Genomic DNA, 57,671 nt, shown 5'->3' with positions numbered 1-57,671 from the left:
GCAGCTTGTCCAACTCCATCATCTGTGAATATATCATCCCAAAGGATTGCAAAACTTCTAACTCCCATGTTATATAATGACTCACACTTATCAATAAGTGCCTGATAATCTGCTTCTGAATTTATATCTATATCCTTTCCTGGAGAAATTGCAAATACAAAATCAACTTTATTTTCAGTAGCTGTATTAATAAGCTCCTGCATTCTTGCCATTTCTTCTTGTGGATATGGATCTCTCCATTGATCCCTATGATATGGATCATCCTTTGGAGCATATATATACATATTTAATTTATTGTCTCCATAAAACTTAAATTGATCTAATCTATCTTGATGTGTCCAAGGATTTCCATAGAACCCTTCTACAATGGCTCTTACATGTTGAGTAGGGTAATCATTTACATAAACCTCAGGCATAACATTTTGATTATTTACATTAAGTACTAATTCCTTTAAAGTTTTAACTCCATAATAAGTACCAACTTCATCAGTACCTTCTATAGCTATTGTCATAGATCCATTTTCATTTGTGTTAGCAGCAAGAACATATCCTTCATTCACAGAAATAGATTCTGCTCCTTCTTTATTAATTTCAGATAAGAAATTATTCATTTCTTGTATATTATCATCATCCTCTCCGATTATTATCGTTGTGGATTCATCATTAAAATCAGTATTTACTTCAAGACCTAAAGTTTTTAAAAATTCCATTAGTTCTCTTACAGCATCTTCATCTGCTTTATCTTGTCCAATTATGTTTACTTTATTAGATAAAACTGTTCCTTCTCCTGAAGATTCTATTAATTGTGGTGTTGGGCTTACCCTTGGTGATTCAACTTTTAATTTTACTACTTTCTTATCTTGATTATTAATAACATCTGCAAAAACTGTTGTTGGTGTTGTTGTAAATATAAATGATGCTACAACTACCTTTGCTAAAATAGAATTTAATTTTGCTCTTAACATTTTATCCCTCTTTCATCTGTATTTTATTATTAATTTTAATATTAAAAATAATAATAGCTGCGCTAAAAATTATTTTATTTATAAATAATTTTTATAAATAAAATATTTCTATCACAGCTAATGCTCTAAATTTAATTAGATTACACGCCAAAAATAAACATAATTTAACTTTCATTTACAGTATATATACATTTATCCACTATGTCAACGCTTTCATTACTTTTTTTAGTAATTACATCAAATTTTCTAAATAAATAATATTATTGATTTATTATAATAATTCCAATAATTATATGATAATACCTTGAATTTAATAAATTGGCTGTATAAAAATAATTTTTGATATTAGCCAATAAAACTGGAACTTCTAATTCAAGCTTCCTATTCTGCGAATATATAATATATAAATAATAGAGAAAATTTTCTATTTAATTTTAAAAACGTCTTTAAGTAAGTAAAATCAATGGTTTAAAAGGGGCTCGCGTTTCGCGAGCCCCTTTATAAAAATAAGAAATTAACTTTTTTAAGGCAATAAAACTTACTTGAAATTGAATAAACTTTATATTAAATAGATTTCTAAGATTGCACCTTTTCAAAAAAATTATCTTTTCTTAATAAACAAACTTTATTGTAAAACTTTTATTTAATTATTTGCAGATTTTTTTCTTAATGTTACTACTCCAACTATTAAAATAATTCCTCCTATTGCTAGAACCATAACTGGTGATGTTCCTCCTGTATTAGGTAAATTTCCATCACCTTTTCCTGAATTATTATTTTCATCACCTGTTGGAGGAAGTGGGTTACTATCTTCGCCTGGCTTACTATCATTATCTGAATTATCTTCACCTGGTTTTTCATTTTCTCCAGGATTTTCTTCCTCACCTGGAACTGATGGTTTCTCAACTAAAGAAGATATTGCTTTGTTTAAATCTTCTAATGCTTTATCTATCTCTTCTTGAGTAGCATTTACATTTATCATAACTTCTTTTGCTACATTTAGCACTTCTTTTAGGTTAGCTATTGATTCTTCAGTGTATTTATCAGATGTCAGCATACTTTCTGCTTTTTCTATTGCTTCTGTCAATGCTTCTTTGTTAACATCCATACTTTCTTCAACTGTTGAAATTCCGATTTCATTTAGAGTTGGAGCCATTCCATTCCATTCTATTTTTATTTCAAATACATTTTTGAATTGTGATGTATTAAATACATTAAGACTCTTACTTAATTCCCCTATATTATTCCATCCATCTTCAGTTCTTATAGATACTGCTGCATTTGATACTGTAGTTGGATCTTGTAATACAGTGAACTTTTTGATCTCTGTGTTATCAGAAATATAATATGTTAAATGTCCTGTTTTTGGCGCATTTACATTAGGTTTGAATGCTGTGTTTAATTTACCATCTATTAAATTAGTTGGTTCAAACTTAGCTTCTGCTGCTGGTCTAACATCAAACGTTACATCATTAGTTGTATTTTCTATTTTTAACTTAGTAACATTGGTTTTAACTGACTCCTTACCTTTATTAATAATACGAATATAACGTGCATTTACACTAGAGCTCAAGTCTTCTACAGCTGTCCATTCAATACCATTAATTGATATTTCTAAAGTTAGATTATTTTTATTTGTATATTCAGCAATAATATTTTTTAATTCTTTTATTTTGTTTAACTTAATACCTACATATTCATTTTCTGCTAATGTAATATCATTTATATTTTCAAGTATAGCTGTTTCTGGTAATATATTTACTTTATTGTTAGTTAAAGCTTCTATATTTGTATAAACATCTCTAAATAAATTGCTATCATCTTCTTTATTAATTGAGAATTCACGAACTGATATCCAGTTACTTTTGATTTCCCCTGTTGGAATAACTCTTACATATTTAGCTTTTACTTTAAGATTTTCTACAACTATTTTTTCTTTTTCTGGTCCATATGCAACACCATCTATATCCGTCCAAGTTTCTCCATCCATTGAAGATTGGAACTTAACAAAGTTAAATTTATCTCCAGCACCTGGCTCACCTTGTTCAAATGTAATACTGTTAACTTCTGTTACTTCACTTAATTCTAAAGCAACATAGTCATCTTCATTTGCAGCTCTACGAATCCACATAGTTGATAATCTAGAATTATCTCCATCAACTATATTTTGAACATGTCCCCAATATAAATTATATCCCATATTTGTATAGGGGAATAATGATAGCTTAACAGTGTCTGGATTAATTTCTTGATTAATTTTTTCACCAATTATTCTTGATAAATCCTTGGCAAATGGTACTAAATGTCTACTACCTGGCTCTGGTCTAATTTGTCCATTAATTCCTTGAACTCTATAACTTCTTGAAGAAGTATATTCACTTACACCTAAAGCATAATATTTAACAGCTTCCTCATAGTTACCTTCTTCTAAAGCAAGTGCCGCATTAACGTATGCAACTGTTGATTCAGATAAATCTCTTAACGAATCAACCCATGCCTTAATTTCATTTTTCATCAATTCATTTTTAGACTTTTGTGCAAAATTATTAGTTGCATCTAAAATTTCTTTATATTCTGCTAAAACAATCTTACTATCTTCTATTATTGATTCTTTTCTGAATAATTTCTTTGTAAATTCTTGAATTATTGGTCTTAATTCTTCAGACTCCTCTAAAGTTAATCCATGCCAAGTTGGAGCTGGATCACTCATATGCTTTGCAAATGTGTGTAATTCTTCAGTTGCATCTGGTTCAATATATTTAAATGAATCTTCCCAACTCTTGTCCATATCAAAACCTGCACGATTCCAACCATAGTCTGCAATTGCAAATAGAGCTACCTTTGAAGCTTGTGCCTCTTGCATTGGATTAGTTACAATTCCTCTAAAGTTTGTAACATCTTTATCTAACATTTCACCCTTACCCATTAATAAACGACTATTATTGATATCATTTACAGGCCAGTTTAACCACATGAAAGGTTCTCTTCCTACTGCTTCTTTAAAGAAATCGAAACTATCTTCTTTTACATATCCAAGTATAGTATCACCTGTCCATAATATTTCAGTACTTTCAGGCATTGCAGAAATTGTGTTTAAATATTCGTTATTAACATCTCCACCTGCTGACTCTTTTGTATATACCTTAGGAACAAAAATGAAACTATATACATCACCTTTTGATAATCTCCATTGTTCTAGATCATTCATAAGTCTTACTTGATCTTTTGCTTCTCCCTCAGCATCATCGGCAAGTACTCCAAACTGGCGAACACCTATACTGTATAATTGTTCAAACTTTGCAATAATCTTTGATAAATCACTTTGATAGTTTTCATCTGTATCGAACTTCATTCCATCCTTTAAGAATGGGTGAATTGTCCATATAAATTTATTTTTTGTTTTTGCTCCAACCTCAGCTAATTGTCTAAGTTCTTCTAGCTTTTCTGCTGGGTATGGATCTCTCCATTTAAGGCTATGATATTCATCGTCTTTTGGAGCAAAAATATATGCATTCATCTTAAAGTCTCCACCAAACTTCATTAAATCCATACGATTTTCATTACTCCAAGGAATACCATAATATCCTTCTATAAAACCTCTCCAATGTCCATCTGAATAATCTTTAATTAATAGTTCTCTTATTTCATTACCTTCTATTTGTTTAAATATTAATTTTAATGATGTAAGCCCATAGAATGCTGAATCAGTATCTTTACCTAATACTGCAATTACATTATCATCTACTGATACTATATGAGAATCTATTTTCTCAAAATGAGCATCATCACCTAAATTTCTATTATTAAAATAATTATCTACAATACCTTTAGAATTATTTATTCCTACTAAAAAATTTGTTTGGTCACTTTTTATTTCAGTACCTACTTCGTATGAAATACCTTTAATATTCAATACTTCAAATAATCTATTTTTAGTTGCATCATCAATTCCATCTTCAAATATAACATTTGCCTTATTTTGAAAATTTATATTACCATCGCCATATTCAATACTTTGAGGAATTGGGTATATTTCATACTCTACATTTTTAACCTCCTTTCCATCTAAAGCTTTAACCCTTAGTGTAAATACGTTTGGTAATAATGTAAATAACATAATTACCATCATAGCCTTTGCTATGAATCTCTTTAGTTTTTTACTTTTTAATCTCACTATTTGGTCCCCCTTAATAAAAATTATATAATAATGTAATTTAATATAAATTAAGCTTTTAATAATAATTAATCATATTAAATTAAACAATATTACTAATAAAAAAAAGCTGGAAAAGATATACTTACCTTTTCCAGCTAATGCTCTAAATTAATTAGATTACACGCTAAATTTTAACAAATTTTAACTTACTTTTACATTATATATAAAATAACTCCACCAGTCAACGATTTTATGGAAATTTTTTCATTCTATAAGTTTTAAAAAACTTCTATACTATTAAGTAAATTCTTTAAACTTACATAATAAAGCCTTAAAATAAAAAATAAAGAATCCAAATACATAGGATTCTTTATTTTCGGGGTTATTAAATAATTAATTTTAATTAATTAGAAAAAAAGTTTGTATATTAATTGTAAATATTTCCACTATATGAATTTTAAATATTTATTAAATATTCTGATTTAAACTAAGTCAGTTAAAATTCAATAAGATTTAAGCCTATATTCTCATCAAATTTTCTTCCTATAGCTCCATTTATTCTATTTATTATTATTTCTGCTGTAGCACTGATAACTGCTTTATTTAAATGTCCACCTATACATTTTCCCTCTAAATTTGCAAAAGTTCCATGTATATGTAAATATACTTCCTCATCCATTACTGATATATTTCCTGTAATATTTGTAATTTCAAAGTCATCTTCATAAGTAGATGAATAATATTTCTTTTCATTTGGCTTAAATAAGCCTACAACTACATGATTAGTAGCCCCTAACCCTGATATTGAACCTGCTATTATTTTTTGTTCTTCACAAACTTTTTTAATAGATTCAATAACTTCTTCTCCCTTTTCTAATCTTAAAACAATTCTTTCATCAAATACTCTATAATCCATTTTCTATTCTCCATTTCTATAAATATACTTCATCCAGTATTATACTAAGTTTATTCTTATTTTGATTTTATCATAAAAATAAAAAGTAGTATAATTCTACTCCTCAAATCTTCTCTCTTACTATTCTCATATTTTCATCATATTTTATTCCTAATTCCTTTGATATCTTATCATTTAATTTTATAAGGTTATCTTGATACTCATTATATTCACTACTTAGAATTCTCATATTCGGTATAAATATATCATAATACCCACTGCTATTAAAAAATTCAAGCATATTCTTTTTAAACTTGTAAAAAGGTTGCATAACTTTTAATATAGATTTATCATTTTGCATATCGATATTTTTTATAAGCTTTTCTTTATATTTTTCTAATTCTTCTCCTTCAGCATTTAACATATTGTATATTTCTTTTCTTGTATTTTCAGCTATATTCTTTTGTATTTCCTCTGACATATTTTCATATGCTAATTCAATAAATTTAGGTATTTTTATATCTGGCATATCATCTAGAAAACCTACTATTTTAAGCCATGCATCATACTTTTCCAAAGTATCTATTGGTTCGTTTAGATATGGTGAAAAGTGATGGGCTAAATATAACCCTAGTCCACTTGGAAAGGATCTTTTTAATTCTCTCTTTATAAACTCACCACTACTTTTTTCATCTACTATAATTTCTTCATTTAAATTTCTAATGCTTTCTTCACTTAAATCTCCAGATATAATCCTATTTAAATATACCCTTTGTATTTTTATTTCAATTTCTTTTTTATATTTATCTTTAATAACATTATTTAATATTTCCTTCTTGTTATTGCTATTTATTATTCTTTTAATATCTTTAATAGATATATCTAACTTTCTATACAAAGATATTTCATTTAATAACGATATATCTTCTTTTGAATATTCTCTATATCCATTTTTATTCCTCTTTGATTTTATTAGCTCATGTTTTTCATAATAACTAATAGCTTTTTTAGTTAGTCCTGTTAAATTAACAACTTCATTTATTAACATACTATCACCTCAAATCTATGCTAATCTATTCCCTTAGGTTCTAGTCAATAATAATTAAATTATAATATAAAATCTTTTTATTATTAATATTTATACTAATTTGTTAAACTACTTTACATTAAAATTAATAAAACATTTAGAAAATAACAAAAGCCATACATAAAAATGAAATTAAACTAATTTTTAATGTTAAATTTCATCTTTGCATGGCTTTTATTTTTTCTTGTAGTTATTACAAATTAATTATTTATAAGAATTTTCATTTGGTAGTACTTTTGATTTAATTTCATTTGCTATTGCTTCATCTCTGATTTCCTTATGAAGTCCTTTTAGCGCTCTTTCTCTTCTTTCATTTCTTTCTTCTAGATTTTCAATTGTTTTGGGATCATCTGTTTTATCAATCATTTCATTAGCTAAATGAATATTTTCTAAAACGTTATTGATATTTTCTTGTATTCTTTCTACATTATCGCTTCTATCATCAGGCTTATTTTTCATTTTAATCCCTCCTATAAATTAAATTACATTAATATGATGTACAATTTATATTCGTTTATACTGTATTAGCTATGAAATTGATTTGCCAAAAAAGTAACTTATGAACCCCTTTTTCTATTTTTTATAAAAAAAAGTTGTATCAAAAGATACAACTTTATATACTAATACAATATAATTTTTTATACCGAAATATTATCTTTAAATCTTTTTAACAAATTCTGACTTTAACTTCATAGCACCAAAGCCATCAATTTTACAATCAATATTATGATCTCCATCAACTAAACGTATATTCTTTACTTTAGTACCTTGCTTTAATGGTGATGAACTTCCCTTAACTTTTAAATCCTTTATTATAGTAACAGAATCTCCATCGCTTAAAATATTTCCATTTGCATCTTTTACTACTTTTTCATCTTCATTATCATTATTTACGGAGTCTAAAGTCCATTCATGTGCACATTCTGGACATATTAAAAGACTTCCATCTTCATAAGTATATTCTGAATTACATTTTGGGCAATTTGGTAAACTTATCATTAATCCATTTCCTCCATTAGTTAAATATTTAAACTTGTACAATATATTAATTAAAATATTGTTCTTTACAAAAAAATATATAAGGCAATCCTTATATATTTTTATACTATCATAATCACATTATATTTACAATTATTATACTTATTTGTTCTTATAAAATTAATTTTTATATACATATTTATTTCTAATTTTACTTCTAGTGTAACTTTATATATATTAGAAATTTTAAATTCACACTATTATTTTTTCTATAGGCATTATCAGGTTGCAAACACTAAAATATTAGCATTTATATCAGTATAATATGAAACATAATGTACCCAATCTTTTAAGTTTGATTTACTAATATCATTCTCTACAACTTCTATTGCTATAAAAAAATATTCCCCTTAAGTAGAAATTTCAATAAATATCAGTATTTTCATCAGTATATATCAACATATATTTGAAAAAACTAACATTAAATTCTACAACTAGAAGGAGATTATACAAATGATGAAAACTTTCAAAAAATCCTTATTCCTACTATCCTTATTAAATTTATTTTTTATTCCATTAAAAGCTAACGCCATAGAAAATACTTCTTTCACTAATGATACTTTAACTAAATCAAAATGTGATTTAAAAATGAATGAAAGAAAACTATGGATCGATCATGTTCTATGGACTAGGAATTATATTATAGCTGATATAGATTCTCTTGAAGATAAGGGCCCAGCCTTAGAAAGACTTCTTAAAAATCAGGATGATATTGGAAACTATATAAAACCCTACTATGGTGAAGAAGCAGGAAATAAGCTATCTTCTATATTGAGAGAACATATACAGCTTGCTGGGCAAGTTCTTGATGCAGCTCAAAGTGGCAACAAGAATGATTTTGAAAAATATAATAAATTATGGTATCAAAATGCAGACCAAATAGCCGACTTCCTAAGTTCTGCTAATCCTAAGTACTCAAACAAAACTTTAAAAAGTATGTTACACAAACATTTAGACTTGATTTTAGAAGCAGTCAATGCTAGATTAAAGAAAGATTGGAAGTCAGATATCGATGCATTTGATAGAGGAGAAGATCATATGATTATGTTTGCAGATATACTTTCTGACGGAATAATCAAGCAATTTCCAGAAAAGTTCAAATAATTATTAATATAATGCCAAAATAATATAAGAGTATAAATGCTCTTCATACTCTTATATTATTTATATTTAATCCTATATTTTTATTTATCATAATTTCATAATTAATTCAAATTCATCTGATGAAATAGGCTTGCTAAAATAATATCCTTGTATTCTATCACACCCTATTTCATATAAAATATCAAACTGTTCTTTTATTTCTACCCCCTCTGCAACAACAATTATATTCATTTCATGTGCAAGTTTAATTATACATTCAGCTATCACTCTATCATTTTCACTTTTATGTATATTATCTATAAATGATTTATCTAGTTTAAGCTTATCTATTGGAAGTAATCTTAAATAGCTAAGAGATGAATATCCAGTTCCAAAATCATCCAATGCTATTTTAACTCCTAAATCTTTTATTTCATTAAGTACCTTTAAATTTTCTTCTATATTATTCATAACTATGCTTTCTGTTATTTCAATTTCTAAGTATTCTGCTGGTAGCCCACTTTTATCTAATATTTCTTTTATTGTATTTAAGAAATTACTTTGATAAAGTTGTATAACTGAAACATTAACAGCTATAGTCATTGGAGTAATTCCTTTATCAAGCCACTCCTTATTCTTTATGCAAGCATTGTATAATACCCATTCCCCAATTGATATTATTAATTCACTTTGCTCTGCAAGTGGTATAAATTCTATTGGTGAAACATTTCCAAAGGAATTGCTTATCCATCTTAATAAAGCTTCTGCTCCTATAACTTTAGAATCATTAATATCTATTTGAGGTTGATATAGTAATTTAAATTCTGATTTACAAATAGCATTTCTAAGACCATCTATTAATTGCGATTTTCTAACTATATCTTTAGACATACTTTCATGATAAAATAAATATCTATTTTTACCATTTTCTTTAGCTTTATACATAGCTATATCTGAATTTTTAAGAAGCTCTGATTTATTTGAAGCATCATTTGGAAAAATACTTATACCAATACTTACACTAGTAAAAATGTTTTTTCCCTTAACTTTAAATGGATTTTTAAATAATTCTAGAATTTTAATAGCTAGTTCTTCAACTTTTGATTTTCCATTGATGTCTAAATTTAATATTAGAAATTCATCTCCATCTAATTTACATATAAATTCATCATTATCTAAAATTTTTATAAATTCTTTTGCAATACATTTTAAGAATTCATCTCCATAATCATGTCCTAAAGTATCATTTATATTTTTAAAATTATCTATATCAATTAAAAATGCTGCTCCTCTATATTCCGTTTCTAAATCCCCTAATAATTCATCATCAACTTTATCTAAGAACATATGCTTATTAGGCAATCTAGTTAATTGATCATAAAACGCTAAAGTTTCAATTTTTTCTTCTGCATTTTTTCTTTCAGTAATATCTGAAATAGAGCCCGAAATCTTTACTGGATTATTTTCACTATCAATTAATGCTTTACCCCTTATAAATACCCACTTAATATTATTAAGTATGTCAACTACCCTACATTCAACATTAAAATAAGAAGATTTTTTATTTAAATGTTCTTCAAACAATAATAATACTTTTTCTAAATCTTCCTTTAATATTATTTTTTTAAATGTATCTATTAAATCTTCTGAACTATAAATTGTATATCCAAGTAAGCTTCCAAACTTATCTGATAAATAATGTTCTTTATTTTTAAAATCATATTCCCAAATTATATCATTTGCTCCATCAACAGCAAGCTTATATCTCTCTTCACTAGCTTGTACTTCATTATATTGCATTTCTAATGACTCTTCTGTAGCCGCAAGTTCTTCATAAACAACATTTAGTTCATCATAATTTCTACTTAATTCTTTTTCAGTTATAATTCTTTTTTTTATATTAATAATTAATATTACTATAAGAATTACTAAAGATAAAATTACGATAGAAACTATATATATTTCTATTTTATATGTACTATAAAATGAGAATGGCTTATTTATAATATTATATGTACTTGGAATCTTGTCTATAGATATATCATATTTATTTAACTCATTATAATCAAATATGAACTTACTAGGTGATTCTCTTTCAATAGGTATATTTTGCACATTCTCTCCATTTAAAATATTTAATGTCATCTCTGCTGCAATTTTCCCTTGACTATATCCATCTATTACTTTCCCGCCTATAATATTATCTGTTAACATAAAATCCCAGCACACATAAACGGGTATATTTAATTCTTTTAAATAGCTATTAATTTCACCATAAGGTACATAATTACCAGCTTCTGATTTTAATTGTCCTATCATTAGAATAGCAGTTTCTTTATTTAAATTATTTCTTTTATCTAAAATTTCAGATAAATCAATATCTCTATAAAAATTAAAATTAATATCATAGCTATATTTAGATATAGCTTTTCTAACTAATTCCTCATTTAGCTTCCCAGAAGACATAGAATCTGAAATTACCATAACCTCTTTTACATCTTCCTGAAAAAATAATATACTATCTATTGTAGACTGCACATCTATAGCTTCCACTACTCCTGTATAATTGGATTTTCCTTTAAGCATTTCATCATTAAAGTTATTTATTCCACAAAATACAACTGGTATGCTTCCAAAAATATCCTCCCCATAATTTATCATGAAATTTAATGCATCATTATCTGAACATATAATTGCATCAAATTTAGTATTCTTATATTTCTCAGTATAAAGTTCATTTAATATGCATATATAAGTTTCGCCTCTATTATTTTTTAAGTCCATAAATTCATAATATAATATTAAATCATCTCTTACTCCTAGAGTTTTTTGTATACCTTCCTCAATATCTCTAGTCCACTGTAACTCTTCACTATATGAATTTAAAATTAATATTTTTTTATTTGATTCAGCCTTTATAGGAACTTGAAAATTCAAGATAATAAATAAAAATATTATGAAGGAAAACATCTTCTTTTTCAAATTTCCACCCATTACATCCCCCTAACCATAAAATAAATTATTAATCTGTATTTATTTGTACTCTTTTTCTAATTGCGACTTTTAAAGTTGTCTTATAATTTAATATAGGGTTTCACAAAATAATTATACTCAATGATATAGCATTTTTCTACAGTAAAAACCAAAAAGTATTATTAATTAATTTATATTATACATATATATTTAAGAGAGTGTAAACTTCATAGATCGATGCAGTAACTCCTTAAAATAAATGCTTAAAATTATTTTTACACTCTCAATTGTACCTCTTAATAATATCTTGCTCTAACCTCTCTTGTAAAACCATAATCAATAATGACTGGTTCCCCATTAACTATTCCCCAGCTACTAGTCCTGCAGAGATCATTTGCTAATAAATTATATCTATATACAATATTCTGAAGTTCTCTTAAGCTAAAGAGTTCGTCAATGCTTCTAACATTAAAATAATAAAGAATATCTTTAATATTGTTTATTTTATCTGCTTTTTGCATTATTAGATAATCAAAATTATAAGAGGCTTCCTTCACCTTTGCAAATAAATCTGAGGAATCTATTGATGAAATTTGATATTCAACTTTATTTTGCGCTATTCCAGCTTCATTTTTTGCAATTTTTATCACATATCCATTTCCTAGGTCAAATACTCTTCGTGCCGAACCTGAACCAATGTATCTATAAAACATTCTTCTCTTGTTAAACATAATTTACCACTCATTTCAATTATTCATTTGATAAAAATCTAAATAGAAATATTAAGGAATATTCTACATATTATCTTATTCTACCTACAGTAAACTAGTTCATATTTTAAGGCTTCTTATTAATTTTGAGATTTAAATTAATAAAAAAAGATATTTAAAGTTACTAACTTTAAATATCTTTTTTTATATCAAGTTTAATTTAATAAGTCTTTTTCCAAATTGATTTACTAAACATAATTAACATTGGATAAATTTCTAACCTACCAGCAAGCATACAAAAAGATAATGTTATTTTACTTAATGGTGAAAATGCTGAAAAGTTACCTATTGGTCCCACCATTTCAAATCCTGGTCCAACATTACTTATAGTTGTTAATACAGATGTTGATGTTGTAACTAAGTCAAACCCATCAAAGGCAACAATAAACATCGCTATTAACGAAATTACAATGTGTGCTCCTATAAATAAAAATACACCTGATATAGTTTCTTCATCAACTAATTTTCCATCTACTTTAACACTTTGTATTCTTTTAGGATGTAATATTTTATCTATACCACGTCTTATAGCCTTAAGTATTATAACTATTCTTATTGTTTTTACTCCACCACCTGTAGATCCCGCCATTGCACCTGTTAGCATAAGTATCATTATTATAATTTTACTTAGTGTTGGCCATAAATTAAAATCTACTGTCGCATATCCTGTAGTAGTAACTATAGATGCAACTTGAAATGATGATTGCCTTATTGATTCAATTAAATTTCCATTATTAAAATCCAGAATATTTATCGTTATAAATATTATAGATATCAAAATCATTAATAAATAATATTTTAGTTCCTCACTCTTGAAAAAGTTCTTAACATTTCCTTTTATTATTTGAAAATATAAGGCAAAATTAATTCCAAATAATATCATAAATACTGTTATAATCCACTCAACAGCAGGGTTATTAAACGCAGCAACACTTGAATTCATATTAGAAAAACCACCTGTTCCTGCTGTTCCTAATGCATGTATTACCGAATCATATGGAGAAAGACCTGCTGCCATCAATAAAATTGTTTGTATTACAGTTAAAATTAAATATATTATATATAAGATTTTAGCTGTTTCTCTTATCTTAGGAACTATTTTTCCAGGGTTTGGTCCTGGACTTTCTGCTCTTAATAAATATATTGTATTAGAACCAAGTGATGGTACTAATGCTAATATAAAAATTAAGAATCCCATTCCACCTATCCAATGTGTGAAACTTCTCCAAAATAATATTCCTCTTGGCAATGACTGAATTTCTGTTAATATTGATGCTCCTGTTGTTGTAAAACCAGATACAGTTTCAAAAAATGCATCTACAAAAGATGGGATTGCACCACTTATAACAAATGGTAAAGCTCCAAATGCTGCTATTACAATCCACGCTAATCCTACAGTCAAAAAACCTTCCTTTGCATACATCCCTTTTTCTTTAATTTCTATTCTTCTAAGTAACAAAGCTATTGGCATCATTAAAATCATAGTAATTAAAAATGCAAAGCTATCTCCATCTCCAAAAGCTAATGATATTCCAAAGGGAATTAGTAAAAGTATTGATTCATAAAGCAATACATTACCTATTACCTTTAGAATAATTTTATAATTCATATTATCTGCCACCTCCAGAGAAGATGTCATCAATATGAAGGATATTCATATTCTTAGTTACAATAATAACTCTATCATTTACTTTTAAAGAATCATCTCCTGTTGGAATGATTATCTTATTATTTCTAACAATTGTTGCTACTAATATATCTTTATTAAAGATAATATTTTTAAATTTTATATTTATATTTTTAGTATCATTGCCAACTACAAATTCCACTGCCTCTGCGTTATCATTACAGATTCTATATATATTTTCTATGGAACATTTTTTCTTATTTCTTAAAGTTCTTGCATATCTTAATATCTTATATGCAGTAACTAACTTTGGATTTACTATAGAGTTTATTCCTACTGTCTTTCCTATTTCTCTATAATTATTTCTTGTTATTTTAGTTATTACATTACTTACAGATTTGCTACTTGCTAGAAGAGACGCTATAATATTATCCTCATCTCTACCTGTTAAAGTAATAAAACTATCAACTTCTAATAAACTTTCAGATAATAATAACTCTTCATCCATACCATCTCCATTAATTATTATAGAATCTGGTAAAAGATCGTTAAGCTCTTCACAAATTTTTATATCTCTTTCTATTATCTTACAATTCACTCCAACTTCACTAAGCATTTTAGAAAGATAATATGCTATTTTCCCTCCACCAATAATCATGGCTCTTTTCACTTTTTTCTTATATTTTCCTAGTTTATTAAATAAATTTTGAATATCTTTATGTTCACCTATAACATATACTCTGTCATCTTTATGAAAAATATAGTCTCCTCTAGGCATTATAAATTCATCATTTCTCTCTACTCCACAAAATAGTACATTTCCTCTAATAAAAGTAATATCACTTACCCTTTTACCTTCGAGATCTGTATCATTAGACACCTTAAATCCAACTAAATTCACTTTACCACCGGAAAAACTATCTATACTACACACTGATGGATATTTAATTAACTTAGCTATTTCCATTGCTGCAGCTTTTTCTGGATTTATTACTAAATCTATTCCTACTGCTTCAGTTAATAAGGTTATATCTTCATCATAATCTGGAGTTCTAACTCTAGCTACAGTATATTTAACTCCTAACTTTTTAGATGCTAAAGAACAAAGCATGTTTAACTCATCACTATCTGTTACTGAAATTAATAAATCAGCACCTCTTATTCCCGCTTCGTCAAGAACCTTTAAACTAGTACAGTTTCCTTTAACACACATTACATCTAAATTATTATTAATTTGTTCTAAAGCTCCATCCTTATTATCTATAATAGTTATATTATCTCCGTCCATAGATAAGTATTTTGCTAAGGTATATCCTACTTTACCTGCACCGACTATAATAATGTTCATGTTAATTCTCCTTGTTACCTAATCTTAGTCATATGTGTAATAAATCAATTATACCTTACAAATAAAAATAATAATAGTGATTAAATCTAGTAAAAATAATATTTAAAAAAACTTTAAATTTAGGTGAGAATTATTTTTATTTTAATATTTTCTACAACATCACAAAGAAGCCACCTACAATAAAACATTATAGATAGCTTCTTTTTAAAAAGATAAAATATCTGTATATTTATAATATTACTTAGATTTCTTATTTTTTATATTTATATCAAAAAAATCTAAATCATTAATATCGTCAATTTGCCTTATTTCATCTAATATCCATCTCTTTTCATTTTTTATAAATTTCCAGTACTCTTCAAAATGAGTACGTCTATATTTATTACCTTCTATTACTTCATTTGTTTCCTCTTTTATTGTATAATCGATTGATTTTGCTTTTATATGAACCCATAAAGAATCTTCATTAGTTCCATCTTGATCCTGCAATGCAATAGGAATAGCGCTTATTAACTTCATTTTTTCTAGGATGTTTTTTTCTTTTCTTACTTTCATCCATTCTGTTTTTGATTTATGCCTTATGTATAACTTTTCACTCATATACTCTTTAGCTAAATCTTGATTCCTTTCCATCCAGGCAACTTGAACTTTATAAAAAGCTTCTTCTATATCATTCTTTATACTATTATAATCCCAATTATAATCATTCTTAGATAAATTCTTAATAGCCGAAATACTTTTTGCTTTCTTTTTACTAAGTCTTACCTTTAAAACAATTGTTCCTGCTGATCCAACAATAGCAAACATGCCAAGATTAATTATTGAAGTGATTGGATTACTTCTTCCTCTATAACTTCCACTTGGTGAACCTCCATGAGAGGAACTATGGCTTCCACCTCCACCGCCACCGCCACCGCCTCCACCACCGCCTCCTCCACCGCCAGCTCTAGCATAAGCAACTAATGGTCCATTAACAACCAAAATCACCATTATTATTGCTGAAAATCTTTTTAGAAAATTACTAACTTTAAATTTCTTCATTACTCTCTCCCCTTTAAGTGTTTAAATTTTATTAATTACTTTACATAAAAGGATTTAAAGCAAAACTTTAAATCCTTTTTAATCTAAGCGAAAACTTTATTTCTACTATATATCTTAAATCCAGTATCCTCTATTAATGTAAATATACTTGAAGTTATAAAGTAAATTCCAACTCCCACAGGTGCTTTTACAGTTATAGCTAATCCAAATATCAACATAGGAATAATAGATTTTATACTTATCGGTTCTTCATTAATATTAAAAATCTTAAAATAAGAAATTATACTTGGTAATATAGAAACTATTGTATAAATCAAAGGAACAATAAATTTATCATCTGTGCTACCAATATTCATAACCCAAGGAATTAACATTGTCATAGATTCAAATTGAAGCCTTGTTATAGACATATATAACCCAGATACTACTGGTAACTGCAATAATGAAAGAAAGCATCCAAACATTCCTTTAGAATTATTTAAATAAAGCTTATTTAATTCCTCATCTTGTCTTCTTTTATTATTTTTATACTTTTTCTTAACAATCTCTACTTGCTTAGAAAAATTTATTTGCTTTTTCATAGAAATTCTTTGCTTTATAGAAAAAGGTAACATCAATAGCTTTACAGTTACTGTTATCAATACTATAGCTATCCCCCAATCCCCTGTTATATTAAAAGCAAACTCTATCATAGATTTAAATATATTTATAATGATGTCCATAAAAATCCTCCTAATTATTTAAATAATTTGAAATTAATTTATAAGACATCCTTTTAAAATAAAGTACAGTACCGCCATATATCTATTTTCTCATAGGTCTTATATCCATCAGCATTTAAAATCTTGGAAAAATCTAATCTTTCTTTATTAATCAAATTATTGAAAATTGCTTTATTAAATTTCTCCTTATTTCTATAAACATAGCCTTTAAAACATATATATATGTAAGTTGCAATACTAAAAATAAAAACTAATTGAATCAGATATATCATATCAAATTTCATATATTCTCACCCCTATGAGTTATATTATAACTCATTATATGTTATCGCGTATCAACTGTCAATACATGGAACAAATTTAAATAACTTTTATTTACACTTTTTAATACCTTCTAAATAAAATAATAACTGGAATCATTTTTTTATTTTAAAATTGATTCCAGTTATTATTAGAAAATCTGCTGTTAGTATATAACAACAATACCTATGTGCTTCTAATTCTAATTATTGTTTCTTATTAAGTATTTTCTCTGATAAGTCTAGAAAGTATAGAAAAATGGAAATGGTGGGACAAAATAAGGATATCCTAATAGAGCCAATGCAGCTAAATTTCCAAGTGGAAAACCTTTCCTCCTAAAACGTCTAAATCTTCTTCTTGGACGACCGACACCTGGGAATTGTCGTTGTTGATTAGATTCATTTTCATCTTCTGGTTCCATAACATCTTCTCCAACTAACACTATAACACGATCTCTATCTACATCCTCAATAATTCCGTCAATTGTACTTCCATCTGTCAGTGTAATAATAACGTGAAAAGACATAAGCCTTTTACATTTATCGTGTAATGGTTGTAAGTCTCTGTAATAATCAATTCTTTCCAAAGACATTTTTTATCAACTCCTTTCATGACTATGATATTCACCTATAGGTGCAACTGTACCATAGTAGTCACCAAAAAGTGAGAATAATTCGAACATTTTAGAAGTTGCTATATGCTTCCACTTATCTGCATTCCAAGAAATAATATTTTCTGCACTATCAACTTTTTGTATGTCTTTATATGATAATATAAAAATAACTAATACCCTTATCAAATTAATAAGTTTATTAGTCATTTTTATACTATCATTTTTATCTATTTATTACCTTACCTTGTAATCCTTCTATTACATCTAAAGTCTTTTCATGCAATGATTCATCAAAGCTAGCACAAAGACTTCCATCAACTACTACTTCTGCATTTCTAAATTGTGATTGGAACATCACTACATTGCTTATTACACATATATTAGTAACTACTCCAACTATCTCTATTTCAGTAATATCCTCACCTATTTCGTTTGCAAGTTTAATCATATCACTTGGTGCCATTCCAAATCCGTATTTTTCGTAATGAATCGTATTTTCTCTATTTGAGAACTCTTTTAACCTACCATATAGTTCATGACCTTTAGTACCTTTTATACAATGAACAACTGGCAAGTTTTTTCCTTCTCTAGTATCTAAATAATTATCTAAATGAGTATCATATGTGAATAACACCTTGTTATTCTCCTTTATATATTCATTTACTTTATTATAAATTCCATTTTCTAAAGATATAGCTTTCTCAAATCCCAATGCCCCATCAACAAAATCCTTTTGATAATCAATAACTACTAATAATTTTTTCATCTTAAATTCCTCCCCAATTTTATTATTATTTTCAAGTGTTGTTATATCTATCCTTACTATTAATTTAATACTATTATTTTATCATAATAACTTAATAATAAATATATTTCTCTATTTCATTTTCAATCTCTTGAAGAATATTCTAAACTAAATTATAAAAAATATGGGGAGATTATTTGTGTAAAGCATTATTTATTCTAAAATCCATAAAGATTTTCACCTTAATTTTTTCATTCTTTCATTTCTTAATTATTTAATTAAAAATATTTCTATCTACTTTAAACTATTGATAGCCCACCATCTACCACAATATGTTGTCCTGTTACATAACTTGATGCATCAGAAGAAAAATATAAAATAGTTCCATTCAACTCACCTTTTTTTGCAGGTCTAGATGCTGGACAAAGTGTATTATAACTCTTTAAAAATTCTTGTGATTTAAATAAAGTATCTTCAGTCATTTCAGATTCAAATAACCCTGGGCAAACAGAATTCACTGTTATACCAAATTGAGCATAAGATGCAGCCATACCTTTTGACAATCCTAAAACTGCTGCTTTAGAAGCATTATAAGAATGTCTAATAAATACATCCGCTTTATCTGCTAATAACGCATTTATTGAACTAACGTTAACTACTTTTCCGTAATTTTGCTTTTTCATAACTGGAATAACATATTTACTAACTAAATAAATACCTTTCACGTTAGTATCCATACTCTTATCCCAATCTTCTTCGCTAAGGGTATCTACACCACCACGTACTGCGATTCCTGCATTATTTAATAATATATCAATTCTTCCAAATTTATTAATTACAGCTTCTATTGCAGCTTTCACTTCCTCTTCATTAGTGACATCACATTTAACTGCAATGGATTCTACTCCTAAAGCTTCTATTTCTTTTGCTAAACTTTCTATTTTTTCAACTCTTCTTGCTAAAACACAAACATTTGCACCTTCTTTAGCATATGCTATTGCGGCATCCCTTCCAAGTCCACTTGATGCACCTGTAACTACTGCAATTTTTCCCTTTAAATCAAACATATTTATACCTCCCATATTTTTAATGTACTAATTTATTTATACATTTAATTATAAAGTTCTTTATATAAAAGTATTCCTTATAGTTTATGTAAATATTTCTTTTTTTATTTAGTATCAATTCAATCAATACAGAAAGCAACTTACAAACAAATAAAATAAGAGCTGTTACAAACAGCCCTTTAATAAAAAACCTATAATGTTAAATTAAAACTAAACAACATCTCAATTTTAATCTTATTTATTAATAATATGTTTTAAATCTATAATAGCATTTATTTTAAGCCCATTTTCTTCTAAAGAAATTGATTTCAAATTAATTCCTTTAAAATTATCCTTATATACTATTGCATCTCCTTTATCGAACTCTACATTTACTTCTCCATCTTCAGGAAACCAATCTTTCACAAAACTTTTTAAAACTAAATTAACTATCCAATTTGATATTCTTAAATCTAAGCACTTTACTTCATCTATTGTTATTACCAAATCTTCATCACTATTAACACTTGGCTTAATCTTTACTTCAATTGGTGTTTTTAAGTCATTTGAAATTTCATAATTTACATAAATACTGATATAATCATCATCTATTCTTACATTAACATCTTTCATTTTTTCGTTATTAGTTTTTTCTAAAAAATAATCCATTCCATTTAATATAGTTTCTTCTGAAGCAAATAATTCTCCCTTAACTCCTATTGGATTATTTATCACTTCTATATTATTAGCTTGAAGTCCAGATATTGAACTTATAAAATTTAATATTTCATTTTCATTTTTATTTTCTGTTTCTGCCATATTATTTATCTCATTATTATCCTTATTAATATTTTCACTTTTGTTTTTATTGATTTTATTAAGGGATATAACTGTAACTATAAATATAATTAAAACAGAAACTATAGAAGCAATTATTATAGATAACTTCTTATTCATTTTTATCCTCCTTAAAACTATTTATATACTATATTATTTCTTTTGTGTTAATGCTTATTAACTTAGTAATACTGTTATTATATTTTGTATTAACTTAAGTATCCATATTATAAATAAAAATTATAGTAAATGAATCAAATTTATTTTTGATAAGTTACCTTATATTACTTGCTATAGCTTTTATATAAAAAATCTTTTATTTTTTTCTATATATTATATAATATTAACATGATATCTATTGAGAGGGGTTTAGTTTTATGAATAATACGCTAACTGAAGAAAATATAAAAAAATTAAGAGAAGAATTAGAATATAGAATGACAGTAAAAAGAGCTGAAATTGCAAAAGAAAAAGCAATAGCCGCTGCACATGGTGATAGATCAGAAAATGCAGAGTATAAAGAGGCTTGTGCAAACTATAGAGAAAATGATAATAGAATTCAATACTTATTAAACATGATTTCAACAGCAACTGTTATAGATGATGAAGAAATTGATAAATCTGCTTTAGGAATAAATAGTAAAGCTAAAATTAAGTTTATAGAAGACGATTTTGAAGATGTTATAACTTTAGTTACTGTTATGGATTCAGACCCTGAAAATATGTGCATAAGCATAGAATCAGATCTTGGGTTAGCTTTAAAAGGCAAGAAAGTTGGAGATATTGTTGAAGTTGAAGCTCCTGAAGATAAATATACAGTTGAAATATTAGAAATTTTATAATAGCAAAAGTGCCTGTAGCACAAATATAAAGGCTACGATAAATAGATATGTTCCATAAGCTAAATAGTTAAGCAAAACTAAGGCCTAGTAGTTCTTCCTTCGCCAAGTGCTTCTAATTGCTCGCTATATGCTTATTCCACAGTCTATTTATCTTCGCCAACTATATTCTGCCACTTTACACAGTTAAATTTAGAATTGTATTCGATATTATATAAAAATCGGAAAGTTAATACATATCATTATGTTTAAGTCGCAATTTATAACAATTATTCTTCATAAATCATCTTTTTTGTCATTCCACCATCTATGATAATATTTGCTCCATTTATAAAATCATTTTCTTCTTCACATAAAAACAAACATGTTCTTAATATATCACTTGGCTTTCCTACCCTACCTGATGGATGTTGTTTATGGTCTATTTCTCTAAGATATTCATAATTATCTACTTGTATCCATCCAGGGCTTATAGCATTTACAGTTATCGGTGTATTTGATAAAGATATAACTAAACTATTAGTTAAGGAAACAATTCCACCTTTTGATGCTCCATATGCTTCCCAATCTGATTCATTTTGATTATATCTAGTTGAAGCTATATTTATAATTCTTCCAAAGCTTTGACCCTTATTTGCTTTCACAAATTCTTTGCAACAAATAAAGCTTCCCCTTAAATTTGTATTTATAACATTATCGAATTCTTCTATGTTAATATTAAATATTGATTTACTATATGAACTTATCGCTCCATTATTTATCAATATATGAATAGCTCCATATTTTTCAATTGCTTTAGCAAAAACATCTTTTATTTCATTTTCATTTTTTAAATCTGCTTTATAAAATTCAATATTTTCATTATTATATTTAGCATCTAAAATATCTACTGCAATTACTTTAAATCCTTTATCAGCAAAACCTTCTGCTAAGTGGTATCCTATTCCTTTTGCTGCTCCTGTAATTAATGTAACTTTCATATAACCATACACCTCCATACTAACTTATAAGTTCACAACTTCAAAGCCATATATTCACATATTTATCTGAATGTATACTATAAAATTTAAAGTAAAAGATATCTTTAATCTAATGTATTTAAAGATATCTACAATTTATCTTACTTTAAATTCTTTATTCCCTCTTCTAATATTTTTAGTTGCAATAAAGTTTGCTCGTCTGTTATAGTTTTATTTTTATTATTTACTATTGCTTCATATAAATCATCATATACTCTTCCATAATCACCATTAACAGATTTAACTTTTTCCTCATGGATTGTTCCTTCATCATCCATATATGTTAATGTTCCATAATGATTAAAGGTATCAACTCCAAAGTCCTTATTTGTTGGCATATAAAACATCTTTAAATGCTCTTCTTGTCTATCTTTAGTTTCTTTTACAAAGCATCCTTTTTTGCCATATAAAACAAAGCTAGGTCTTTCTTTTATTCTAAAGTAACTAGATTTAACAGATACTTTTAATACTCCATAATATAAATCCAAATCAAAATAGTCATTCATTCTGCCTGTTCCTAGTAATTGTCTAACATCATAATTAATTTTATCTGGCTCTCCAAAATAACTTATAACTTGATCCAATGTATGACAAGCATGACCATATAAATATGAATCATAAGGTGAAAAACTATTAGTTGATTCTGGCACCTCTGGACGATAATAATCAAAATGCATCTCAAGCTCTAGCAAATCTCCAAGCTTACCTTCTTCTATTACCTTTTGAACTGTTAAAAAATCACTATCAAACCTTCTATTTTGATATGCTTGAACTATTAGCCCTTTTTCCTTTGCTAAGTCAAATATTTCTTTTGCTTCATCATAAGTTTTCATAAATGGCTTTTCAACTAAACAATGCTTGTTATGCTCCAATACTAATTTTGCGTAATTATAATGACTATCTTGCCTTGTACAAACTACGATTAATTGTATATCTTTATCATTTAATAATTCATCTAGGTCAGATGTATAATTTACTCCTTCTATTCTATCCCAAGCTTCATTTTTAGAATTTCTTTGATATATTGTCTTTACATTTATATTTTTTCTTTGTAAAACAAATGGTAAATGATATCTATTAGTACTTTTTCCATTTCCTATATAACCAATTGTAAGCATATTTCTCCTCCGTAAAATTTATATTTTATTGAAATTATATCATTTTATTTAGAAACTTCTATATTTTTATTATTTATTCTCTTGCTTTCTTAACTTCCTCAATATATTCCCATGTTATTCCACTATCCTTTGATTGATATAATGCACTAGAATTCCCATTATAATCTCCATCAGCACCTTGACCAACTAATACATTTAAAGGTCCATTTTCTTCATAAGGCATTTCAGGAAAATCAAATACAGAAATAACACTTCCATCATTAAGAGTTACATCTATCTTAGGAAGATTAATTACTTCAAAAGATAAACCTCCATCTTCAGTACGATATAGTTCACCATAACTACCACCACTATGCGATAAAGCTATAAATCCAAGCTTCTCATTTATAAAGGCTACTCCTGATGCTCCTCCACCTCTTCCCATAAATGGATCTTCATTTATAATATCCCATGTAGCTCCCCCATCCTTAGTTCCTTCTAAAGAATAAAATCTACTACCTGCTGCTGCCCCAACAACTCTTAATTTATATCCAGTACTGTCGGATAAATAGAATTCTTTATCTTCACTATTTGCTGTACTCACAGGTTTTCTATTTTCAGTTTTATTTAGCTTATCACCTTTTATATTATTTAAATCTTCTACTAAGTTATATCTAACAGGAGTATATATATCCTCTTTTCCTGGAACATATACTGAAACTGTATATCCTATTATTTCAGAATTTATTTCATATGGTAACTTTGTATTGCCCTCTTTATCTATATAAACAACCCCTTCTTTATTAAAACCAAAGCTTCTTTTCCCATAATAAAGAATTCCAAACTTATTTTCATTCCATTTACTTACTGTATCTTTAAGCGTAACAACCTTCAATGTATTAATTAATGGTTTTAGAAGCTTATCCTCATTAAAATCTGCATTAACATATCCATTTAAAGATATACTTATCTTTTTAGACTTATTACTGTCATACGAAATTAAATAACTTTCTAATTCATCTTTATCATTCTTTCCATAAAGAAAGCAATAAAAAGACTGAATTCTTCCTTCCGAATCAAACTCAAGACTAAAGTCATCAGAAAGATATAAAGTTTCTGGCATATGAAGCTTGTCATTAATATCATTAAATAGGCCTTCTATACCATCTTCATAAATATTATTATGTTCTAGTTTTATTTCTTTTTTATGACCTAAATCATATAAAACCCATGAAAGTTTTCCTCTAAAGTTGGTTGCACTATGATATATTTTTGCCCCATAAAATAATGTTGTAATAACTATAATAATTATTGCTATATATGTCCAAATTGTTTTTAAAGAAGATTTATTCAATGTACTTACATAATTATTTATAGAGTCCCTTATATTTTTTATTTCATAAGGAGTCTTATTCCTCATATTTAAAATTAAAATTTCTCTATTTTTAAATTCTATATAAGCATATTTATTGTTTATTTTAAACAATTTAATTTCTTCAAAATCAAATCTTATTTCTGTATCTTTTAAAATTATTATACTATCACTGTAAAATATATAATTATCTATAATACGCCCTGAAGAAATCATGTATCTCCGCCTAGTCATGTCAATTAAATAAATAATACAAGCCAAAAAGAATAACATACATATAAATAAAATTGTAATATTATGATCAACTCTTCCAAATCTACACAAAGTATAAAATTCATATAGTGATATCAAATATACTATTACAAATATTGGATTAATTATCATTGATAAAAATGTTCTAAACATTATTATTGCTTTATACTTTTTCATTTAAATTTTCCTCCTTCTTAAATATTGTTAATATAGACAAATTATACTCTATTATCTATAACTTAAATCAATTTTATATATTAAATCCATGCTTGTCTCCTTACTATCAACTTCAGATTGTAATTGCTTATCTTCAAAATACTGATAATATTAAAATAATCATATAATAATTAATCTTTCAAATTCATACTAATCATTAAATATTATAAAAATCAAAAAAGCTCCTTAAAACATATATTAAAATATGATTAAGGAGCTTTTATTACTATTTATTAGTTTTATAAATTATATTCTCTTGGTGGATTTCCTGAAAAATCTGATATTACAGCCTTAACTTCTTGAAGATAAAATATTTCGAAAATTGGATTTTCAGCATTTTTATATAAGGATTTAACAAGGCTGCTAGATTCTATAACTTCCCTTTTTATATCTAAATCATTTGAAAATACTACTTTCCCATTTAGTCTAAGCCACTCAAATTTAGGGCTAGATGCACATACTTCTACATAAGGATTATTCTTAATTTCATTAAACACATCCTTTTTATTATTTGTACAAAAATATAGCTTTCCTTCCTTTTCAAGCATAAATTGAAATGGACGTACTTTCGCCTTTCCATCTAAACCTACAGTTGCAAAATATTGAACTGCATTTTCTTTTAAAAATTCTACTACTTCATTCATCTTAAATTAACCCCCATTAATTTATTATAATTTTTCCTTGCAATATAATAATAAATTCAATAATATCAATTGTATAGTAAGCACTTGAAAGTGCTATAGTATCTATTTAGATACTATTGAAGGGGGATGTACATTATATGAATAAAGAACTACCGACTTGTCCTGTTGAAGTTACACTACAACTTATTGGAGATAAGTGGAAGGTATTGATTATACGTGATTTACTTACTGGAACAAAAAGATTTGGGGAATTAAAAAAATCTTTAGGTACTATAACCCAAAAAGTTCTAACTTCAAACCTCCGCTCAATGGAAGAAAGTGGGCTATTAATCAGAAAAGTTTACGCTGAAGTTCCACCAAGAGTTGAATATACTTTAACAGAACTTGGACATAGTTTAAAACCTATATTAGATTCTATGCTTGAATGGGGGGCTGACTATAAAATTAATTACTTTAAAAATGTGGATACCTAATAACTAGAAACGGGGTCGCGAAACGCGACTCCCTTTGCTTATTTAATCTCTATTTCTTTCTTATCGGTATCAAAACTTCAAATTTTGAATTTTCAAGATCATTATTTAAATAAACTTCTATTATGGCATACTATTAATATATAAACTTATTTTATGATTAACATTTAAAATACTTATTTCTAGTTTAAACAAGAAAGGTATATAATAACTATATTATTTTACTTAGGAAGAAGGTTTTATTATGAGTATTAAACTTATATGCATTGACATGGATGGAACACTTTTAATGGATCAACATAATGTTTCAGAGGAAGATAAAAATGCAATTAAATATGCCATAAACAAAGGTGTTCATGTTGCAATTACTACAGGAAGGGTTTATAACTGTGCTAAGCTTTATTCCGACTTAATAGGATTAACTACGCCTATTATTGCTTCTAATGGTGCATTTATTGGTGGTAGTGATGGAAAAGAAATATATAATAATCCTTTAAATATTGATGATGCTGAAAGTTTCCTAGAAATTTCTAAAAAATATAATTTATTTTCATATTTAACAGCTAATTTTGGAATTGTTTCTATGGAAGATTTACCTGAAAATAATATTTATAAAATATTAAATAAAACACTTAAAGATGAAGATAAAATTAAATTAGAGGTTTTAGATAATATTCATGATATTTATAAATTATATGATGGTCAAATTTTAAAAGGAGTCTGCATAGAAAAAAATGATACTGCTAAGCTATTAAAAGCTAAAGAGGAACTCAAAGAAAAATGTCCTAACTTAGAAATAGTTTCTTCTTGGAATGATAATTTTGAGATTATGAAAAAAGGTAGTTCTAAAGGAGAGGCTGTACAATATCTTACAAAATATTTAGACTTAGATAGAAGTGAAGTTATGTGTATTGGTGATAGTGAAAATGATCTTTCTATGATTGAGTTTGCTGAAGTTGGGGTTGCAATGGGAAATGCTATTGATAAAGTTAAAGAATCTGCAACATTTGTTACGGAATCTAATACAAATGCAGGTGTCGCTAAAGCAATAAGAAAATATGTATAATAATATTGCCTGATATTTAAAGTAAACCTATATCTACATTATTTATTAGTAATAATCTTACCAGTATGATAATATTAACTAGACTAAATAAATCTAAAATACAATTTAATTTATCCAAATGGATTAAGATGGAGGCAATAATGGCTGTAAACCAAAACACAAAAAGAAATTTTCATTATAATAATATAGAAAAGAAAGATAAGAACTTTATGTATCAAAATCTTGAAAAAAGTAATTGCTATAACTGTAATTTTGCTGGTTCAAACTTTGATTATGTAAATTTTAGAGGAGCACACTTTAAATCATCTAGCTTTATGAAATGTAGTTTTAAATGGTCTGAATTTATAGGAACAAATTTTAGAAAGAGTAATTTTAAAAATGCAATCTTTGAAAACACCATATTTGACTCCGTTAAATTACAAGATGTTGACTTTAAAGATGCAAAATTTATAAATACTATATTTGTATCAACAGATGTAAGTAAAGCTAAAAATTTAGATATTAATAATCCTGAAATAAGAATTTTTGATGAAATGCCTAAAATAGAAATAAGTGAAGAACTTAAAAATACAGCTTTTAATACTTTCAATAATAAATACATAAAAGCTTCAAGAATTCTAGACACAAAAGATGGGGATCTTAATTACTTAAACATTATGATTCTTTTAGAAAACTTTAATGAAGAAACATTAATTAAAGGGTTAAATTATATTACTAATGAATTAGATAGAGATTTTTATACTCTAAGTTATATAATAAAACTTATTAAAAATATGCCAGAATCGTAAAAATAATAAATCTTAAATAATAATTTTTTTTAAAAGGGGCTCACGTTTCGTTAGCCCCTTTGTGATTAATCTATAAATGTTACAACTTCTTCTAATGCTTTACGTGGTGGCTGTTTTGGAGTATTATCCTCAGGTACACCTAAAGCGACCATAGACATAAGCTCGTAACCATCTTTATTAAAGTTAATTAAACTTTCAATTTCACTTTTTGCATGTGTAGGTCCTGTCATGTAACAAGTTCCATATCCCATTTCTGTTGCTGCAAGCAATATATTTTCCACTGCTGCTCCTATTCCTTGAGCTGCTGATTGTGGTGATAATAATACATCTAAAACTTCTTTTGGTGCATTATTTTCTTTTAATATCTTATATTCTATCATTTTATATTCACTACCATATACTAATATCACAACAGGTGCATTTTTAAAACATGTATAATAGTTTATTACACTCATATGTCTTTTAAAATCTTTTTCATTTTTTGCAAGTTGTCCAATTCTTTCATGGCTTTTAGTAACTATATTAGCTACTTCATCTATTACTTCTTTATTCTGTAATACAACAAAGTGCCAGTTTTGTTGATGCTTTGGAGATGGTGCATAAGTCCCAGCCTTTATTATTTCTAATATATCTTCCTTTTTTACTGGTATGTCCTTAAACTGTCTTATACTTTTACGATTATAAATAAAATCCAAGTTTGTCATTAGCTATTTCTCCTTATAAACTTTAATACTACTGAAATTATAAATAAAAAGGCATTTCACGTCAACTTTTTAAAAATTTTCTCTGCATATTATAAATTTTAAATAATGAATTCAATTTATAACTTAGGCTTTTTTAAATTAATAGTGAAACTAAAGCTTTTTGTATATACATTTCAGAAACAGAATCTAAAGAAGATGTTGCTACATTTAAAATTATAATTTTAGGATTTTTTAAAATTACTCTAGCAATAGGTATAAGTTGCTTTTCTCTTTCTGATAACTTAATTCCACGATCTCCTACAATAGTATTTTATAATTCCATCTATAGTTATTTTTACTAAACTATAATAAATTTTCTTTTATCCATGATGATGGTGACATCTTCCTGCTCCACATTTTCTATGATTGCAACTATGTCCATGATGCCCCTCTCCACACTTGTCATCATCCTCACCTATATTATTTAGTGATTCAAGATTCTTATTTACTTTGTTTATAATACCTAACATTTTTTCTTTTTCTTCAACAGTTAAGCAATTAAATATTGAATTTGATAAATTATCATTTATATTTTCAACTTCTTCTAATGATGACTTTCCAGCTTCAGTTAAATAAACATGCATAATTCTACGATCCTTTTCATCTTGCTCACGTTTAATTAATGAATTCTTTTCTAAACTAGAAAGCATTTCTGTCATTGATGATGGTCTCATATCAATCATTTCTGCTAAATCTCTTTGTATAATTCCATCATTTTCTGAAATTAAAGCTAATAACATCATTTTCCCATGATGAATCCCATCTTTTGATTTCATTGCTTTATGTCTACTTCTGTGCATATATCTATTTAACTTTTGCATAGCATCATATAATTCACTTGAATTTTTATCTGTCATTTTAATTCCTCCAAACTATTTTAAATTACTTAGGTACCTAACTAATTTTAGTATATGCTACTATTTCCATAAATGTTAACAAAAATATTTAGGTTCCTAACTATTTTTGTATTTTTAATATGTCTTAAATAAAATATATGTTCAACAGATAAACAAAAATAATAATTATAAATTACGAATATAAATGCTACGATAACTTATATTCTGCCACTTTATACAGTTAAATTAGCAATTAGCCTCATAAATGATATGCATTAAATTGGAGATTTTATTATAATGAGAAACTACAATTCGATATTATATAAAAATCGGAAAGTTAATACATATCATTATATTTAATTCTCAATTTATAACTAATTTTAAAGTTTTTTAATCCATTCTACTGCTAAATTAAACCAAGTAGATACATGATCATTGATGTGTTCACTTTGCCCATTCATAGCAGTAAGTTCTTCACAAAGACTTAATCCATGTACACCGCTTGGATATATATGAAGTTCAAAAGGTACATTATTAGCTGCTAATGAATTTGCAAAAAATAAAGAATTTTGTACTGGAACTGCTCCATCGTCAAAAGTGTGCCATAAGAATGTTTTAGGTGTATTTTTTGATACTAATTTTTCTAAAGAAAGTTTTTCTCTTTCACCTTCACTTGTATTTTCTCCTAATAAATTATCAAAAGAACCTTTATGAGCAAATTCACCACTAGTTATAACTGGATAACAAAGTATCATTGCATTTGGTTTTATATCATCTTTGCTTAATCCTAAAGTTTCCTCTAAAATTTTATTATCCCATAAAACTCCTAAACTTCCTGCAAGATGTCCACCTGCTGAAAATCCACATACTATAATCTTATTATTATCAACATTCCACTCTTCACCTTTACTACGAATATAATTAACAGTAGCTGCAAGTTCTGTTAATGCTTTAGGAAATTTATTTGGAGCAACACTATATCTTAAGACAACCACATTGAACCCTTCTGCAATAAATTTAAATGCAACTGGTTCAGCTTCTCTATCAGATGTTCCTACATATCCCCCTCCTGGGCATATAATTATAGTTTCTCTTTTCTTATTTATATTAATTTCTTCACTATTTTCTGGAATATAATTACTCATTATAGCATTGCTATCTTTTAATTTACTTGAAATATCCCTTAGATTTATTTTCTCATATATCATCTCTAACTCCCCTTTTATAATATTTATTTTGTTTTCATATTAATTATATATCTTTTATTTTACTTTTTAAATCTATATACTCTGTATCAATTCCAAAATTTTATTAACTTTAAAATTTAAATTATGTAACTTTATACTTATTTCTTAAAGGAATGCTCCTACACAAAAATATTATAAGATTGCTGAAAATTATTTAAATAGTGCCAAAGAAAATGTTTTGTATATAAGCATATTTAGAGCTCTTTAATGAAAAACAAGCTAAGTGTACAACTTAGCTTGACAATTCCTTTTATGCTCCTTCATTTAAGAATTTATACTGTGTAATATACAAATCATAGTAACTACCTTTATTATTTAGTAATTCATTATGGTTACCTACTTCTTCTATTCTTCCGTCATTTATAACCATAATTTTGTCGCAATCTCTTATGGTAGATAATCTATGTGCTACAACAAAGGATGTTCTTCCATGAAGTAATTTTTCTATACCTTCTTGTACTAATTTTTCTGTTTCTGTATCTATATTAGATGTTGCTTCATCTAATATTAATATTCTAGGATTTGCAAGTAATGCTCTTGCAAATGATACTAACTGCCTTTGTCCTAAAGATAATCTTGTACCTCTTTCATTTACTTCTGTGTTATATCCATTTTCTAATTTTAAAATAAATTCATGAGCATTAACTGCCTTTGCTGCATTTATAACTTCTTCATCAGTTGCATCCAATCTTCCATATCTTATATTTTCCATTATAGTTGTTGAAAATAAAAATGTATCTTGAAGCATTATTCCCATTTGACTTCTTAAAGATTCTAAATCTACATTTTTTATATTCTTTCCATCCACTAAAACTTCTCCAGATGTAGGATCATAGAATCTACTTAATAAAGAAACTATAGTTGTTTTTCCTGCACCAGTTGCTCCAACTAATGCTATTTTTTCACCTTTATTAACTTTGAAGTTTATATCTTTTAAAACTTTTGTATTTTCATCATAAGAAAAATTAACATCTTTAAATTCTACAACACCTTGAATTTTCCCAATTTTCTTTGCATTTTCTTCATTTTTTATTACTGGCTTCATATCTAAAATATCAAATATTCTATCTGCTGCTGAAAAGTTTGTGATTAAAGTATTATAAAAACTTGAAAGATTCATTATAGGTCTCCAAAACATTCCTACATACATTGAAAATGCTATTAATGTTCCTATTTGTATTTCATTATTTATAACTAATTTATATCCAACTGCAAATACTATTAAAGTACCAGCTCCCCATGATAATTCTACAAGTGGCCAAAAGAAATCATTTAACATAACAGCTCTTACAAAAGAATTACTTAATTCCTTTACCATTGATTTAAAATTATTTTCTGTTCCTTTCTCTTTAGCAAACCCTTGAACTATTTTTATTCCTGAAAAATCCTCATGAGTAAAACCATTCAAGTTTGACCTCTTATTTCTATAAATTTCCCATCTTCTTCTTGAATATATTTCAATACAAAACATAGCTATACCAAGTACTGGTAGTAATGCTACTGAGGCTAAAGCTAGTTTATAGTTAAGAAAAAACATAATAATAGCTACACATAAAAGATTTAATAATTGTGGTATAAGAGATTGAATACTTTGAGAAAATAAATTTTTTAATGAATTAACATCTGAAACTACTCTTGAAAGTATTTTCCCAACTGGTCTTCCATCAAAAAAATCAAATGATAAGTATTGTATATGACTATATAATTCATGCCTTATATTAACTAAAATATTATTAGTTATTGAAGTTATCATATTCCATCTAATTTTTGATAAACCCCATGCAAGTAAATTTAATACTATTAGTATTATTCCTATTAAAATCAATCCTTTTACATCCTTATTTACTACATACTTATCTATTGCTATCTTTAAAAGCAATGGATTAACTATTGAAGATATCATAACAAATATCATAAGTAATATAACTATAAAGGATTTAAATTTATAAGGTTTAAGATATTCTAAAAGCTTTACTGTTATTTCGCTTTTACTTCTTCTTATTACTTCTTCATCTTTTTTTATTAAATTTGTATTTTCCATCTTAAACCACCTCCTCTTCTATTTCATTAAAGTCTTTAAATTGGTTGCAATAAATATCAAAATACTTTCCCTTAAGCTTTAATAGTTCTTCATGGGTTCCCTTTTCTTTTATTTCACCATTTTCTAAATAGATTATTATATCTGCATTTTTTACAGCAGAAATTCTATGAGCTATAATAAAAGTTGTGCTCTTTACATCTCTTTTTGATAGATTTTTTAATAATTCATGTTCTGTTTCCATATCTAATGCAGATGTAGAATCATCTAATATTAATACTTTAGAGTTTCTTACTAATGCTCTAGCTATTGATATTCTTTGTTTTTGTCCTCCTGATAAACCAAGTCCTCTTTCTCCTATTTCTGTATATAAACCTTCTTCTAGTTCTTCTATAAAATCTAAGGCACATGCTAATGAAGCTGCTTTTTCAACTTCTTTTGTTTGTGCATTTTCATTACTAAATTTTATATTGTTAATTATTGAATCTGAAAATAAAAATGTATCTTGTGGAACTATAGACATATTTTTTCTTAAAAAGTCTAAATCATAATCTTTTATATCTACATTATCTATTTTTATATTTCCTTCACTTAAATCATAATATCTTCCTATCAAATTAATTAAAGTTGATTTACCTGAACCTGTAGTTCCCATTATAGCTACTGTATCTCCAGATTTAATATCTAAATTTATATTCTTTAAAACATATTCATCATTATATTTAAAGCTAACGTTATTAAAGGTTATATCTCCTTTTAAGTCATTATTTTTATAGCTTTTTTCTTTACTTTTAATTTCAGGTTCTCTATCCATTATTTCAAATATCTTTTTAGCTGAAGCACTATTTCTAGAAAGTAAATCTATTAATTCTCCTAACATTCTCATTGGCCATATAAGATTCCAAATATACCCACTAAATGCTACTAGAACTCCTATAGTAATATTTTCTTTCATAACAAGATATCCACCAAAAACTATCATTATAACCAATGATATATTTGTTAAAAATTCTATTGGTGGAAAAAAGTCACCGATTATTTTAGCTTGTTTCATGTTTAAATCATAGTAACTTCTATTCATCTTTAAAAATTTTGTTATTTCATATTTTTCCCTTGAAAATGCCTTTACTAATCTTACCCCTGCTATATTTTCTTGAGCTGTTGTATTAATCTTAGCCGTTTGATCACTTATCTCTTCATAAGATTTCCCAAATTTATTTTCTAACTTTATTGCTATAAAACCTATTGGTATCATTATGATAAAGCAAGCTAAAGCTAAGGTAAAATTTAATTTGAATAAGATAACTGTAGAAACTACAAAGTATATTATATTTTCTATAAACAATCTAAGTCCAAACCCTATAGTTTGCCATATATTTTCTACATCTTCTCCTATTCTTGACATTAGCTCACCAGTATTCATATTATCAAAATACTTAAATTCTAATTTTTGAATATGATTAAATAAATCATTTTTTATATCTTCATGAACTCTTACACTTAAAAGATCATAAAGAAATTCTTTTAAATATCCAAAAATAGCTTTTATTATTGTAATTAATAGCATTCCTAACAAAACTTTAATTATTATATTGTTGTTTCCTGCTATAACTCCATCATCTATAAAGATTTGTTGCAAGTATGGTATAAATAAATCTACCCCAATTACTGCAAGCATAGATAATGTTCCAATTATTAGCATCGACTTGTATTTTGAAACATATTTTAGTACTCTAGTCATAAAATTTTCCCCCTTTAATTCATTACTAATATTATTTTTGATTATTTGTTATACATACACCCCTCTCTCCTTCTTAAAAAGACAAAAAGGCCACAGTTACCCATGACCTTTTACTTATATGTTTTTATAATTTTAAACAAAATAAAAAGCCAGGAGTAATAACCCTTGGCCCTAATTATCTTTATATAAATTCAAGTAATATTCTTATATTTTTAACGAATATATACTTTTATAAAGTAATATTGTATAAATCACCTACATATAAACTTACACAATGAGATAGGATTATTAATATAGTTTTTAATATATTTACTTTTATTATCTTTAAATAACATTTCTAAATTAAACATAATGTTTGACATTTTCCTACCTCCTTTTTATATTTTTACTTTATTACTTTACCATCATATTCCTATTTGTAAATTTTGTCAATATATTTTGTTACTTTTAAATACTTTTTTGTTTGTTATAACTTTTTTATACTTAATTTAACTATAACTCAACCTTATCTTCATTAAGGTTTAAATACTTAAAAGAAAATATTAATCATTTCTTATTATACCACTGCAATCTATATTAAATATATTCTTTTATTATATCTTTCATTTCATTTTATATAAAATAAAAAAAGGCTATCATAATTAATGGTTTTATATCCGTTAATTATATAGCCTCTTTTATATTAATTTATATTTCTTAATCTAAACTATTAAAAATTTAAATATAATTTCTAATAGTTATTATTCTGTTTTACTAACCTTTGATTTCATAATTGGTACTGTAGTAGCTATAACTAAAATAACTAATAATATTATAGCCATCATATTACCAGAAGCAAATCCAACTGGAGTTTTAGGAGTTATTAAACCTGTTACTTGTAAGATTATTCCTACTAGTCCTATTATTGAACCTCCTGCAACAAGCCCTGAAGATAAGCTTATTCCATTTGCAACTTTAGCTTCTTTTTCTTTTTCGTTCTTACTCATCTTTTCAACAAACACACGAATTAATGCTCCAACTAATATTATTGAAGTTGTTGATATAGGTAAGTAGAATCCAATTGCTATTGTCATTATTGGTAGATTTAGTAAGAATAAGAATAATGCCATAACAATACCTACAAGTATCATAGGCCAAGGTAAATCACCTGACATAATACCTGATGTTAATGTAGCCATTAAATTAGCTTGTGGTAATGCAAATTGTGCATCTGCACCAGTAACTGCTAATTGTTCTGATAGTATCTTTATTGTTCCTGTAACAACAACAACACCTACTATACTTGAAATTAAAAAGCTATTTTGCATTTCTTTTTTACTTCCACCTATTATGTAAGATACTTTTTGAGATTGACTGTATCCTCCAGCTACAGATATTGCAACAACCATAAATGCTGCAAATAAAAGCAATGATTTATTATCCGCTTGGCTACTCCATCCCATTATAACAAAAACTAATGTTAATATAACTAATGAAGCAATTGTCATACCTGATACAGGAAGGTTTGATGTTCCTATTGTACCTGTTAAACGTCCAGAAACTATTACAAAAAGTAAAGATAATAATAAAGAAACAATAACAGCTATTATAGCCATCTTAATACTTTGAGATATCATAAATGCAGCTATAAATGCAATAATGCTACCTGCTAAAAGTATTATTATTTCACTTGAATTACTTTCTGAGTCACTATCTTTGCCTGATTTTGCTTTTAATGTTTCTTTAATTGAAACAACTATAGTTGGTATAAGTTTAATAGCTCCTATTAAACCTCCACAAAGCATCATTCCAGCACCTATGTACTTAACGTAACTTCCTGATATCGCATTTACATCCATTTGGTTAAGTAATAATGAAGCATCATTCCAAGAATGCATATTATTTGCTGCCATATCAGTAAAATATCCTATTAATGGTGAAACACCAAAATTAGCTAATATTGAACCTGCAAACATAGTTAGTGATACTTCTAATCCAACTATAAAGCCTATACCTAGTAAAAGTGGATTTACTTCAGTAGAAAACTTCCATTTATAAAATTTACTTCCTACATAAGTTATACTGTTGTTTATAATGTTTAAAAATGATCCTGTTAATACATTTATAATACCACTTATTACAAATCCAATTCCCATGAACTTTATAGCATCCCCATCACCTTCTGAAGCAATAAGTGTTTCAGATATAGCCATAGATTCTGGATACATAAGTTTTCCATGCTCTTCTACTATTAGATATTTATAAACTAAAGATAGACATCCCATTCCAAATAGAACTCCACCTACACCTACAATTAATCCTTCTAAGAATGTAATATTACTTCCTATTAAGATAATTGAAGGTAATACATAAATCATACCACTAGCTACAGACTCTCCACCACTTGCCATACCTTGTGTTATATTTTTTCCAAGAATACCTTTATTACGAGCAAAAGCTCCTATAAGCATTGAACCTATTATAGCCCCTGGTATTCCTGCCGCAACAGTTAATCCTGACTTCATTCCAGAATAAGCAGTTGATGCTGCAAATACAGCAGACAATACTATTCCTATTATTATAACAGATAGGTTTGTTCCACTCTTCGACTTATCTGTTATGTATGGTACATAATCTTTACCATGTACGCCACCATAAGCTTCTTTAGACAATTTTTTCTTCATACGTACTCTCCTTCTTTTTATTGTATTTATTATTATATAGTTAGTATATCCATTTTTCAGTTTAACATAATTAGACATATTTTTTTTATAAATACCTTTATATTATGCCAAAAATATATGAAAAAGGAAAGCATTTTTTTTGCATAATATAAAAATCTTAGAATAATATTACAGCTTATTTATTAAAAGTATATATAGTAATATTATTTTTATAAAAAATAGAAGCAGATTACAATAATCCACTTCTTCTAGGCCATATATATTTTTTAATAATGTTTAAATTTTTTAGAACTTAGGATCTATTTCATTAATTTGTATCCTTCTTAAATCCTTTTGTCTTAATCTTGTTTCTTCCATTATTTTATCCCAAGACTCTCCTGCTATTATCATTTCCTTTGCTTTTGCATAAACTTGATTTTTAGTTTCTCTGTTCATTTTTTCCTCCAAGGTTTTATTAAGCATTTATAGCTCAATTTATTTTTATTTACCTTTATATTATTGGGGAAAATTATATTAATTATTACATTTTAAAAGTAAATTTATAATATACCGATTTCTTATTTATTAGTTTTATATATCTAACTAACCTAAAAGGACACCATTTCGGTATCCTTTCTCTCTATCTTTATTATTTTATATTTAAAATAGTTTTCTAATCTTTAAATTAATCCTATATCATTTCTAAAATATTTATCTCTAAATTCTACTTTTTCTATAGTATTATAAGCATCTTCTCTTGCTTTTTCTATTGTTTCTCCAAATCCAACCACTGAAAGAACTCTTCCCCCATTAGTTTTTAAAATTCCATTTTCAAGTTTTGCACCTGCTAGAAAAACTTTATCTTTAATTTCATCATCTATAGTAATTTCATATCCCTTAGGAAAACTTCCCGGATATCCCTTTGATGCTAAAACTACATTTACACATGCTCCTTTTTCCCATTTAACTTCTGTATTTTTCAAATTCTCTATTAATGAAGCTTCTATAAGTTCTAGTAAATCGCCTTCCATTAAATTAAGTACTGATTGTGTTTCTGGATCTCCCATTCTCACATTATATTCTAAAAGATATGATCCTTTTTTAGTTATCATAAGACCAAAGAATATTATACCTTTATAATCAAATCCTTCTTCTCTTATTCCAACTAAAGTCCTATTCATTATATTTTCTTCAAAATCCTTTAAAACCTCTTCTGTTACATATGGATTAGGTGCTACAACTCCCATCCCTCCAGTATTTGGCCCCTTACCACCATCAAAAATTTGTTTATGATCCTTTGCAGATATAAATGGTATAATAGTTTTTCCATCTGTAATTGAAAGAATAGATGCCTCTACACCTTCTAAAAACTCTTCTATAACTATTTTTTGCCCTGCTCCATTAAATATGTCATCAACCATAAAAGATTTTACTGCATCTATGGCCTCTTCTTTATTTTCACAAATAGCAACACCTTTTCCAGCAGCTAATCCATCAGCCTTAACTACCGTAGGATATGGACAAGTTTCTAAATAATCTAAAGCTTTATTAACATCATGAAATACTTCATACTCTGCAGTTTTAACTCCATACTTTTTCATGAAATCCTTAGAAAAACTCTTACTACCTTCAAGCATTGCAGCTTTTCCACTAGGTCCAAAAATCTTAAGTCCATTCATTTTAAACTTATCAACGATCCCATTAGTTAAAGGATCTTCAGGTCCAACAACAGTTAAATCAATAGAATTATCTAAAGCAAATTTCAAAAGTTCATCTATATCAGTTATATTTATATTTTCACACTTATTTTCCCTAGCAGTTCCCCCATTACCAGGAGCAACAAATATTCTTTCTACCTTCTTACTCTTAGCAAGCTTCCAAGCCAAAGCATGCTCCCTACCACCAGATCCAATTAATAAAATCTTCATATACTAACCTCCAACAAATACTCTTTATTTTATTCCATTTCTATAACATTTACATTAAAAACGCCTAAACATTAATTTAACATCTAAGAAACAGAGAAAATCTTATGGAGGGATATATCGTAATGAACAGTTAGTATTTCCTGTTGTTAAAATAAAAATTGCGTTAAGAATTTCTGTTGTTTGACCGTAGGGAGTTACAGAAATTTAGTTATTTTTCTTTTACCAACAGTCGAAATACTCTGTGAAATTACTTAATATCCTGAAATAAGATTCTCTCTGTTCCTCTAGTTAATATTAATGCTTAAAGTGTCTAATACCCGTAAATACCATAGAAATTCCATGTTCATTACAAGCATCAATAGATTCTTGATCTCTTATTGATCCTCCAGGTTGTATTATTGCTTTAATACCATTTTTAGCACATTCATCTACTACATCTCTAAATGGGAAGAAGGCATCTGAAGCTAAAACCGTTGCACCTTTCCCTCTTTGGAGTGCTTCTTCTGTTGCCCAGATTCTATTAACTTGTCCTCCACCAATTCCGACTGCTACTCCATCTTTTATAGCAACAATTGCATTAGATTTTACGTATTTAACTACCTTCATACCAAATAATAAATCTTTCATTTCTTCTTCTGTTGGTGATTTTTCTGTTACTACTTTTAAATCATCAATTAAATTTTTATCTTCTTCTTGTAATAATATGCCACCATCAACTGTAACCATATATTTTTTATCCTTTGGAGTATTATTACATTTAATTACTCTTAAGTTCTTTTTAGTTCTTAGTACTTCTAAAGCATCTTCATCAAAATCTGGTGCAGCTACTACTTCTAAAAATATTTTAACCATTTCTTCAGCTGTAGCCTTATCTATTTTTCTGTTTATTGCAACTATTCCACCAAATATTGATGTTTCATCTGCATCATGTGCTTTTTTGTAAACTTCAAATGAAGTTTCTCCAATAGCTACTCCACAAGGGGTGTTATGTTTAAGTCCACAGCAAGCTACTTCATCAAATTCAGATGCAACCTTCCAAGCTATATCTAAATCTTTAATATTGTTGTAAGATAACTCTTTACCATTAAGTATTTCAAAACTATTCATAGCTCCATCAAATTCTGTTGAACCATAGTAAGCTGCACTTTGATGTGGATTTTCTCCATATCTTAGGCTTTGTTTTTTCTTATATGATATTGAAAGGTACTCTGGATATTCTTCATCTTCTAATAAGAAGTTAGATATTGCTGCATCATAAGCACTCATTAAATTAAATACTTTTCCTGCAAGCTTTTTTCTTAACTTTAATGAGACATCTCCATTTTCAGATATTTCTTCCATAACAGCTTTGTAGTCTTCCTTATCTGAAATCACTACTACATCTTTAAAATTCTTAGCTGCTGCTCTAAGCATTGTAGGTCCGCCAATATCTATAAACTCAATCTTTTCATCAAAGCTTAAATTTTCCCTAACCTTTTGGAAAAATGGATATAAATTAACTATAACCATATCTATAGGATTAATATTTCTTTCTCTAATAGTTTCCATATGTTCATCATTATTTCTTATAGCAAGTATTCCTGCATGAATAATAGGATGAAGAGTTTTAACCCTTCCATCTAACATCTCAGGAAAGTTAGTAACTTCATTAACTTCAATAACATTAACTCCATTATCCTTAAGATGTTTATAAGTACCACCTGTAGATATTATTTCAACACCCTTGCTTTCTAAAAAATTAGAGAATTCTAAAATACCATCTTTATCAAAAACACTAACTAAAGCTCTTTTTATCAACTTAAAAACCCCCTTAAATTAATGGACAATTGATAATTGATAATGTACAATTATCAATTGTATTTATTCTCGTTTTTCCATTTATAATTTCAACTTTATCTCTACTAATCAAGTCAATTGCTTTTGGCAATATTTCATGTTCTTTTTCTAATACTCTTTTTTGTAATGATTCTTTTGTATCTTCAAAATAAACTGGCACCACTTCTTGAAGTAGTATTGCTCCACCATCTACCTCTTCATTTACAAAGTGAACTGTGCATCCTGAATATCTTACTCCAGAATTTATAACTGCTTCATGAACTTTTAATCCATACATTCTTGGCCCACAAAAGCTTGGTATCAATGATGGATGTATATTTATTATTTTATCTTTAAATTCTTTTAGGATATTTCCTTGTAATATTGAAAGATATCCTGCAAGAACTATTAAATCAACTTTCCCCTTAGTTAATTCTAATATCTTATCACATGCAGTATCTTTATATTCTTTTTTAGATACTACATGAGTCTTTATTCCTTTTTTCTCCGCTCGCTCTAAAGCAAATATTCCCTCTTTACTTCCTATAACCATTTCTATCTTACAATTTAATTTTCCATCTTCTATTGAATCTATTATTGATTGAAGGTTTGTTCCTCCACCTGATGCAAGTACTGCTATTTTAAACAAACACCTTCACCTCCAGATGTTATATAACCTATATCATAAGCTTTTTCTCCCATTTCAATTAACGCTTTTATAACAGGCTTTGCATCTGCTTCATTAACACATAGTACAAACCCAATCCCCATATTGAAAGTATTGTACATATGCTCCTTATCTACACCTTTTTCTATTATCTTTTCAAATATTAGCGGCAATGGATAGCTATCTTTTTTTATTACTGCTGTAAAATTTTCTCCATTAAACATTCTTGGAATATTTTCTATAAATCCACCACCTGTAATATGTGCCATTCCTTTTATTTCAAAGCTTTCAAGTAATTCTAAAATTGGTTTAACATAAATTTTTGTTGGAGTTATTAAAGTTTTCCAAGCTTCTTTTCCACCTAAGTCTTCATTTAAATCTTCAAATAATTTTCTTACTAGTGAATAGCCATTAGAATGTAAACCTGAAGATGCAATACCTATAAGCTTGTCTCCTTCTTTAATATTCTTACCATTTATTATTTTATCTTTATCTACAATTCCTACAGCAAAACCTGCCATATCGTATTCACCATCTCTATAAAACCCTGGCATTTCAGCAGTTTCTCCACCAACTAAGGCACAGTCTCCTTGAAGACATCCTTCTGATACACCTTTTACTAAATCTGCTGCAACTTCAGCTTCTAACTTTCCGCAAGCTATATAGTCTAAGAAAAATAGTGGCTTTGCTCCATGGCATAAAATATCATTAACACACATTGCAACACAATCTATTCCAACTGTATCGTATTTTCTAGTTTTAAAAGCTACATCAAGTTTGGTTCCAACTCCATCTGTCCCAGAAACTAAAACTGGTTTCTTGTATCCTTCTGGAAGCTCAACCATTCCAGCAAAGCTTCCAAGTCCATTTAGTACATAATCACTCATTGTTCTACTTGCATATTCTTTTATAAGCTTTACTGATCTATATCCTTCTTCTATATTAACTCCAGCTTCTTTATAAGTTATCATTTAACACACTACCTTTCAGCTTTTATTTTGCTCCTTCTATAGGTGTTGCTACTGGATATATTCCATTAAAGCAACCAACACAATATCCACAGTTTTCTTTAAAGCAACTATACATACCTTCCATACTTAAATATCCTAAGCTATCGCATCCTATTGCTTCTCTTATTTCTTCAATTGATTTTTTAGCTCCTATAAGCTCACTTCTATATGGAGTATCTATTCCAAAGTAGCAAGGAAATTTAACTATTGGTGAAGCTACTAAAAAATGTACTTCTTCTGCTCCTGCCCTTCTTAAAGAATCAACTAAGTGCTTTGATGTTGTTCCTCTAACTATTGAATCATCAATTAGTACAACTCTCTTTCCACTTATATTTGCTTTAAGTGGATTTAATTTTACTGCTACAGCTCTTTCTCTAATTTCTTGAGAAGGTGTTATAAAGGTTCTGCCCACATATCTATTTTTTACAAATCCAGTATCATAAGGTATTCCTGAAGCCTTTGAATATCCTATTGCTGCTGGTATTCCTGAATCTGGAACTGCAACTACCACATCTGCATCTATTTTATATTCTCTAAATAATTGTTCTCCTGCCCTCACTCTTGATTCATGTACATCTAATCCATCAATTGTTGAATCTGGTCTTGCAAAATAAATATACTCAAAAGCACATGTCTGACATTGTGTATTTTCTGAATACTTATAGGATTTAATTCCATTATCATCTATAATAATTATCTCACCTGGATCTACATCTCTAACTAGTTCTGCTCCTATTGCATCTAAAGCACAACTTTCTGATGATAGTACATAACCTTCTTCTGTCTTTCCAAGACATAATGGTCTAATTCCATGTGGATCTCTAACTCCTATAAGCTTATCATTTGTCAAAATTACCATTGCGAAAGATCCCCTTATTGCTTGTATAGAATCAAATATCGCCTTTTCAAGACCTTTTTTAGCTCCTCTTGCTATAAGATTTGCTATAACTTCTGAATCTATTGATGTATGAAAGACATGTCCCCCATCTTCTAAAAGTTCTCTAATTACATCAGCATTTACTAAAGTACCATTATGAGCCATTGCTATTGAACCAAGCTTAGTTTGGCTAAGTAATGGCTGTGCATTTTCAATTCTAGTATCTCCGCATGTAGAATATCTAACATGCCCTATTGCTGCAAACCCTTTAAGTCTATTCAAATCATCTTTAGAAAAAGCTTCTGTAATAAGCCCCATTCCTTTATGAATATCAACACTTTCACCATTTGCCACAGCTATTCCTGCACTTTCTTGCCCTCTATGCTGAAGTGCATACAACCCATAATAAGTCATAGATGCAACATCCATAGGCTTATTTACATAAACACCAAAAACACCACATTCATCCTTAAATTTATCATTACTCGGATCCAAAATTAAATTTGAGTTCAAAAAAACACCCCCAATATTAATTGACAATTTATAATGGACAATGGATAATTATGGATAATTATTGATGCAATTTAGCTTAGCTGAATTGCTTATAATTTTAACTTTAATAACTCAGCTTGACTGAGTTATTACCTTAATTGCGCATTTTCCATTGTCCATTATCATTATTAATTATTTTTGTATTCTGTTTAATATTTCTATATAAGCATCTTTTACATTTCCAAGGTCTCTTCTGAATCTATCCTTATCTAGTTTTTCTCCTGTTGTTGCATCCCAGAATCTGCATGTATCTGGTGAAATTTCATCTGCTAATATAACTTCTCCATTGTATCTTCCAAATTCTAATTTAAAATCTATTAATCTTATATTTTGCTTTATGAAGAATTCTTTTAGTAAGTTATTAATTTTTGCAGTCATTTCATAAATCTTGTTTAGTTCCTCAAATGTAGTAGCTCCTATCCCTACTGCATGATAATCATTTATTAATGGATCTCCTAGTGAATCGTCTTTATATGATAATTCAAATACTGTAGTTTTAAGTTCAAATCCTTCTTCTAATCCTAATCTTTTAGCCATTGATCCAGCTGCTACATTTCTAACTATTACTTCTAAAGGTACTATTTCAACTTTTTTACAAAGTTGCTCTCTTTCATTTAATTTTTCTATAAAGTGTGTCTTTATTCCATTTTCATTTAGCATTTCAAAAATCATGGAAGTAATTGCATTATTTAAGGCTCCCTTATCTTCAATTTGCCCTTTCTTTTCTCCATTAAATGCTGTTGCATCGTCTTTATAGTACACAATAACTTCGTCTGCCTTTTCTGAAGCATATATTTTCTTTGCTTTTCCTTCATACATCATTTCTAATTTTTCCATTATAAATCTACCCCTTCTCCATTTTCTTCTATAAACTTACTTTTCATATCTAATCTAAATTCATTTAATTTTTCTCTTAACGAACTATCTTTTATTGCAAGCATTTGTACAGCAAGCATTCCTGCATTATAACTGTTATTAATTCCAACTGTTGCAACTGGAATTGATTTTGGCATTTGAACTATTGAAAATAAAGCATCTAACCCCTCCACTGCTCCTTTTATTGGAACTCCTATTACAGGCATAGTAGTTTGAGAAGCTATAACACCAGGCAGATGAGCTGCAAGCCCAGCTCCTGCAATAACAACTTCACACCCATTTTCTTCAGCTTCCTTTAAAGTTTCCGTTAACTTTTCAGGAACCCTATGAGCTGATAATACATAAGCTTTAAACTCTACTCCAAATTCTCTTAAGCAATTAGCTGCTCCCTTCATAACATCAGTATCAGATTTACTTCCAAAAAATATTGCTACCTTCATATAAAAACACCCCTTCAAATTAAGAATTAAAAATTAAGAATTAAAAATATAGAACATATCTAGTTATCGTAGCCTTTATATTCACAATTTATTATCTTTTTGAATTAAAGAAAATACTTCACTCCTGCTTTAAATATCTTTTGATCAAAGTTTCCTGGAACATTTTTATATAGGTTTTCTCCTATTCTTTCTGAATGTCCCATTTTACCAAGTACTCTTCCATCTGGACTTGTGATTCCTTCTATACCTAGCATTGAACCATTTGGATTAAAAGGCATATCGCTAGATATTTCACCATTTAAGTCAACATATTGAGTTGCTATTTGTCCATTTTTTCTTAACTTTTCTATTAACTCTTGTGGAGCAACAAATCTTCCTTCTCCATGAGAAATTGCAATCGAATGTATATCTCCTAGATTCACTTCGTTAAACCATGGTGACTTATTAGATACTATCTGGGTTCTAACTATTGAGCTCATATGTCTATTGATTTCATTGTAAGTTAAAGTTGCCATATCTTCTTTTATATCTACAATTTCACCATAAGGTACTAATCCTAGTTTTATCAGTGCTTGGAAGCCATTACATATACCAAGCATTAATCCATCTCTATTTTTTAATAGATCCATTACAGCATCTTTGATTCTTTCATTTCTAAATACCGTTGCTATGAACTTGCCTGATCCATCTGGTTCATCTCCAGCTGAAAATCCACCTGGTAACATAATTATTTGGCTTTCTCTTATTCTCTTTTCCATTTCTAAAATCGATTGGTTTAATAAATCCTTGTTCATATTATTTAAAACAAACTCTGAGACTTCTGCACCTTCATTCTGAAAAGCTCTTGCACAATCATATTCACAGTTTATTCCTGGGAAAACTGGAATAAATACTTTTGGTTTTGCAATCTTTATTAAAGGAGTATTTATTTCCTTAGATTCATATAGTATTGTTTCAATTTTTTCTTTTTTATTTTCTGTTTTTACCTTAAATACATCTGATAACTTTTCTTCTAGTATCTTTTCTAAAACTTCTATATCAAAATTAATGTCATATTCCTTTGAAACTATAGCCCTATTTTCTGTTGTATTACCTATTACTTTATAAGCGCAACCATTAAATTCTTTTTCTATTTCAACATCATTATTAACTTCTAAAACTAAGCTTCCATAATTAAGTTCAAATAGTTCCTCTTTATTTATCCCTTCAAATTCTACCCCAATCCTATTTCCTAAACTCATTTTAGTTAAAGCTTCTGCTACTCCGCCAAATTTTAATGATGAAGCAGAAATAACTTTTTTATCTAAAATAAGCTCATGTAACTTTTCTAAATTCTTCTTATATCCTTCTACTTTCAATGTCATATCTTCATTTTTTTCAGCTATTAAAAGCACTATTTTAGAATTACTATTTTTAAATTCTGGTGATATAATATCTTTAGCTTTAGCAACATCAACTGCAAAGGCTACTAATGATGGAGGTACATCTAAATCCCCAAATGTACCTGACATAGAATCCTTACCACCAATTGCTGGTATTCCTAAATCCATTTGTGCTTGATATGCTCCAAGTAATGCTGAAAAAGGTTTTCCCCATTTGTTCTTATCTTTTCCTAATCTCTCAAAATACTCTTGCAATGTAAGTCTTGCTTTCTTATAATCTCCACCCATAGCTGAAAGTTTTGTTACTGCTTCTATTACTGAATAATATGCCATATGATAAGGACTCCACATTCCCATATCTGGATTAAATCCATATGTCATTAATGTTGCATCTTTACTTTCTCCATTTAAAACTGGTATCTTAGCTGCCATACCTTCTGCTGGTGTTGTTTGATATTTTCCACCAAAAGGCATAAGCACAGTTCCTGCACCTATAGTTGCATCGAATCTTTCAACTAATCCCTTTTGCATTGATACATTTAATCTTCTTAGTGTATTAATCCACTCTTCTTTTATATCCACGTCTTTTATATTAAATGGATATTTCTTTGGAGATTTTACTTGTACTTCTATTGTTTGTCTTGCCCCATTTGTATCTAAGAATTCTCTTTTTAAATCTACAATATTTTTTCCTCTCCAGAACAATCTAAGTCTTTCTTTATCAGTTACTTCAGCTACCTTAACAGCCTCTAAATTTTCTTCTTCACATAAATTTATAAATTTTTTCTCATCTTCTTTATTAACTACAACTGCCATTCTTTCCTGTGATTCTGAAATAGCAATTTCCGTTCCATCTAAACCTTCATACTTTTTAGGCACTTTATCTAAATCTATATCTAACCCTCTTGTTAATTCCCCAATTGCAACTGAAACTCCACCAGCTCCAAAATCATTACACCTTTTTATCATCCTTGAAACTTTAGAGTTTCTAAATAGTCTTTGAATCTTTCTTTCAGTAGGAGGATTTCCTTTTTGAACTTCTGCTCCACACTCATTAATTGAATCTTCTGTATGTTCTTTAGATGATCCCGTTGCTCCACCTAATCCATCTCTTCCAGTTCTTCCACCTAAAAGAATTACAACATCTCCTGCTTTAGGCTCTTCTCTAACCACATTCTTCTTAGGTGCTGCTGCTATAACAGCTCCAATTTCCATTCTTTTAGCAACATAATTAGGATGATATATTTCTGCAACTTGTCCTGTAGCAAGACCTATTTGATTTCCATATGAACTGTATCCATGGGCTGCTCCTAAAGTTATAGTTCTTTGAGGAAGTTTTCCTTTTAATGTTTCTTCTATATTAACTGTTGGATCTGAGGCTCCTGTAACTCTCATTGCTTGATATACATAAGTTCTTCCTGATAATGGATCTCTAATTGCCCCACCAAGACATGTAGCTGCTCCTCCAAAAGGTTCTATTTCAGTTGGATGGTTATGTGTTTCATTTTTAAACATTACTAGATATTCTTCTATTCCATTATTAGTTTCTATATTCACATTTATTGAACAAGCATTTATTTCATCAGATACATCTAAATCTTCTAATAGACCTTTCTTTCTCATTTCCTTCATTGTTATAACTGCAATATCCATTAATGTTTCATCTCTATCAGTTTCACCATAAACAAAATTTCTTGACTTTAAATATGCTTCATAAGATTTAATTATTGGTTTTGTATAAAGTCCTTCTTCAATAACAACATTTTCTATTGCTGTTGAAAAAGTTGTATGTCTGCAGTGATCTGACCAGTATGTATCTATAACTTTTATCTCTGTAATACTTGGATCTCTATTTTCTTTTTTAAAATAATCTCTAATAAGTTTTATATCATCTAGGCTCATAGCAAGATTCATACTACTATGAAAACTCTCTATTTCTTTATCATTTTTATCAATAAATCCATTTAATATCTCCACATTTCTTGGCTCTGGAAGTTTTGATGATAACTCTAAGTTATCTATATCTACCTCTCTTGAATCAACTGGATTTATATAATAATTTTTGATTTTTTCTACTTCATCTTTTGTTAAAGTACCTTTTAGTATTATTATTTTTGTCCATTTAACTTCTACTTTTTCTCCTGAAGTCAATAATTGATAACACTCCGCAGCCGAATCTGCTCTTTGATCATATTGCCCCGGTAGATATTCAACTCCAAAAGCTACTTCATTATCTTTTACTTCAAAATTATTTTCGTAAACATTATCTACAGTTCGTTCTGAAAATATTGTATAAAGAGCTTTTTTATAATCTTCTTCTTTCATTTCCCCTAAAGTATATTTATTTACAAGTCTAACTTCTTCTAAAGAATTAATTCCTAAGTTATTTTTATAATCTTCAAGCATACTTTTTCCTTCAACATCGAAGCATCTTTTTTTCTCTACAAATATACAACTCACCTTCAACCTTCATACCTCCAAGCTAGTATTTTCCAAAATTAAACATACGAATGTTTTTTTATAATATAAATATATATTTCGTTATTTATATCTAAAGATTACCACTCTGTTATATAATTGTCAACTTTATTAAATATATTTGCAATATAATTCGTATATTAACGAATTATATTGCAAATATATTTAATAATAATTCGACTTCATTTAAAGTTTATTTTATATCCATTTTATGTGAACTTATGTATTAATTATTTTTTTAAATTTGTTATTTAAATATCATTTTTACACAAACTAATATGGAGATAATTGAAGGTGGTGTTAATATGAAACATAACGCAAAAGAAAATTTAACAATAGCTTTAGATGAGCTTTGTTCATGTCAAAATCATCTAAACACTGCTTATTTACATGCAGAAGAAAATCATAATAGAAATGAAATTCATACTGCACTTGAAGCTATAGGTAGCGCTGTAGATTCCGCACAAACTGCTTTGAAAAATTATAAAGATTAGAAGGAGGTATTTAATATGGGACATAAGGCAAATGCAAAAGATGAATTAAAATGTGCTCTTTCTGATGTTACTCACGCTCAACAATTATTACATGATGCTATTAAATCTGTAGAGCAAGATGATAATAAGCAACTTATTCAAGATACTTTAGCAAATGTTAATGAAGCATTACATGCAACAAGAACTTCAACTTATGGATTTAAAGATTAATAAAATAAAAAGACTGTAGGAAAAACCTACAGTCTTCAGTTAACTATCTTCTGTTGTTTTGAGCTTTTCTTGCTCTTCTGCAATCAACGCATCTTACTGGTTCGTTGTCGAATCCTTTTTCTTTGTAGAATTCTTGTTCTCCTACTGTGAATACGAATTCCTTACCGCAGTCTTTACAAATTATTTTCTTATCTTCCATTTTAAATCCTCCATTCTAAAGACCAATATAATATCAACAAATCTCTACAATGGAGAAAGCTAATTTCTATTCAATCTTTAAACAAATATTTCGAAGTCTCATGACCTACTACTATATTTTATCATATATTTTTTTTTTTTGCTAGTAGTTTTTATTATATTAATCATAATTTAACACACTTTCTGTTAGTATATAATAGCATTTGTCAACATATTATATTCATTTCTTTTACATTTTATTTTTAATTTTTTACAAAAATAAAAGCTATAGGAAAACCTATAGCTTTTATTAATTACAACTATCTTCTGTTGTTTTGAGCTTTTCTTGCTCTTCTGCAATCCATACATCTTACTGGTTCGTTATCGAATCCTTTTTCTTTGTAGAATTCTTGTTCTCCTACTGTGAATACGAATTCTGAACCACAATCTTTACATACTAATTTCTTATCTTCCATTTTAAATCCTCCATTCTAAAGACTATTCAAGTAATTACTAATCTCTATAACGGAGAATATCATTATCTTTCAAAATCTTTAAACAAAATATTGTTAGTCTTATCGACTACTTATTCATAATAACATACTTAAATTAAAAAAGCTACTATTTTTTAATTTATTTTTCAAAAAAATACCGGTAGCTTTAACTACCGGCAAAGAAACCTACGTAACCCCGTGGGGTCATTTTTATTCTTATCATATTTATATGTTTATATTCTTAGTTTTATAATAATTTTATTTATATATTATGTGATTTTATTTTGATTCATGAACATTTTTACTATAAACCTTCTCTATCACATAATATTTCTAATAGTTCTTTTGGAGTTTTACCTCTAGAATTCATATGAAATTCAACTTCTTTTATTCTATTTTCCATTTTTTTAATAAAGTCATTTGTTTCTTTACTATTAAGTTCTTCATTATCAACTCTGGTATCATCTAAACTCAATTTAATTATATCTATAGCTTCAATTAATTCTTTTCTATAATCCTCATTACTTTTATTATCTTTATTGTTCGCTATTACTTCAATAGATGTTCTTTGATTATCATCCTTTATTTGATATATATAAAAATTATAATCATTCGGTTTCCCCATTAAATAATATCTGAGATTTCCATTCTTTTTAAAGTTCTCCATCGAATTAGAATGTTGACAAAAGTATATAGTTTTATTTTTATCTATTAAGTCAGTAATAGCTTGTGAATGAAACGTAATATTATTAGGTCTAGAATACTGAACTATATCTCCTGGCAATAAATTCAAATAAATTTCATCCCAATTTACTAATGCTTCTATTATTTTATATTCCTTGTATGAATGAGCTCTTTTATATTCTTCTCCAAAATGTAAATGAAAAGGCTGTGCAGCTGTCCACGTTGAACTCCTATTAGGTAAGTTAGGAGAATAGTAAAACCAAGATTTTATACTTGTTGCAGTTGATTTATCCCCAACAAACTCCATTCCTCCAGCCCTTAAAACTTGAGATACAAAATTAGTACAATCTCCACCATCATTTACGTAATTATAATATTTACTATTAGATGATGTTGCCCATTTTATTGCATATTCTCGAGCTAATTCTCTATTATAATTATCATTTTTAACTTCTGCTGATATAGATTGCATATCTATACTTGCTATAAATAATACTAACATTAAAAATAATAATAAAAATAAATTTACTTTTCTTTTGATTAAACTTTTCATATTTTATCTCTCCAGATTATTTTAAACTATATTATATCTTTTGAAATAAAAGCAATTTCAATACATATTAATTACTTAATAAAAATCATCAAAAATGCACATAATAAAACAGACGTTGCAACAGATATTCTCATCATCTTTGTATCCTTATTTAAATCTCTTGGTATAAATTTAAATTCTTTATCAATCACTCTTTTAGAAACTCTACTTCCTATTATAATTACAGTAAAAATATAACCTATGAGAGAAGTAAAAATATCTGCTATAATTGCAATTCCACCATATTGAATCATACAAAAAAAGCAAAAAAGTTAAGGATGTCTTGCTTCGCAAAGCTTAATTTAAACTTACACGAATCATTTTCTGTTCAAAAATCCTTAATGGATTTTTCACACCTTAACTCTTTCGCTTTTTTATTCTTTCATTATTTCACTTTATTCTTTGCTTCCTTTAAGCATTTCGCCTATAGCTGCAATGCTTCCAAGTGAAGATAAAGTTTCATTTGGTAATATAAGCTTATTAGCTGGGTTGTTAGCCATTTCTTTAAGAGCCTCAACTTGTTTTAAAGCAATAACTGTTTCGTTAGTACCTGACTCTATAATTGCTTGGTTCACCTTTCTTATAGCTTCAGCTTCTGCTGTAGCTATTTCTTCTATAGCTTTAGCTTTACCTTCTGCTTCAAGCAATTGAGATTCTTTTAAACCTTCAGCTCTTCTGATATTTGCTTCCTTTTCAGCTTCTGCTGCAAGTATCTTAGATCTCTTTTCACCTTCAGCCTTTTCAATTTGAGATTGTCTTTGACCTTCTGCTTCAAGAATCATAGCTCTCTTATTTCTTTCTGCTTTCATTTGCTTTTCCATAGCTTCTTGAATTTCTGTTGGAGGTATTATATTTTTAATTTCAACAGAAAGTATCTTTATACCATATGCATCTGTAACTTCATCTATAATACTTAAAAGATCTTGATTTATTTTATCTCTTCCTGATAAAATTTCATCTAAACTCATGTTACCTAAGATATTTCTCATATTAGTTGTTGCTGAATATACGATACCTGATCTATAGTCTTCAATATTATATACAGCATCTTTAGCATTTAATAGCTTATAAAATATAACATTATCTACAGATATTTTAACATTATCTTTAGTAATAACTGATTGTGGTGGTACATCTAAAATTTGTTGCTTTGTTGAAACTTTTTTTCTAACAAAGTCAGCAAAAGGAATTAAGAAGTGCCATCCTGGTTCTAAAGTTTTATGATATTGACCAAACCTTTCTACAACGTATAAGTATCCTGTGTTTACGATTTTAATTGATGATAAGATTACTATTAATACAAAAAGTATTACTACTCCTGTAATTATTAACCCTACTAAACCATTCATCTAAATTTCCTCCTCTTTTTTAATTATTAATTTAATACCCTCAATACCTGTGATTTTAAAACTTTCGTCTTTTCTTATCACTTCTCCTGAGTTTTGTACAGTCCAGTATATTCCGTCAACTTTAATTTTAGCCCTATCTATTATATCTTCTTCTGCTTTCATAACTCTTCCTATATAAGTTTCTTCCATTAAAGGTGTACGTTTAACACCTTCTTTAAATTTACGTTTTGCCCATGGATAACCTACTGAAACAGTTATTAGATTTACTACTAAGAAAAGTACTACTTGAACCCCAAATGTTACTCCTAGTAAATCAGCTATCATTGCAACAAATGCTCCTACAGCAAACCAAGCAAATAAAAAATTACTTGTTGCTATATCTATAGCAATTACTACAGCTGCAACTATAATCCAAAAAATTACCGCTCCCATTATTTCCCCCTCCTTTTTTCATTTAAGAATATTATATCATTTTTTAGTAAAAATTTGAATTCGATTAACTTATGAATTCATTATAATATATGCATTACTTTATTACAATATCTCTTTTATCTTTTTATAAGGTATTTTATAACCTTTTGTTTCGTTTAAAGACATCTTTCTTTTATTATCATTGATTTTCTATAGTTTTCCTTTTATTATTTAAATATATCATTTAATTAATACTTATATATTTAATACAAATAGTATATTTAATTATTAATATTCTTATTAAATAAATTTTTAAAATTATATTTGCTATTTAACTAAAGAAAATCATTAAGACATTTTTAAACAGAAATTACTTTACAAGGATGTTTTTAGTTTTGCAAATTAAAACCTCCTTAACTTTTCACTCTTAACTTTTCACTTATAAATTGCTAGGAGTTTTTTTATCACTGTGAATTTTAAATATAAAAAAGAGTTACAATACTTATATACTAAGTATTGTTTAATTTAATATGGATTGGAGAGATTTTATGGATTTTATAAAAGTTGCAGCTGCATGTCCTATCACTCGTGTAGCAGATATAGACTATAATTTAGAAAATATATTTATTTGTTTAGATGAAGCATATAAAAATGGGGCTAAATCAATAGTTTTTCCTGAATTAGCTATTACTTCATATACTTGTGGTGATTTATTTATGCAATACAGCTTATTAGAAAAAGCTAACTTGGCAATAGAAAAACTAATTAAAAAGAGCACTGGCCTAGATATGCTGATTGCTATAGGAGCTCCTTTAAGCTTTAAAAATGTATTGTTTAATTGTGCTTACATAATTTTCAACGGAAAACTTCTTGGAATAGTTCCAAAATCATATATTCCAAATTACAGTGAATTTTACGAAAAACGTTGGTTTAGTGAAGGTCTTGGAGTAATAGATGAAAAGGTAGATTTTGCTTTTCAAAAGGATGTTCCATTTGGAACTAATTTAATTTTCACTTCAGGAAGATATAGTTTTGGATTTGAAATTTGTGAAGACCTTTGGGTTACAATTCCTCCAAGTTCATATCTTTCACTTCTTGGTGCAAATATAATAGGAAATCTTTCAGCATCTAATGAACTTGTAAGCAAAAAAGATTATAGAGAAGCTCTTATATCTAACCAAAGTGCTAGATGTATGTCTGCTTATATTTATTCATCTGCTGGAGTTCATGAATCCACAACAGATCTTTTATTTAGTGGACATATGTTAATTGCCGAAAATGGTACTATTCTTAAAGAAAATGAAAGATTCCAAAGAGATAATGAAGTTATCTATTCATGTATAGATGTATTTAGATTAAACAGTGAAAGGCTTAAAAATATAAGCTTTAGAGATGCTTCAAGAATAGTACCATTTGAAGCTGAAATAATAAACTTCACTTATAATAATACTGAAATAAATAACTTCGATAGATTTATAGATAAGCATCCTTTCGTTCCAGCTAATATTAAATTACGTGAAGAAAGATGTAAGGAAATATTTAATATTCAAGCTGCTGCCTTAGCTAAGAGAATGGAACATACTAATTTGAAAAAAGCAGTTATAGGTATTTCAGGAGGACTTGATTCCACTTTAGCTTTACTTGTAGTGGTTAAAACCTTTGAACTTCTAGGTTTAGATAATAAAAATATTGTTACTATTACAATGCCTGGTTTTGGAACTACTGATAGAACTTATAATAATGCTTTAACATTATGTAAGGAATTAGGTTGTGATTTAAGAGAAATTAATATAGTAAAAGCTGCTCTTCAACACTTTGAAGATATTGGTCATGATAAAAATATTCATGATGTTACTTATGAAAATGTTCAAGCTAGAGAAAGAACTCAAATTCTTATGGATTTAGCCAATAAAGAAGGTGGATTATTAATTGGAACAGGAGATCTTTCTGAATTAGCTCTTGGATGGTGTACTTATAACGGAGATCATATGAGTATGTATTCTGTTAATCCATCAATTCCAAAAACTCTTGTTAGATATTTAGTTAGATATGTAGCAGAAAAGGAATCAACTACTGAAGTTTCAGATACACTTTTAGATATATTAGATACTCCAGTTAGTCCTGAACTTTTACCTAAGAGTGATAAGGGTGAAATTACTCAAAAAACTGAGGATATAGTTGGACCTTATGAACTGCATGACTTCTTCCTATATCACTTTATTAAACATGGTTCTTCAAAAGAAAGAATAAAGCTTCTTGCAGAACAAGCATTTAAAGATGATTATAGCAAAGAAGAAATTGCTAAATGGCTTGATAAATTTATTTATAGATTCTTTACACAACAATTTAAGAGAAGTGCTTTACCTGATGGACCTAAAGTTGGAAGCATATCATTGAGTCCACGTGGTGATTGGAGAATGCCTTCTGATGCTTCCTTTAACTCATTTAAGTAAATTATAAAAGAATCACATTATGCTCCGGCACTGCTAATATTACTTCGGTAAGAGTTTTTATAATTGATCTTATTTAAATTTTCTAAATTTCCATAACTCGCATTCGCTCAAACAATGGAAATTCTTAACGAAAATTTAAAACAATCAATTATAAAACTCTAATACCTTGTAATAATGCAGACCTCCACATAATGTGATTTTTTATAAACATAAATTGAGTTAATTAGTCAGTAAATTATATAAATTAATGCTTAGTTTTAGAACAGTAATTCTTAACGGTATTTTGAAACATAGAATTATAAAACTCCAACAGTTCATGATAATACTACTTTCCATACAATATCTTTCTTTTTATATAAAACTAGTTGCACTTCATCTAACTTTTATCACATTATCTTATTTAAATTTTCTAAATTTCCATAACTCGCATTCGCTCAAACAATGGAAATTCTTAACGAAAATTTAAAACAATCAATTATAAAACTCTAATACCTTGTAATAATGCAGACCTCCACATAATGTGATT

Annotated in this window: 51 protein-coding genes (1 of these 51 running past the window's edge); 8 read left to right on the top strand and 43 right to left on the bottom strand. The window is 27.5% G+C overall.

The genetic code is table 11. The features are described 5' to 3' along the window. The 6 genes from I2A75_RS05305 to I2A75_RS05280 form a co-directional block, all read right to left on the bottom strand. Window positions 1–965: the beginning of a beta-N-acetylglucosaminidase domain-containing protein gene (locus I2A75_RS05305; protein WP_195263441.1), read on the bottom strand. It extends 2,911 nt beyond the left edge of the window; 965 of the gene's 3,876 nt are visible here — the first part of the coding sequence; the start codon lies at window positions 963–965; its stop codon lies beyond the left edge, outside the window. A 643-nt stretch (window positions 966–1,608) separates the two neighbouring features. Next, window positions 1,609–5,139 carry a beta-N-acetylglucosaminidase domain-containing protein gene (locus tag I2A75_RS05300; RefSeq protein WP_195263440.1) on the bottom strand — a complete coding sequence of 1,177 codons (3,531 nt, stop codon included), beginning with the start codon at window positions 5,137–5,139 and terminating at the stop codon, window positions 1,609–1,611. 478 nt (window positions 5,140–5,617) lie between these two features. Further along, the gene (locus tag I2A75_RS05295; RefSeq protein ID WP_195263439.1) at window positions 5,618–6,037 is read right to left on the bottom strand and encodes a PPC domain-containing DNA-binding protein; all 420 of its coding nucleotides are present in this window, start codon (window positions 6,035–6,037) and stop codon (window positions 5,618–5,620) included. 103 nt (window positions 6,038–6,140) lie between these two features. Beyond that, window positions 6,141–7,064 (bottom strand): MerR family transcriptional regulator, encoded by a 924-nt coding sequence (locus I2A75_RS05290; protein WP_195263438.1) that lies wholly within the window; start codon window positions 7,062–7,064, stop codon window positions 6,141–6,143. A 243-nt stretch (window positions 7,065–7,307) separates the two neighbouring features. Beyond that, complete coding sequence (gene tlp / locus I2A75_RS05285) at window positions 7,308–7,562, bottom strand: small acid-soluble spore protein Tlp (protein ID WP_195263437.1); 255 nt, start codon at window positions 7,560–7,562, stop codon at window positions 7,308–7,310. 198 nt (window positions 7,563–7,760) lie between these two features. Next, a complete protein-coding gene (locus I2A75_RS05280) occupies window positions 7,761–8,102 on the bottom strand; it encodes a zinc ribbon domain-containing protein YjdM (RefSeq protein WP_195263436.1) in 342 nt (113 codons plus the stop codon). Between the two features lie 495 nt (window positions 8,103–8,597). On the opposite strand from I2A75_RS05280, the gene I2A75_RS05275 reads away from it, so the two are divergent. Then, window positions 8,598–9,245 (top strand): glycosyltransferase, encoded by a 648-nt coding sequence (locus I2A75_RS05275; protein WP_195263552.1) that lies wholly within the window; start codon window positions 8,598–8,600, stop codon window positions 9,243–9,245. 87 nt (window positions 9,246–9,332) lie between these two features. On the opposite strand, the gene I2A75_RS05270 is transcribed toward I2A75_RS05275, so the two are convergent. From I2A75_RS05270 to I2A75_RS05215, 12 genes are all read right to left on the bottom strand, one after another. Then, window positions 9,333–12,218, bottom strand: coding sequence for an ABC transporter substrate binding protein (locus tag I2A75_RS05270; RefSeq protein ID WP_195263435.1), 2,886 nt, complete (start codon window positions 12,216–12,218; stop codon window positions 9,333–9,335). A gap of 275 nt (window positions 12,219–12,493) precedes the next feature. Continuing rightward, window positions 12,494–12,928 (bottom strand): hypothetical protein, encoded by a 435-nt coding sequence (locus tag I2A75_RS05265; protein ID WP_195263434.1) that lies wholly within the window; start codon window positions 12,926–12,928, stop codon window positions 12,494–12,496. Between the two features lie 199 nt (window positions 12,929–13,127). Next, window positions 13,128–14,576, bottom strand: a complete 1,449-nt coding sequence (locus tag I2A75_RS05260; protein WP_195263433.1) for a TrkH family potassium uptake protein — start codon at window positions 14,574–14,576, stop codon at window positions 13,128–13,130. Between the two features lies 1 nt (window position 14,577). Beyond that, window positions 14,578–15,942 carry a Trk system potassium transporter TrkA gene (gene trkA, locus I2A75_RS05255; protein ID WP_195263432.1) on the bottom strand — a complete coding sequence of 455 codons (1,365 nt, stop codon included), beginning with the start codon at window positions 15,940–15,942 and terminating at the stop codon, window positions 14,578–14,580. Between the two features lie 237 nt (window positions 15,943–16,179). Further along, entirely contained in the window at window positions 16,180–16,983 is an 804-nt protein-coding gene (locus I2A75_RS05250; RefSeq protein ID WP_195263431.1) for a Tim44-like domain-containing protein, read from the bottom strand. 83 nt (window positions 16,984–17,066) lie between these two features. Beyond that, a complete protein-coding gene (gene yidC, locus I2A75_RS05245; RefSeq protein ID WP_195263430.1) occupies window positions 17,067–17,705 on the bottom strand; it encodes a membrane protein insertase YidC in 639 nt (212 codons plus the stop codon). A gap of 53 nt (window positions 17,706–17,758) precedes the next feature. Then, window positions 17,759–17,989, bottom strand: coding sequence for a hypothetical protein (locus I2A75_RS05240; RefSeq protein WP_195263429.1), 231 nt, complete (start codon window positions 17,987–17,989; stop codon window positions 17,759–17,761). Window positions 17,990–18,246: 257 nt separating this feature from the next. Next, entirely contained in the window at window positions 18,247–18,597 is a 351-nt protein-coding gene (locus I2A75_RS05235) for a hypothetical protein (protein WP_195263428.1), read from the bottom strand. 6 nt (window positions 18,598–18,603) lie between these two features. Beyond that, complete coding sequence (locus tag I2A75_RS05230) at window positions 18,604–18,825, bottom strand: hypothetical protein (RefSeq protein ID WP_195263427.1); 222 nt, start codon at window positions 18,823–18,825, stop codon at window positions 18,604–18,606. A gap of 16 nt (window positions 18,826–18,841) precedes the next feature. Beyond that, the gene (locus I2A75_RS05225) at window positions 18,842–19,384 is read right to left on the bottom strand and encodes an isochorismatase family cysteine hydrolase (protein ID WP_195263426.1); all 543 of its coding nucleotides are present in this window, start codon (window positions 19,382–19,384) and stop codon (window positions 18,842–18,844) included. Window positions 19,385–19,662: 278 nt separating this feature from the next. Beyond that, window positions 19,663–20,430, bottom strand: a complete 768-nt coding sequence (locus tag I2A75_RS05220; RefSeq protein ID WP_195263425.1) for an SDR family NAD(P)-dependent oxidoreductase — start codon at window positions 20,428–20,430, stop codon at window positions 19,663–19,665. A gap of 234 nt (window positions 20,431–20,664) precedes the next feature. Beyond that, a complete protein-coding gene (locus tag I2A75_RS05215; RefSeq protein WP_195263424.1) occupies window positions 20,665–21,366 on the bottom strand; it encodes a hypothetical protein in 702 nt (233 codons plus the stop codon). A gap of 257 nt (window positions 21,367–21,623) precedes the next feature. On the opposite strand from I2A75_RS05215, the gene I2A75_RS05210 reads away from it, so the two are divergent. Continuing rightward, entirely contained in the window at window positions 21,624–22,088 is a 465-nt protein-coding gene (locus tag I2A75_RS05210) for a GreA/GreB family elongation factor (protein WP_195263423.1), read from the top strand. A gap of 266 nt (window positions 22,089–22,354) precedes the next feature. Here I2A75_RS05210 and I2A75_RS05205 read toward each other — a convergent pair whose 3' ends face one another. The 4 genes from I2A75_RS05205 to I2A75_RS05190 form a co-directional block, all read right to left on the bottom strand. Continuing rightward, entirely contained in the window at window positions 22,355–23,065 is a 711-nt protein-coding gene (locus tag I2A75_RS05205) for an SDR family oxidoreductase (RefSeq protein ID WP_195263422.1), read from the bottom strand. Window positions 23,066–23,205: 140 nt separating this feature from the next. Further along, on the bottom strand, window positions 23,206–24,222 hold the full coding sequence (locus tag I2A75_RS05200; protein ID WP_195263421.1) for an oxidoreductase: 1,017 nt from the start codon (window positions 24,220–24,222) through the stop codon (window positions 23,206–23,208). 73 nt (window positions 24,223–24,295) lie between these two features. Further along, window positions 24,296–26,002, bottom strand: a complete 1,707-nt coding sequence (locus I2A75_RS05195) for a hypothetical protein (protein ID WP_195263420.1) — start codon at window positions 26,000–26,002, stop codon at window positions 24,296–24,298. Window positions 26,003–26,280: 278 nt separating this feature from the next. After that, window positions 26,281–26,685, bottom strand: a complete 405-nt coding sequence (locus I2A75_RS05190; RefSeq protein WP_195263419.1) for a pyridoxamine 5'-phosphate oxidase family protein — start codon at window positions 26,683–26,685, stop codon at window positions 26,281–26,283. Window positions 26,686–26,822: 137 nt separating this feature from the next. Here I2A75_RS05190 and I2A75_RS05185 point away from each other — a divergent pair, with 137 nt between their 5' ends. From I2A75_RS05185 to I2A75_RS05175, 3 genes are all read left to right on the top strand, one after another. After that, the gene (locus I2A75_RS05185) at window positions 26,823–27,158 is read left to right on the top strand and encodes a helix-turn-helix domain-containing protein (protein ID WP_195263418.1); all 336 of its coding nucleotides are present in this window, start codon (window positions 26,823–26,825) and stop codon (window positions 27,156–27,158) included. Window positions 27,159–27,399: 241 nt separating this feature from the next. Continuing rightward, entirely contained in the window at window positions 27,400–28,221 is an 822-nt protein-coding gene (locus tag I2A75_RS05180; RefSeq protein WP_195263417.1) for a Cof-type HAD-IIB family hydrolase, read from the top strand. 140 nt (window positions 28,222–28,361) lie between these two features. Continuing rightward, window positions 28,362–29,009 (top strand): pentapeptide repeat-containing protein, encoded by a 648-nt coding sequence (locus tag I2A75_RS05175; protein ID WP_195263416.1) that lies wholly within the window; start codon window positions 28,362–28,364, stop codon window positions 29,007–29,009. A gap of 65 nt (window positions 29,010–29,074) precedes the next feature. Here the strand turns inward: I2A75_RS05175 and I2A75_RS05170 are convergent, their stop codons facing one another. The 15 genes from I2A75_RS05170 to I2A75_RS05100 form a co-directional block, all read right to left on the bottom strand. Continuing rightward, window positions 29,075–29,713, bottom strand: coding sequence for a nitroreductase family protein (locus I2A75_RS05170; RefSeq protein ID WP_195263415.1), 639 nt, complete (start codon window positions 29,711–29,713; stop codon window positions 29,075–29,077). 359 nt (window positions 29,714–30,072) lie between these two features. Continuing rightward, window positions 30,073–30,609, bottom strand: coding sequence for a MarR family winged helix-turn-helix transcriptional regulator (locus I2A75_RS05165; protein ID WP_195263414.1), 537 nt, complete (start codon window positions 30,607–30,609; stop codon window positions 30,073–30,075). A 359-nt stretch (window positions 30,610–30,968) separates the two neighbouring features. Then, complete coding sequence (locus I2A75_RS05160; protein ID WP_195263413.1) at window positions 30,969–31,796, bottom strand: alpha/beta hydrolase; 828 nt, start codon at window positions 31,794–31,796, stop codon at window positions 30,969–30,971. A 289-nt stretch (window positions 31,797–32,085) separates the two neighbouring features. Continuing rightward, on the bottom strand, window positions 32,086–33,876 hold the full coding sequence (locus I2A75_RS05155) for an ABC transporter ATP-binding protein (RefSeq protein ID WP_195263412.1): 1,791 nt from the start codon (window positions 33,874–33,876) through the stop codon (window positions 32,086–32,088). 1 nt (window position 33,877) lies between these two features. Next, window positions 33,878–35,614: an ABC transporter ATP-binding protein gene (locus I2A75_RS05150; RefSeq protein ID WP_195263411.1), complete on the bottom strand. Its 1,737-nt coding sequence runs from the start codon at window positions 35,612–35,614 to the stop codon at window positions 33,878–33,880. Window positions 35,615–36,354: 740 nt separating this feature from the next. Next, window positions 36,355–38,277, bottom strand: coding sequence for an oligopeptide transporter, OPT family (locus tag I2A75_RS05145; protein WP_195263410.1), 1,923 nt, complete (start codon window positions 38,275–38,277; stop codon window positions 36,355–36,357). Between the two features lie 285 nt (window positions 38,278–38,562). Beyond that, a complete protein-coding gene (locus I2A75_RS05140) occupies window positions 38,563–38,712 on the bottom strand; it encodes a hypothetical protein (RefSeq protein ID WP_195263409.1) in 150 nt (49 codons plus the stop codon). A gap of 224 nt (window positions 38,713–38,936) precedes the next feature. Next, window positions 38,937–40,184, bottom strand: a complete 1,248-nt coding sequence (gene purD, locus I2A75_RS05135) for a phosphoribosylamine--glycine ligase (protein WP_195263408.1) — start codon at window positions 40,182–40,184, stop codon at window positions 38,937–38,939. Between the two features lie 294 nt (window positions 40,185–40,478). Then, window positions 40,479–41,981 (bottom strand): bifunctional phosphoribosylaminoimidazolecarboxamide formyltransferase/IMP cyclohydrolase, encoded by a 1,503-nt coding sequence (purH, locus tag I2A75_RS05130; RefSeq protein ID WP_195263407.1) that lies wholly within the window; start codon window positions 41,979–41,981, stop codon window positions 40,479–40,481. Between the two features lie 13 nt (window positions 41,982–41,994). After that, entirely contained in the window at window positions 41,995–42,648 is a 654-nt protein-coding gene (purN, locus tag I2A75_RS05125; protein ID WP_195263406.1) for a phosphoribosylglycinamide formyltransferase, read from the bottom strand. Then, window positions 42,636–43,637, bottom strand: coding sequence for a phosphoribosylformylglycinamidine cyclo-ligase (purM, locus tag I2A75_RS05120; RefSeq protein ID WP_195263405.1), 1,002 nt, complete (start codon window positions 43,635–43,637; stop codon window positions 42,636–42,638). The genes purN and purM overlap by 13 nt, the downstream gene beginning before the upstream one ends. Window positions 43,638–43,659: 22 nt before the next feature. Next, window positions 43,660–45,066: an amidophosphoribosyltransferase gene (purF, locus tag I2A75_RS05115; protein ID WP_195263404.1), complete on the bottom strand. Its 1,407-nt coding sequence runs from the start codon at window positions 45,064–45,066 to the stop codon at window positions 43,660–43,662. Between the two features lie 171 nt (window positions 45,067–45,237). Then, window positions 45,238–45,942, bottom strand: coding sequence for a phosphoribosylaminoimidazolesuccinocarboxamide synthase (purC, locus tag I2A75_RS05110; RefSeq protein WP_195263403.1), 705 nt, complete (start codon window positions 45,940–45,942; stop codon window positions 45,238–45,240). Continuing rightward, complete coding sequence (purE, locus tag I2A75_RS05105; protein ID WP_195263402.1) at window positions 45,942–46,421, bottom strand: 5-(carboxyamino)imidazole ribonucleotide mutase; 480 nt, start codon at window positions 46,419–46,421, stop codon at window positions 45,942–45,944. The genes purC and purE overlap by 1 nt, the downstream gene beginning before the upstream one ends. A gap of 104 nt (window positions 46,422–46,525) precedes the next feature. Continuing rightward, window positions 46,526–50,269, bottom strand: coding sequence for a phosphoribosylformylglycinamidine synthase (locus I2A75_RS05100; protein WP_195263401.1), 3,744 nt, complete (start codon window positions 50,267–50,269; stop codon window positions 46,526–46,528). A gap of 317 nt (window positions 50,270–50,586) precedes the next feature. Here I2A75_RS05100 and I2A75_RS05095 point away from each other — a divergent pair, with 317 nt between their 5' ends. Together I2A75_RS05095 and I2A75_RS05090 are read left to right on the top strand one after the other, a co-directional pair. Beyond that, a complete protein-coding gene (locus I2A75_RS05095; protein WP_195263400.1) occupies window positions 50,587–50,775 on the top strand; it encodes a hypothetical protein in 189 nt (62 codons plus the stop codon). A gap of 15 nt (window positions 50,776–50,790) precedes the next feature. After that, window positions 50,791–50,985, top strand: coding sequence for a hypothetical protein (locus I2A75_RS05090; protein ID WP_008677525.1), 195 nt, complete (start codon window positions 50,791–50,793; stop codon window positions 50,983–50,985). A gap of 43 nt (window positions 50,986–51,028) precedes the next feature. Here I2A75_RS05090 and I2A75_RS05085 read toward each other — a convergent pair whose 3' ends face one another. From I2A75_RS05085 to I2A75_RS05060, 6 genes are all read right to left on the bottom strand, one after another. Next, entirely contained in the window at window positions 51,029–51,184 is a 156-nt protein-coding gene (locus I2A75_RS05085) for a zinc-ribbon domain-containing protein (RefSeq protein WP_195263399.1), read from the bottom strand. 298 nt (window positions 51,185–51,482) lie between these two features. Continuing rightward, a complete protein-coding gene (locus I2A75_RS05080) occupies window positions 51,483–51,638 on the bottom strand; it encodes a zinc-ribbon domain-containing protein (RefSeq protein ID WP_195263398.1) in 156 nt (51 codons plus the stop codon). Window positions 51,639–51,960: 322 nt separating this feature from the next. Next, window positions 51,961–52,893, bottom strand: a complete 933-nt coding sequence (locus tag I2A75_RS05075) for an amidase domain-containing protein (protein ID WP_195263397.1) — start codon at window positions 52,891–52,893, stop codon at window positions 51,961–51,963. A 71-nt stretch (window positions 52,894–52,964) separates the two neighbouring features. After that, window positions 52,965–53,186 (bottom strand): hypothetical protein, encoded by a 222-nt coding sequence (locus I2A75_RS05070; protein ID WP_195263396.1) that lies wholly within the window; start codon window positions 53,184–53,186, stop codon window positions 52,965–52,967. 141 nt (window positions 53,187–53,327) lie between these two features. Beyond that, on the bottom strand, window positions 53,328–54,281 hold the full coding sequence (locus I2A75_RS05065) for an SPFH domain-containing protein (RefSeq protein ID WP_195263395.1): 954 nt from the start codon (window positions 54,279–54,281) through the stop codon (window positions 53,328–53,330). Further along, entirely contained in the window at window positions 54,282–54,713 is a 432-nt protein-coding gene (locus I2A75_RS05060; RefSeq protein ID WP_195263394.1) for an NfeD family protein, read from the bottom strand. A 527-nt stretch (window positions 54,714–55,240) separates the two neighbouring features. Here I2A75_RS05060 and I2A75_RS05055 point away from each other — a divergent pair. Further along, window positions 55,241–57,145, top strand: a complete 1,905-nt coding sequence (locus tag I2A75_RS05055; protein WP_195263393.1) for an NAD(+) synthase — start codon at window positions 55,241–55,243, stop codon at window positions 57,143–57,145. The last annotated feature ends 526 nt before the right edge of the window (window positions 57,146–57,671 follow it).

Origin of the sequence: Clostridium sp. 1001275B_160808_H3 (genome assembly GCF_015550425.1) — a bacterium.
Taxonomy (GTDB): domain Bacteria; phylum Bacillota; class Clostridia; order Clostridiales; family Clostridiaceae; genus Clostridium.
This window is presented reverse-complemented; position numbering and strand designations above follow the sequence as displayed.

Excerpts from the sequence above, each read along its gene's own strand:
- I2A75_RS05275 (WP_195263552.1), top strand. The coding sequence starts at position 8,598 with ATGAAAACTTTCAAAAAATCCTTATTCCTACTATCCTTATTAAATTTA.
- I2A75_RS05065 (WP_195263395.1), bottom strand. The coding sequence starts at position 54,281 with ATGAATGGTTTAGTAGGGTTAATAATTACAGGAGTAGTAATACTTTTT.
- I2A75_RS05145 (WP_195263410.1), bottom strand. The coding sequence starts at position 38,277 with ATGAAGAAAAAATTGTCTAAAGAAGCTTATGGTGGCGTACATGGTAAA.
- I2A75_RS05160 (WP_195263413.1), bottom strand. The coding sequence starts at position 31,796 with ATGATATATGAGAAAATAAATCTAAGGGATATTTCAAGTAAATTAAAA.
- I2A75_RS05270 (WP_195263435.1), bottom strand. The coding sequence starts at position 12,218 with ATGGGTGGAAATTTGAAAAAGAAGATGTTTTCCTTCATAATATTTTTA.
- I2A75_RS05080 (WP_195263398.1), bottom strand. The coding sequence starts at position 51,638 with ATGGAAGATAAGAAATTAGTATGTAAAGATTGTGGTTCAGAATTCGTA.
- I2A75_RS05220 (WP_195263425.1), bottom strand. The coding sequence starts at position 20,430 with ATGTTTGATTTAAAGGGAAAAATTGCAGTAGTTACAGGTGCATCAAGT.
- I2A75_RS05180 (WP_195263417.1), top strand. The coding sequence starts at position 27,400 with ATGAGTATTAAACTTATATGCATTGACATGGATGGAACACTTTTAATG.
- I2A75_RS05165 (WP_195263414.1), bottom strand. The coding sequence starts at position 30,609 with ATGACAGATAAAAATTCAAGTGAATTATATGATGCTATGCAAAAGTTA.
- I2A75_RS05280 (WP_195263436.1), bottom strand. The coding sequence starts at position 8,102 with ATGATAAGTTTACCAAATTGCCCAAAATGTAATTCAGAATATACTTAT.
- I2A75_RS05075 (WP_195263397.1), bottom strand. The coding sequence starts at position 52,893 with ATGAAAAGTTTAATCAAAAGAAAAGTAAATTTATTTTTATTATTATTT.
- I2A75_RS05230 (WP_195263427.1), bottom strand. The coding sequence starts at position 18,825 with ATGACTAATAAACTTATTAATTTGATAAGGGTATTAGTTATTTTTATA.
- I2A75_RS05205 (WP_195263422.1), bottom strand. The coding sequence starts at position 23,065 with ATGAAAGTTACATTAATTACAGGAGCAGCAAAAGGAATAGGATACCAC.
- I2A75_RS05290 (WP_195263438.1), bottom strand. The coding sequence starts at position 7,064 with ATGTTAATAAATGAAGTTGTTAATTTAACAGGACTAACTAAAAAAGCT.
- tlp (WP_195263437.1), bottom strand. The coding sequence starts at position 7,562 with ATGAAAAATAAGCCTGATGATAGAAGCGATAATGTAGAAAGAATACAA.
- I2A75_RS05085 (WP_195263399.1), bottom strand. The coding sequence starts at position 51,184 with ATGGAAGATAAGAAAATAATTTGTAAAGACTGCGGTAAGGAATTCGTA.
- I2A75_RS05240 (WP_195263429.1), bottom strand. The coding sequence starts at position 17,989 with ATGAAATTTGATATGATATATCTGATTCAATTAGTTTTTATTTTTAGT.
- I2A75_RS05215 (WP_195263424.1), bottom strand. The coding sequence starts at position 21,366 with ATGAATAAGAAGTTATCTATAATAATTGCTTCTATAGTTTCTGTTTTA.
- purD (WP_195263408.1), bottom strand. The coding sequence starts at position 40,184 with ATGAAGATTTTATTAATTGGATCTGGTGGTAGGGAGCATGCTTTGGCT.
- I2A75_RS05155 (WP_195263412.1), bottom strand. The coding sequence starts at position 33,876 with ATGGAAAATACAAATTTAATAAAAAAAGATGAAGAAGTAATAAGAAGA.
- I2A75_RS05090 (WP_008677525.1), top strand. The coding sequence starts at position 50,791 with ATGGGACATAAGGCAAATGCAAAAGATGAATTAAAATGTGCTCTTTCT.
- purE (WP_195263402.1), bottom strand. The coding sequence starts at position 46,421 with ATGAAGGTAGCAATATTTTTTGGAAGTAAATCTGATACTGATGTTATG.
- I2A75_RS05265 (WP_195263434.1), bottom strand. The coding sequence starts at position 12,928 with ATGTTTAACAAGAGAAGAATGTTTTATAGATACATTGGTTCAGGTTCG.
- I2A75_RS05190 (WP_195263419.1), bottom strand. The coding sequence starts at position 26,685 with ATGAATGAAGTAGTAGAATTTTTAAAAGAAAATGCAGTTCAATATTTT.
- I2A75_RS05195 (WP_195263420.1), bottom strand. The coding sequence starts at position 26,002 with ATGAAAAAGTATAAAGCAATAATAATGTTTAGAACATTTTTATCAATG.
- I2A75_RS05210 (WP_195263423.1), top strand. The coding sequence starts at position 21,624 with ATGAATAATACGCTAACTGAAGAAAATATAAAAAAATTAAGAGAAGAA.
- I2A75_RS05175 (WP_195263416.1), top strand. The coding sequence starts at position 28,362 with ATGGCTGTAAACCAAAACACAAAAAGAAATTTTCATTATAATAATATA.
- I2A75_RS05250 (WP_195263431.1), bottom strand. The coding sequence starts at position 16,983 with ATGAAGAAATTTAAAGTTAGTAATTTTCTAAAAAGATTTTCAGCAATA.
- purC (WP_195263403.1), bottom strand. The coding sequence starts at position 45,942 with ATGGAAAAATTAGAAATGATGTATGAAGGAAAAGCAAAGAAAATATAT.
- I2A75_RS05200 (WP_195263421.1), bottom strand. The coding sequence starts at position 24,222 with ATGCTTACAATTGGTTATATAGGAAATGGAAAAAGTACTAATAGATAT.
- I2A75_RS05170 (WP_195263415.1), bottom strand. The coding sequence starts at position 29,713 with ATGACAAACTTGGATTTTATTTATAATCGTAAAAGTATAAGACAGTTT.
- I2A75_RS05055 (WP_195263393.1), top strand. The coding sequence starts at position 55,241 with ATGGATTTTATAAAAGTTGCAGCTGCATGTCCTATCACTCGTGTAGCA.
- purM (WP_195263405.1), bottom strand. The coding sequence starts at position 43,637 with ATGATAACTTATAAAGAAGCTGGAGTTAATATAGAAGAAGGATATAGA.
- I2A75_RS05295 (WP_195263439.1), bottom strand. The coding sequence starts at position 6,037 with ATGGATTATAGAGTATTTGATGAAAGAATTGTTTTAAGATTAGAAAAG.
- I2A75_RS05260 (WP_195263433.1), bottom strand. The coding sequence starts at position 14,576 with ATGAATTATAAAATTATTCTAAAGGTAATAGGTAATGTATTGCTTTAT.
- I2A75_RS05140 (WP_195263409.1), bottom strand. The coding sequence starts at position 38,712 with ATGAACAGAGAAACTAAAAATCAAGTTTATGCAAAAGCAAAGGAAATG.
- I2A75_RS05150 (WP_195263411.1), bottom strand. The coding sequence starts at position 35,614 with ATGACTAGAGTACTAAAATATGTTTCAAAATACAAGTCGATGCTAATA.
- I2A75_RS05095 (WP_195263400.1), top strand. The coding sequence starts at position 50,587 with ATGAAACATAACGCAAAAGAAAATTTAACAATAGCTTTAGATGAGCTT.
- I2A75_RS05225 (WP_195263426.1), bottom strand. The coding sequence starts at position 19,384 with ATGAAAAAATTATTAGTAGTTATTGATTATCAAAAGGATTTTGTTGAT.
- yidC (WP_195263430.1), bottom strand. The coding sequence starts at position 17,705 with ATGGACATCATTATAAATATATTTAAATCTATGATAGAGTTTGCTTTT.
- I2A75_RS05235 (WP_195263428.1), bottom strand. The coding sequence starts at position 18,597 with ATGTCTTTGGAAAGAATTGATTATTACAGAGACTTACAACCATTACAC.
- I2A75_RS05185 (WP_195263418.1), top strand. The coding sequence starts at position 26,823 with ATGAATAAAGAACTACCGACTTGTCCTGTTGAAGTTACACTACAACTT.
- I2A75_RS05060 (WP_195263394.1), bottom strand. The coding sequence starts at position 54,713 with ATGGGAGCGGTAATTTTTTGGATTATAGTTGCAGCTGTAGTAATTGCT.
- I2A75_RS05070 (WP_195263396.1), bottom strand. The coding sequence starts at position 53,186 with ATGATTCAATATGGTGGAATTGCAATTATAGCAGATATTTTTACTTCT.
- trkA (WP_195263432.1), bottom strand. The coding sequence starts at position 15,942 with ATGAACATTATTATAGTCGGTGCAGGTAAAGTAGGATATACCTTAGCA.